A 56,314-nucleotide genomic window follows, 5' to 3' on the forward strand; every position below is an offset into this window, starting at 1 on the left:
CGACTCGGGCTGGATTCCAGGGCTTCCGGGACTTCCGCAACTGCGCGGCACCGAGGGCCTGGACGACACGCTGCGGGGGATCGGGCTCGACCTCGGCCGCTGAGTGCAGCGCTGTAGCCATGACGGCGGCGGGTGGGGGCGGCAGAGCCGGCCCCCCGGCTGCCAGGGCTGAGATGTGAGTGTTCAGCTGCCGTCGCCGAGGCCCGCGACGGCGAGCCGGAAGGCGCGATTCGCCGGTGTCGCCGGGTCGGTGTAGTTCTCGGTGGCCAGGGCGATTCCGATGATCAGAGTGAGCAGATCGTCGATGGTGATGTCCGCCCGGACGGCCTTGTCGTCAATGGCCCTTCGCAGCAGCAGGGCGCCGGCCGCACCGATGGCCGACGCACAGGAGTCCTGGGTGGGCTCGTCCTGGAGGGGGTGGTAGGAGAGGACGTCCGCCAGACCGCGTGCGGCGAGTGAGTAGGCGAGCAGTTCGCGCAGCCATGCCACCAGCGCGGAGCGGCTGTCGTCTTCGGCACGGAGCGTATGGGCGTGATCACACAGGTCATGGACGCGCTGTTCGAAGACGGCTTCGAGCAGGGCCTTGCGGGTGGGGAAGTGGCGCCTCACGGTGGCTGAGCCGACGCCTGCGGTGCGGGCGATCTGCTCCAGGGATGCCTGGGCTCCTTGGGCCGCCACCTCGGCCTCGGCCACGGCGAGGATGTGCGTGTAGTTGCGGCGGGCGTCCGAGCGCTGGCCGGTCATGATCTCCCCAACATTGATTAGTGGCGGGCCCCGCCGTATCGTATCGAACACGAAATGGCGGGCCCCGCCGTTTGTGATGTGCGTGACCACTGGGGAGATGTGCACATGGCCACTGCCGCAACACCGGTTCTCGTCACTGGTGCCACTGGCCGCCAAGGCGGTGCCACCGCCCGCGCCCTGCTCGCGCAGGGAACACCGGTGCGCGCCCTGGTGCGCGACCCGGGCACGCCGCGTGCACGGGCCGTCGAAGAACTCGGCGCCGGCCTGTTCGTGGGCGATCTCACCGAACCTGCGACCCTTGAGGCGGCTATGGACGGCGTGCGGGCGGTCTTCTCCGTGCAGATGCCTGCGTACACCGAGCAGGGGTTCGACTTCGCCGGCGAGGTCAGCCAGGCGGACAACCTCATGACGACTGCGCGGGCCGCCGGTGTTGAGCAGTTCGTCCAGTCCTCCACCAGTGGCGTGGGGCAGCACGTCGAGGCTCCGGGCTGGGCCGAAGGGCGGTGGGCGGTGTTGGAAGCCCCGCTCGGCACGAAGGCTGCGATCCAGGACCGGCTGCGCGAACTCGACTTCCCCTACTGGACGTTGCTCAAGCCGTCGTTCTTCATGGAGAACTTCGAGCCGTCCATGCGGTTCTACTTCCCCCGTGGCGTCGAAGGGGGTCTGGTCACCGTCGTCAAGCCGAGCACGCATCTGGCACTCGTGGCCGCCAAAGACGTGGGCCGTGCCGCGGCGGCCGCCGTGTCCGCCCCCGCCGAGTTCCACCGAGTGGAACTGGAGCTCGCCAGCGATTACCTGACCATGACCGAAATCGCCGAGATTCTCTCCCGCACCCTGGGGGTCCCGCTGACGGCCCCGGACATGACTGAGGAGCAGGCCCGCGCCGCCGGAATGGGAGACATGGGTGCCACGCACGAGTTCATGGAGGTTGTCGGCCAGCCGGCCCGGCCGGAGTTCGCTCGTGCGCTGGGCATCGGCCTGACCGGCTTCGAGGAGTGGGCGCACGAACATCTGCGGGCCGCCGCCTGAGCGGATCAGAGTTTTAGGACCGATCGTTCTTGACTGATCGTTCCTCAACTGTCTACTGTGGTGATCATGGGCAGGCCGAGAGCGTTCGACGAGGATGAGGCGGTGCGTGCCGCCGTGGGACTGTTCGGTGGACGTGCATATGACGGTGTGTCCATCGACGACCTCGTCAGTCACCTTGGCATGCACCGCAACAGCCTGTACAAGACGTTCGGCAGCAAGCGCGGCCTCTATCTGATCGCTCTGCGTCGCCACCTCGCCGACGATGTCCGCCCTTTGGTCGATGCTCTCGCCGGCGTGTCGGATGCCGCAGCCGCACTGCGACTGGTCACGTCGGCCGACCTCAACCTGCTTCTCCTCGCGACGATCGAACGCGCACCGGTCGACGAGGAGGTCGCCCGCGAAGTGAAGGCCGCCTTGGCCGCCGTCGACCAGGCGATCGCCGACGCGCTCGGCGTTCCCGCCGAGCTGGCCACCGCCCTCACCGCCGCCGCGCTGGGCATCCTCTTGCGGGGCAACCCCGACAACGCCGCCACCGCGCTGACCCAACACCTCGGCCTTCTCACCTGAAAAGGGAACCCGACATGGCATTGATACGTATCGACGGCGACAACCTCGTCGTCGCGATCGAGGGTCTCGACAAGCTCTGGTCCTTCAAGGGCAGCCTGACCATCCCGCTGGCCAACGTCCGCGGTGCGACCGCAGACCCCGGTATCGCCACCGATCCCAAGGGAATCCGCGCACCGGGCTCCCACGTACCTGGTCTGATCACCGCAGGCACATTCCATCAGGATGGTGAAAAGGTCTTCTGGAGCGTCAAGAACCCGTCGAAGGCTGTCGTGGTCGAACTCGCCGACGAGGAATACGCACGCCTGGTTCTCCAGGTGGACGACCCTCGCGCGACTGTTGCCCTGGTGGAGAAGGCCCTTGCTCGGAAGCTTGCCTGAAAGGAAGTAGGCCCATGTTTCGCCACCTGGCAGCGGCAGTGATGGCGCTGGCCGTCGTCACGGCCACTCCCGCGGAGGCAACGCCCGCTCCCGTGCCCGCCGTCGACCGCGAGGTCGTCTTCACGGCCGACGGTACGACCGCGTACGGCACCCTGCACGTTCCCGAGCGTCGCGCCGGGCAGCGGTTACGGGCGGCACTGCTGCTGCCCGGCAGCGGACCCACCGACCGTGACGGCAACCAACCGCCCGGGTCCGCGCCGCACACCCTGGCGCAGGTGGCCGAGGCGCTCGACAGGGACGGAATCGCCACGCTGCGGTTCGACAAGTACGGCACCGGCCGCACCGGACTCGGCACCTACCAGGACCACCCGGAAGAACTCGATTACCCGGCATTCGTCCGCCAGGCGCAGGCCGCCTACGTGGCATTGCGCGATCAGCCGGAGGTCGATCCGCGCACCCTGCTGGTCGTTGGACACAGCGAGGGCGCGATGACGGGACTGCTGCTCGGCGACACCGTCCACCCGCGCCCTGTTGGCCTGGCGCTCCTGCAACCGCAGGCGATCCGCATGCTGGACCTGGTCGCGCTCCAACTCAGGGCTCAGGTGGCCGAAGCGACCCGGCAGGGCCAGTTCACCCCGGAGCAGCAACGCACCGTCAACGCGGCCATCGACGCCGCCGTCACCTCCCTGCGCGCACACCGGCCGGTCGACACCACCGGCTTGCCCCCTGCGATCACCAGGCTCTTCGAGGCATTCCAAGGCCCGAACGCCCGGTTCGTGCTGAGCGACGACGCCGTGTATCCACCGGACACCGCCGCCGCACTCCGGCCAGGGACCAAGGTGCTGCTGACGTGCGGAACGAACGACGCCCAAGTTCCGTGCGCCACGACGAACGCCCTGACGGCCGCCTTGCGCCACGCGCATGCCGGTGCACCGGGCCGAGTGACGTTGCCGGGAGTGGACCATCTGCTGCACGACGCCGACCACCCGAACACGCTCGCGCCGTCCGTACGCGACGCCCTGCACCGGTTCGCCTGCCACTGACGCCGGCCGATCTGCAGTCGCGGAGGATCTTTCATGTCTGTGGGGCATGACGAGCCCGGTGCCCGGGTAGCCGCCGGACTCGTCCCATGCCTTGCAGTCGTTGCGGTTTCCGGCGAGCGTCCGGCCCACGACGACGACCAGGGTGCCGTCCACGATGAGCACGGTGCCCTTGGCGAACCGCTTGCGGGGCTGGAGCGAGCCGGCGCATGGTCAGGTTCGTGCGCCAGTACGCGGCGACCAGCAGCGCCCGATCCTCCAACGGCAGGCCCCACGGCCGACCCTTGCGGACCGCGTCTGCACCCTCGCAAAGATCGACGGCATGGCACGATGGCCGCCATGTCAGGTCAGGTCTGGGTGTCATTCATATCGCTGGTCGGCGTTGTCCTCGGCGGCTCGTTGTCCTACCTCGTCCAGCACAGAACTCAACTCTCGGCGGAACGCGCTGAACAGCAACGACAGCAGCTCGCCTTGTCGGAGGCCCGGCGCGGGGAACGGCTGGCGCTGTTGGAGCGGTTCGTCGAGGTGGGGGCCGAGGCCGAACGTTCCGCCTTTAGTCGGCCTTCCGAGTGGGAGGACACGGACGCCTGGTTCCTCACGACCCGGGACGTCATGAACAGGCTGTGGGTTGCGGAGCGGCTCATCCGCATCCAGTTCCCTCTGCCGGTGCACGACGCGGCCCGCGCGTACTTCCTCGACCTCAACCGGACGGTATGGGAAGGCTTGCCCGACGGTGAAAGCGTGCGGGACTACCTGGAGGACAACCGGCTGGCGTTTCTGGACGCGGCTCGCGCGGTCATGGGGTAGCGCACCGCCGTCCCCCGGAGATCTTTTACGGGACAGCCCCTGGCAAGGATCTATTACCTGTCGAACAGGGCATAAGCCTGTGAGCTGCCCCGAGTTTCGTAGCGGCCGGTCTGCGTGGTTCAGAAGGGGTTCAACGCCCGACGACGCCGGAGCCGGGCGACCGCGGATCCGGATGGACACCACGACTGTCGAGGAACTGCGCAGGTGCTAGGGGTCTCGTGTTCCGTTCGTTCGTCCTGCCCAACTACCGTCTGATCTGGCTACTTTCACCTGCCTTCATACCGAACGCGACGGACTTCGCCCACTGACGGGACCGAATGCGACCGACCGCGGCAAACTGGGATCGAAGATCCACCTGAACTGGGCGGCGGCCTCGGCCACGAGCACACCGGCGCCTGACGCCACCCCGTGCACCGGGTCGGCCGGCCCGACTCCGGTCTGCGCTCGCGGCCAGTCGGGGCGAGACCTGGACGTGTCAGGCGAGAGGGGCTCGCGTTCGCCCCGGGGCAGCCGGGCCGGGCGTGGACTTCGTCGCCCACCGCGAAGCGGGTGACGACCGTCCCTGCGAGGTCGTTGCCCAGAACGAGCGGGAGACAGTAGGGCAGGAACGCCTTGAAGTCTCCGTTGCGGATCCTGATGTCCAGCGGGTTGACGCCCGCCGCGTGGATCTCGACCAGGACATCGTCGGCACCTACCCGCAGGTCGGGTAGCTCGGCGGCACGCATCCCGGGCGTGGCCACGGAGCGGGCGGCGCGCTTGTGCACCCAGGCCACCGCCACCTGGGCGGGCGCCACGCCGGTCTCCTCGGCGATCGCCAGGACGGTGTCGACGACGCCGGTCTTCCGGTCGGTGCTCTTGGTGTGGATGACCATGCCCAGGTCGCTCAGGCGCCCCTGGGCAGAGGCGCGGTACGGCGGTGCGCTCGACGAGGCCGTACTCGGACACACGGCGGAGGGGTGAGCGTCAGCCCGCGGTCGGCTGGGGTGCCGCGGACAGGCTCTGCTTGACGTACCGGCTGGTCTCGTCGGCGAGGATCTCGGGCAGGCCGGTCTCGATCCCGTCCAGGGCCTGGGCCGCGACGTCGGCGGCGGCAACCTTCTGATCGGCGGGCACGGCGGCGGCCATGTCGGTGTCCATGTAACCGACGTGCAGCGCCGAGACGGTGATCCCGCGCGGCGCCAGCTCCTCACGGGTCGCGTCGCTCAGCGCCCAGGCGGCGGCCTTGGAGGCCGCGTAGGAGCCGAGGCCGGCCGGGTGGAACCATGACAGCGCGGACAGGACGTTGAGCACGGCGCCGCCGCCGTTGCCCTCGATGACGGGGGCGAAGGCGCGGGTCGCGGCGAGCGGGCCGAAGAAGTTGGTCTCCATCTCGCGACGTACCTCCTCCAGGCCGCCTCCGACCAGCGTCTCGCCGGTGGAGATGCCCGCGTTGTTGATCAGCAGGGTCGCGTCGGACGCCACGCGGGCGGCCTCCCGTATCGACGCCTCGTCCGTGACGTCCAGCCGCAGCGGGACGACGCCCGGCACGTCGACCGCCTCGGGGCGTCGGGCCGCCGCATAGACCTTCGCGCCGCGCTCGACGAGCTGGGCTGCCAGGTGTCGTCCGAGTCCCCGGTTGGCGCCGGTGACGACCGCGACCGCGTTCTTCAGTTCCATGCTCGCTCCTGGTCCTGGCGGGCACCGTCGGCACCCGCAGTAAATTAGATTACGTCTATAATCTAAACACGGGTCTACGATAGATGCCAGTCGACATCCAAACGGAAGGTGGCCATGGGCCGCGTATCGCATGCACAGGCGGAGGACAATCGCAGGCGGGTGGTGGACACCGCCTCCCGGCTGTTCCGGGAACAGGGCACGCAGGTCAGCGTCGTCGACCTGATGAAGGCGGCCGGTCTGACCCACGGCGCGTTCTACAAGCAGTTCGCCTCCAAGGAGGCGCTCGTCGACGAGGCAACCGCCCACGCCTTCGCCGAGCTCGCTCGGCGCCACACCGAGGGGCTTGAGCGCTATGAAGGGCGGCGCGACGCCGCCCAGCAGGTGCTGATCGACACCTACCTCTCGGTCGAGCACCGCGACGGCCCGGCGGACGGCTGTCCGGTCGCAGCCCTCGCCTCCGACATCGCGCGCGAAGGCGGGGGACGTGAGGCCCGTCGCGTCTACACCGAGGGAGTGGCCGACTTCGCCGATTTCCTCGCCACCGACGACCAGGACGGTATCGTCCGCCTCTGCACCCTGTTCGGAGCGCTGGTCCTGTCCCGGGCCACCAACGGCTCCCCGCTCTCCGAAGAGATACTGGGCGCCGCGCGCGCGGCCCTGACCGAAGCAGGCTGATCAAGGGTGCGGTGTGGGTACACGTCGACCGCACGCGTGGGCGCCGAGGCGTCCGTGGCCGGCGGAGGCGCTGGAGGAAGGTCGCCGGCGCCTGGCGCATCGGCTTCACTGTGCTCCGGACAGCGGACGCATTTCGTCGATGCTCGCGGCAACGGTCACGCCGGCCACCACAAGTCAAACAGCGAGAGCAGGGAGGATTCTCCGTGAGTAGCACGCACTTCGACGTCGTCGTCCTCGGCGCGGGACCCGGCGGGTACGTCGCCGCGATCCGCGCGGCCCAGTTGGGCAAGAGTGTCGCCGTCATCGAGAAGCAGTACTGGGGAGGCGTCTGCCTGAACGTCGGCTGCATCCCCTCCAAGGCGTTGTTGCGCAACGCCGAACTCGCCCACACCTTCCACCACGAGGCCAAGCAGTTCGGCATCTCGGGCGAGGTGAGCTTCGACTACGGCGCCGCCTACGACCGCAGCCGCCAGGTCGCCGACGGCCGGGTCAAAGGCGTGCACTTCCTCATGAAGAAGAACGCCATCACCGAGATCGACGGCCACGGCACCTTCACCGACGCCCGCACCATCGACGTCGCCCTCACCGCCGGCGGCACGCAGAGCGTCACCTTCGACGACGCCGTCATCGCCACCGGCTCCACCGTGAAGCTGCTGCCCGGCGTCGAGCTGAGCGAGAACGTCGTCACCTACGAGACGCAGATCCTCCAGCGCGAGCTGCCCGCCTCCATCGTCATCGTCGGCGCCGGAGCGATCGGCATGGAGTTCGCCTACGTACTGCGCAACTACGGCGTCGAGGTCACGATCCTCGAATTCCTCGACCGCGCCCTGCCCAACGAGGACGCCGAGGTGTCCAAGGAGATCACCCGCCAGTACAAGAAGCTCGGCGTCACCCTCCTGACCTCCACCAAGGTCGAGACCGTAGAGGACGAGGGGACCTCCGTCACCGTCACCTACACCACGGCCGACGGCAAACGGTCGGAGATCCGCACCGACAAGGTCCTGATGTCCGTCGGCTTCGCACCGCGCACCACCGGCTACGGCCTGGAGAACACCGGTGTCACCCTCACCGAACGCGGCGCCATCGCGATCGACGAGCACATGCGGACCTCAACGCCGCACCTGTACGCGATCGGCGACGTCACCGCCAAGCTCCAGCTCGCCCACGTCGCCGAGGCGCAGGGCGTCGTCGCCGCCGAAACCCTCGCCGGAGCCGAGACGATGCCGCTGGGCGACTACCGGATGATGCCGCGGGCGACCTTCAGCCAGCCGCAGGTCGCCTCGTTCGGGCTCACCGAGCAGCAGGCCCGCGCCGAAGGCCACGACGTACTGGTCGCCAAGTTCCCCTTCACCGCCAACGGCAAGGCCCACGGTCTGGGCGAACCGGGCGGCTTCGTGAAGCTCGTAGCCGACGCCGCGCACGGCGAGCTCCTCGGTGGACACATGGTCGGCGCGGACGTCGCGGAGCTTCTCCCCGAGCTCACCCTCGCGCAGAAGTGGGACCTGACGGCCACCGAACTGGCCCGCAACGTCCACACCCACCCCACCCTCGGCGAAGCACTCCAGGAAGCGTTCCACGGCCTCACCGGCCACATGATCAACCTTTGACCTCCGGGCGACCGGCCGATCGGGCGGCCGCCACCCGATCCAAGCAAGGAGCACGAGTTTGCCGAGGTCGACGCGGGCGGCGTCCCTGCCCTGTGGGCCATCCCCGAGGGCGCCGACCCCGGATGAAGTCCGCCGCCTCGACCAACCGGGCCTGAGCGAGCGCGGTTCGGCGACCACCGATGACCACCGTGCCGACGGCGCGCACCCGGCCTCCTCGCGTTGCCGCCCGGCGGCATCGCGGTTGGGCCGCCACGAGTACGTCTCCTGACTCATGCTGGGAGTTTGCTGACCAAGGGCCTCCGCACATGGGCCTGACCTGGGGCTGCGCCAATCTACGGGACAGCAAGCCGTCGGAGTCCAGGTGCGGTTCCGGATCGGCGGCGGTGACGAGGTACGCTGCGAAGCGCCTCGTGGGGGAAGCCGGTCGAAGTCCGGCGCTGACCCGCAACGGTAGGCGGAGCCCTGTACGGGGATCCGTAAGCCCGATTACCCGCGGTGGTGAAGCCCCTGTCAATCGCCGTGGACTGCGAGAGGTGCTGTGCAGGGCGCCCAGCGTCCGGGCCCGCTCCTTCGATCACGCAGGCGCACGGCCCGAGGCGAAAGCGAAACGCCTGTGGCCACGCTCCGCGACCGGACACCCACCGCCCCACCGCACCGCACGACGAACGTCGGGCCCCCACCACCGAGGCGCGCCTCACTGCCCCTGCTCGTGACCGGGCTGTGCGTCGCGCTTCCCGTCTCGCTGGCGTGCGGGGCGGGCATCGGCGCGTCGGGGCTCTCCTGGAGCGAGGCGCTGCACTACCTCTGGGCGGGGCTGACCGGCGGGACCATAGGCGCGGACGACGTCGCCGCCTACACCATCGTCTGGGAACTCCGGTTCCCACGAGCCGTGCTCGCGGCGGTCGTCGGCGCCGGCCTGGCGTCCGTCGGCGTCGCCGTCCAGGCCATGGTCCGCAACGCGCTGGCGGACCCGTTCGTCCTCGGCATCTCCTCCGGTGCCGCCGTGGGGGCCAACGCCGTGCTCATCTTCGGGGCCTTCGGCGCACTCGGTCTCTGGGCGCTGTCCACGGCGGCGTTCCTCTCCGCGCTCGCGGCCATGGTGCTGGTGTACGCGATCGCCCGGACCCCGCGGGGCCTGACTCCGCTCCGGCTGGTGCTGACCGGTACCGCGATGTACTACGGCTTCTCGGCCGTCACCACCTTCATGGTGTTCGCCGCCGAGCACGGCGAAGCGGCGCGGTCCGCCATGATGTGGCTGCTCGGCAGCCTGGGCGGGGCGAACTGGTCCTCCGTACCGATCGCCGCGGGCGCGGTCGTCGGCGGCCTCGTCCATCTCGGCTGGTCGGCCCGGCGCCTGAACGCCCTCGCGATGGGCGACGAGACCGCCGCCGCGCTCGGCGTGGACCCCGGGCGGCTGCGCAAGGAACTGTTCCTCACCGCCGCGGCCGTCACGGGTGCGGTCGTCGCGGTCAGCGGGGCGATCGGCTTCGTGGGCCTGATGGTCCCGCACGCGGCCCGGATGCTGGTCGGCGCGGACCACCGGCGGCTGCTGGCCGTGGCGCCCCTGGGCGGGGCCGTACTGCTGGTCTGGGTCGACATCCTGTCGCGGGTCGCGCTCGCCCCCGCCGAACTGCCGCTGGGCGTACTGACGGCCGCGATCGGCGTGCCCTGCTTCGTCCTGCTGATGCGCCGCCGTACCTACACCTTCGGAGGTGTGTGATGCAGGTCGAGGTCGAGGGACTCACGGTGGAGATGTCCGGCGCGCGGGTGCTCGACGAGGTGTCGCTGCGCGCGGACAGCGGCCGGTTCGTCGGGCTCGTCGGGCCCAACGGCAGCGGCAAGTCGACCCTGTTGCGCTGCGTGTACCGGGCGCTGCGCCCCACCGCCGGCGTGGTCCGGCTCGGCGGTGACGACCTGCCCTCCCTGAGCCCGCGGGAGAGCGCGCGCCGGCTCGCCGTCCTGCCGCAGGAATCGGGGGCGGAGTTCGACTTCACGGTGGCCGAGGTCGTGGCCATGGGCAGACTGCCGCACCAAGGGGCGGCCGCCCGGACCTCCGACGAGGACCGGCACGTCTGCGCCGCCGCCCTGGCAGGAGTCGGCGCGGGCCATCTGACCGACCGCGGCTTCCTCACCCTCTCCGGCGGGGAGCGGCAACGGGTGCTGATCGCCCGCGCCCTCGCCCAGCAGCCGCGGATCCTCGTCCTGGACGAGCCCACCAACCACCTGGACATCGCCCAGCAGTTGGAGGTCCTGTCCCTGGTGCGGGCCAGCGGGACGACCGTGCTCGCCGCCCTGCACGACCTCAACCTCGCCGCGCTCCACTGCGACCGCCTGCACGTCGTCGACGGCGGACGGATCGTCGCCTCCGGCGCCCCGCACGACGTTCTCACGGCCGATTTGCTGGCCGACGTCTTCGGAGTGCGGGCGCACCGCGTCGCCCACCCGGAGACCGGCGCGCTCCAGCTGCTCTTCGACCGCCTGCCGGCTCAGTAGTACGCCCCGCTCGTTCGCCCCGCCTCGTTCGCCCTGCCTCGTCCGCTTCGCCCGCCCTCGAAGGAGTCACCACCAGCATGCCGAACCGCGCACGCCCCGCCGCCCTGGTCCTGGCCCTCGCCCCCGTCCTCGCCTTCGCCGTCTCCGGCTGCGGGGCGGACGTCCCGCCGGAGGAGGGGAAGGGGGGCGGCGCCCGGGCGTCGTCGGACGGGCACTATCCGGTGACGGTCGAGAACTGCGGCGAGAGGCTGACGTTCGAGCAGGCCCCGCGGCGCGTGGTCACCAACGACGTGGGAATCACCGAGATCATGTTCGCCCTCGGCCTCGAGGACCACATGGCCGGATACGTCATGCCCGACGACAAGGGCGATCTCACGAAGGTGCCGTGGAAGGACGGCTACCGGAAGACCACCTGGCTGTCGAAGGAGCGCATCAACAAGGAACTGGTCCTGGACGCCCGTGCCGACCTGGTCTTCGCGGGCTGGAACTACGGCTTCAGCGAGGGAGACGGATTCACCCCTCAGGCGCTGCGCAGCCTGGGCATCGACTCGTACCTGCTCAGTGAGTCGTGCCGCAACGGACAGGGCAAGGCCCGCGGCGTGATGCCCCCGCTCGACGCGCTCTACACGGACCTGCGCAACCTGGGGAAGGTGTTCGACGTCGAGGACCGGGCCGAGACCCTCGTCGCCCGGTTCCGTGACCAGGTCGCCCAGGCGCAGGCGAAGGCCCCCAAGGGCGCCGACCGGCCCCGGGTGTTCCTCTACGACAGCGGCGAGGACAAGCCGCTCACCTCCGGGGCCTACGCCGGGCCCCACGACATCATCACCAAGGCCGGCGGCGACCACGTCATGAAGGACCTGAAGGACAGCTGGACCACCGTGGGCTGGGAAACGGTCGTCGCCCGTGACCCCGAGGTCATCGTGATCAACGACTACGGGGACACCACCGCCGAGCAGAAGCGCCGCTTCCTCAAGTCCTACAAGCCGCTCGCCAACGTCTCCGCCGTCAAGAACGACCGGATCGTCACCCTCGACTACGTCGACCTCGTCGAGAGTCCGCGCAACCCCGCCGCCATCGGCTCGCTGGCGGCCGACCTGAGCAACTTCGGCTCCTGAGCACCGGCCGCTGCGGCGGTGCGGCGGTGCGGCGGTGCGGCGGCGCTCCGGCCCGTGCGCGGACTCCGGCCGTCAGACGTGCAGTTCGGCGGGAAATCCGGTCCAGCGCAGCTCGGCGGGCAGGTGCCGCATGTCGTTGGAGAGCAGGACGGAGGCCGCCCGGCCGGGTGCGTAACGGATGACCGTGAGCGCCGCGTTGCCGTGGTTGAGGCCGAGCCACCGCCACTTCGGCGCGTGCATGGCGTCCCGGACGAGCCAGGCGATGAGGAAGTTGTGGGTGACGACCAGCTCGTGCCGGTCCTCGGCGCCGTCCGTCACCACCCCGGTGAAACGACGCAGCGCCTGACGGGCGAGCCCCGCGCCGCGCTCGCGTTCCTCGTCGGTGGTACCGGCGAGGAAACGGAGGTAGAGGTCCGCCGACCCGTCCGGGAGCTCGGACCGTTCGGGTATGTGGGGCACGTAGTCACCGGCGGCTTCCGAGACGCGCGGCGTCACGCCCTTCAGCTCGTCGGCGATCAGGCGTGCGGTCTGTTCCGCCCGCGGCAGCGGGCCGTGGTGGACGGCGTCGAACGGGACGTCCGACAGGCGTTGACCGAGCAGGGCGGCCTGGCGCCGACCGGCCTCCGTCAGCCCGCTCTCGTCCGGTGTGGCCTCGCCGTGCCGCGCGAGGTAGAGGTAACGGGTGGCCTTGCCGGTCATGTCGGACTCCTCGGGGCGCACAGACGATCTTGTACGTCAACGGACGCCGGGCCCCCAGCGTTGGTTCCCCGCACGCCGTGAAAGCCGCTGAGCCGCGAAAGGAGGTACGTTCCCGCAGGCGCGTCAGCGCACGACCTCGGCCCAGACCACCTTGCCGGTGTCCGTCCACCGCACGCCCCACCGGGTGGTGAGCCGGTGCACCACGTGCAGGCCGCGGCCCCCGTCGTCGAGGAGCCCGCCCCGGCCCAGCCGCGGTCTGCCGTTGCCGGTGTCGCCGACCTCGCACAGCAGGCCGGGACCGGCCCTGATCAGCCGCACCGTGATGGGGCCGCCGGCGAACCGGACCGCGTTGGTGACCAGCTCGCTGACCAGGAGCAGCACGCTGTCCCGAGTGCTGTCCCTGGTGCGCCACTGCCGCAGCAGCGCGGAGACCAGCGCGCGGGCCCGGGCGGCCGCGTCGTCGCGAGCCGGCAGCCGCCAGGTCGCGGTGTCCCCCTTGCGGTAGCCGATCGTGCGTGCGATGAGCAGGGTCACGTCGTCGCGCTGGTGCGCCGGCATCACCTCGGCGACCACCCGGCGCGCGGCCTGCGGCAACGAGTCCCACGGATGCACGCCGGACACGGCGTCCGCCAGCCTGGCGATGCCCTCGTCGATCGGCACGGCCGGATCCTCGACCAGACCGTCGGTGTAGAGGGCGAGCAGGGAGCCCGGGGGTGCGACGAAGGTGTGCACGCCGTACGGCTCCCGCAGCGCGAACTCGGTACCCAGGCCGGGGTGCGGGCGGACCGGGAGGGGGCCGGCATGCCCGTCCGGCGACACCAGGATCGGGGGGAGGTGGCCGGCGCTGGACAGCGTCACCCGGTGGCTGACGGGGTCGTAGACGGCGATGCAGCAGGTCGACCCGAGCGCGCTGTACCCGGCCGCCAGCCCGGACTCCGCGTCGTCCAGCAGCGTCACGGTCTCGTCCAGGTGCTCGAGCACCTCGTCCGGGGCGAGCCCCGCGGACAGCAGCGCGCGGGCCTCCATGCTCAGCTGGCCCATGGTGGCCGCGGCGCCCAGGCCGTGCCCGACGACATCGCCGACGACCAGCGCGGTACGGCCGTCCGGCAGCGGGAAGCTGTTCACCCAGTCTCCCCCGACGCCCGCGCTGTCGGGGGTGGCGGGCTGGTAGACGCTGGCGGTCTGGACGGTGCCACCGGCGGAGCGCGGCAGCAGCCGCCGTTGCAGGGCCAGCACCTGCGTGTGCTCGCGCTGGTGCTGGCGGGCCAGGTCCACATGGTGGGAGGTCCTGGCCACCAGCTCCTGGAGGTCGAACAGCTCACTGTCGGCGAAGGGGCGGTCCGCCCGCCGCCACACCTCCACCACGCCCAGGACCACGGGCGGATCGCCCTCCAGGACCAGCGGTACGCACGCCACGCCCGCCGACCGGTCCCCGGGCACCAGGGCTCGCACCAGCCGCGGGCTGCCGAGCACCCGCTCGATCGCCTCCCGGTCGGGGATGACGATGGACTGCGGGGCGTCGGCGCGCCGTATCGCCTGCGACAGCAGACGACTCGCGTCGCTGGGAAGATCCTCGCCCAGAGTCACGTACCCCTCGGGCCAGGCACGGTCCGGCACCAGGGCCGCCCGGCGCAGCCGGATCCGGCCCTGCGCCCGCTCGGTGACCCCCTCGCCCGTCCACACGGCGAAGTCGAGGTCGACGGCCGCCACGTCGCCCCAGGCCAGCAGGGACTCCGCCAGCGACTGCGCCGTTTCGCCGATGTCCAGCGAGGTGCCGATCGCGGTCTCGGCGGCGTACAGGTGCAGCCTTCTGGCCATGGCGATCACGGAGACGGTCAGGCCCTCCCGGGGCGCGGCCGCGGGCAGGATGCTCATCGAGACCACCAGCTCCGACCCGTCGCCGCGCCGCAGCCGCTGGACCCGGGCGACGTGTGCCTCACCGGTGTCCAGGACCTGGCGCAGTCGCCGGGTGACCGTCGGTACGTCCCCGGGCGGCAGGAGATCGATGAACGGGCTGCCGACCGCGGCGTCCAGTCCCGCGAAGACGGGGGCCTCGAGATTGCGGTGGGTTACCCTCAGCTCCCGGTCCAGATTGACCGCACCGAGGATCTGCTCCTGCCCTCCCACCGGCGGACGGTCGTGCTCCGGCCGGTGTCCGCCGGAGTCGTCCCGCGACTCGGCAGGACCGGCGGCCGCGGCTCCGCCACGCGGGATGTACCGCCCCAGGGCGCTGCTGACCAGGTCGAACGGCGACGAGGACGAAGGGGAGGGTGTGGAGTCCATGCGGCTCCCTCAGCTCGCTCGCCAACCCCGGCACAGTGCCGGGGCCGTACCCGAACCCGTGCGGAAGAGCCCCCGAGGATCCCGACCGCACACCCCATTCAATAACACGCGCGGACGCTTCGCCCACATCAGCCGACCGCGCGGTGAACACGGAAAGTGGCAGGAGGTGGCCCCGGAGTGGCCCCGGAGCGCCCCCTACAGCCACTCCCCTTCCAGAGCGGTGGCCGTCAGGCCCGGGGCGGCCGCGTACAGGACGGCACGGCTGCCCGCCTTCTGCCCGGCGTCGTGCGCCCGGCGCAGGATGTCGAACACGGCGGCGCCTCCGCGGTTGCCGCTGGTGTAGCTGTCCCGGCTGTACTCCAGGAGCCCCGAGGGCCACTCGTCGGGCATCGTCTGCTCCATGTACTCCAGCACCCGGGTCCCGCCGGGGTGCGCGAGCAGGACGTCGGGGTGCCAGGAGGAGGGGTCGTCCTCGTAGCGGACGCGCAGCCACTCCCACATCGCGGTGACCGTTTCCTGCACGGCCCGCGGCCCGCGCCGGTCCATCACGAAGTGGGTGCCGTCCGCCCGCGTCTCCAGGCGGTGCAGGTCGCGCGTGCCGGGCAGGGTGTGGTGCCAGGCGGAGTCCAGCCGGAGCACCGACTCGGGCCTCGGGCGGCCGGTGACCACCGCGGCGACCGCGGTGTCCGCGAACAGCAGCCGGACGATCAGGGACTCCAGGGTGTCGTCCGCGGGCTGGTAGGTGGTGCTCAGCGCCTCGGAGATCACGACCAGGACCACCCGGTCCGGGTCCGCCGCCACGAGGTCGGCCGCCAGCGCCAGGGAACGGGTCCCGGCCACGCAGGCCCACTGGGTGGCGGGCAGCAGCATGGTGTCGCCGCGCAGCGGGAGCCGGTTGGCCAGGGCGACGTCCAGCCCGGGCAGGGCCGGGGTGGTGGAGTTGCTGGTGATCAGGCAGTCGACGTCCGCGACGTCCAGCCCGGCGATCTGCAGGGCGCCGCGCGCCGCGCGTTCCCCGTAGGACTGCACGGCCTCCCAGGCCGGGGCGGTGCGCTCCTGGACGGTCTGGGAGGCGGGTACCGCCTTCAGGGCGTCGATCACGCGGTCCGCTTCCTGCTCGGTGAACCCGTCGCGGACCAGCGCCTCCCGGGCGGACGCGAGGTCGCCACCGGCGCCGGGGGCGACGGCGGCCTCCAGGGGGAGCATCCAGCCGCGGCTCTCGATGCCCGTACTGGCCGCGATGCCGTCGATCCGCGGTGCCCACGGCGCGTGTGGGTGCCGGTCGCGTACTTCCTCGACGATCTCTCGGGTCTCGACGGAGTGCTCGCCGTGTATCACGGCGGGAGCGCACAGGTATGCGGCCACGATCGGCACCTTTCTACGGGGTCTGCTGCGGAGCAGGTGAGGAAGGGGAACGGGTGGGGGAGGGAGGGGAACGGGGGAGGGGGGGAAGAGCCACGTGTGCTGTGGCACGGCTCACGTCAGTACGCCGTGGCCAAGTCGGCGGCGGCACGCGCCACTTCGCCCGGCCCCGTTCACTTCGAGCATGGCCGCGAAAGGGGCATTTGCGCAGTGACCCACGCAACTTGGGCGGCCATGGGATGCGTGAGACGGCGCACACGCCGAAGGCCGCCCGAAGGCGGTCGGTCGGTCCCGGGTTCTACCGGCCGGGCCGGTGAAGTGCCGTGATACCGGTCAGGACGAGGGTGATCCCGGCGAGGAACTGCTCGCGGTCGTCATGGCCGCGGACCTGGTCCGCCACGGCCCGGGTGAACGGGTACGCGTCCGGGTCGAGCCCCTCCCATGCCGTCGAGACGGTGTCCAGGAACTCGCCCCGGTCCACGTCGGCCGCCGCCGGGCCTGCGCTCGCGGAGTTCGCGGCGTTCTGGCCGGCGGCGCCGAGGATGTAGTGCATGAGCGCCGAGGACGCCGTGAACCAGTCGGACTCGGGCACGCCCATCGCCTGGACCTGGCGGCCGAGGCTCTCGAAGATCCGCGGCGCCACCGTCCCCCAGGGTGTGCGGGACAGCTGCGTCGCGAGCTGCGTGGCCAGCCACGGGTGTGCTTCGGTCGCGTCCCACAGGCCCAGTGCGACGGCGCGGACCGCGTCCTCGGGCGACTCGGCGGCACCGGTGGGTCCGACGGTCACGGCGGCGGTGACGACCGCGTCCGTGGCGGCGCCGAGCAGCTCGGCCTTCCCCGTGATGTGCCAGTAGATCGCCCCGGGGCCGGTCGCGAGGTGCTCGGCCAGGGCGCGAAAGGTGAGGCCGCGCTCTCCCACGGTGTCGAGGAGCTCGACGGCGGCCCCGACGATGCGCTCCCGCGAGAGGGGTTCCTGCCGCCGTTCCGGACGGCGCGACCTGGTTGCCATGCGCTCATCCTAGACCGTCTGGAACGTCGTTCCAGCTTGACAGGAACTGGAACGACGTTCCACCCTGGGAGTGCTGGAACGCCGTTCCATTGTGTTCGGTCCTGCCGGGCCTCCGCCCCGGGACCGCCATCAGGAGGGAAGCACCATGACCACGCACGTCACGATCGTCGGCGCCGGACTCGGCGGCCTCACGCTCGCCCGCGTCCTGCACGTCCACGGCATCCCGGTCACCGTCCACGAGGCCGAGGCCTCCGCGGAGGCACGCGCGCAGGGCGGGATGCTCGACATCCACGACAGCAACGGCCAACCCGCTCTCCGGGCCGCGGGGCTGGCCGAGGAGTTCCGCGGGCTCGTCCTGGAGGGCCGTCAGGCCTCGCGGGCCCTCGCCCCGGACGGGACCGTCCTGTTCGAGGAGGGTGACGACGGCACGGGCGGGCGCCCCGAGGTGATGCGCGGCGAACTGCGGCGGATGCTGCTCGACTCACTGCCGGCCGGCACCGTCCGCTGGGGCCGCACGGTCCGTGCCGCCCGCTCCCTCGGCGACGGCCGCCACGAGGTGGCGTTCGCCGACGGCACCTCCGTCGTCACGAGCCTCCTGGTCGGCGCCGACGGCGCGTGGTCCCGGGTGCGGCCGCTGCTCTCCGGCGCCGCACCCGAGTACGTCGGCATGTCGTTCGTCGAGACCTACCTGCTCGACGCCGACACCAGGCACCCCGCCACGGCGAAGGCGGTCGGCGAGGGTGCGATGTTCGCGCTCGCACCGGGGAAGGCGATCCAGGCCCACCGGGAGCGCGGCGGGACCCTGCACGCCTACGTGGCCCTGCGCAGGCCGCGCGAGTGGTTCGACGGCATCGGTCTCCCCGGGGCGGCGGGCGCCGCGCGACTGGCGCGGGAGTTCGCCGGATGGGCGCCGGAGTTGACCGCGCTGATCACCGACGCCGACACCGCGCCGGTCCTGCGCCCCCTGCACACCCTCCCCGCCGCCCACCGGTGGGAGCGCGTGCCGGGAGTGACCCTGCTCGGCGACGCCGCCCACCTCATGCCCCCGTCAGGCGAAGGCGCCAACCTGGCCATGTACGACGGCGCGGAACTCGGTACCGCCGTCGCCGCGCACCCCGGTGACGTGGAGGCCGCGCTCGCCGCGTACGAGCGGGACCTGTTCCCGCGCAGCGCGGCGGAGGCCGCCGACGCGTCCCGGCTGCACGCGCTGATGTTCGGCGACGACGCGCCGCACGGTCTGATCGAGATGTTCGCCGGACAGCGGTAGCGGTTCGGCGTCCCCCGGTGCGGGCCGCTCGTGAAGGGCCGACCGCTGCCCGGTTCCGGTCCCGCCGCCTCAGGCGGACGTCGGCGTGTCCGAGGGCAGCGTCCGGGGGGCCGGGCGGCCGCCGTCACCCCGCCGGGGGCGGATACGGGAGGCCAGGCTCCAGCGGCCCGGGCCGAGGGCGGCGACCAGGAGGAACGACCAGCAGAACATGGCCGCCGACTCCCCGCCGTTCTCGATGGGGAAGAGCCCGTCGGGCTGGTGTTCGACGAAGTAGGCGTACGCCATGGACCCGGAGCACAGGACGGCCGCCGTGCGGGTCGCGAGACCGCACAGGACCAGCGTGCCGCCGACGAGTTGCACCACGGCGGCCCACCAGCCGGGCCACGCGGCGAAGCCCGGAGCGGGCCCGTGCGGACCGCCCATGACGTCGAACAGGGTGGCGGCTCCGTGGCAGGCGAACAGCAGGCCTACGACGATGCGGAAGAGTGCGATCACGTGCTCCCTGCGTTTTTCCAGCGCTTCCAACGGTGGTGCTCCTCTCTTGCGCAACGACCGCCGGAGGAACCGGGCGGCCGGTGGGGATGGTGCGCAGCACGGGGCGGGGCCGACGGCGTCCCGAGGGAGGGGGAGAGACGCGCAACCCATTCGACTTTTAACCATCGCGACGACCCTTGTCTAGACCAATAGCGCAACGAGTTGCGCACGAGGGTCGTCGCGTCAATTGCGCACCGCCTCACGCCGGTTGATGTTGTGCGGGCTCTTGACCGGACCGGTTCCGCCGCTATGGTCTAGACCTGAAGTCGTCAGGTCTAGACCTGTATCCGAAAGGGGCACGACATGCGCACCAAGAGACGGGTGGCCATCGCGGTCGGGGCGCTGGTCGCTCCGTTGCTCGCCGTCAGCCTTCCGGCGAGCACGGCAAGCGCGCACGGGTGGGTGACCTCGCCCGGCAGCCGGCAGGACCAGTGCGCCGCGGGGATCGTCGACTGCGGTCAGATCAAGTACGAGCCCCAGAGCGTCGAGGGCCCCAAGGGTCTGAGCAGCTGCAGCGGCGGAAACAGCCAGTTCGCCGAACTCGACGACGACAGCAAGGGCTGGCGGGTCACTCCGGTCGCCAGCACGCACACCTTCACCTGGCACCACACCGCACGCCACGCCACGGCCAACTGGCAGTACTTCATCGGCAGCCAGAAGATCGCCGAATTCGACGGCCACGGCGCGCAGCCCGCCCCGGACGTGAGTCACCAGGTGAACTTCGGCGGCTTCACCGGCCGTCAGAAGGTACTGGCCGTCTGGAACGTCGCGGACACCGGCAACGCCTTCTACTCCTGCATCGACGTCAACATCGGCGGCAGCGACGGCGGCAGCGACGGGGGCGGCGACGGGGGCGGCGACGGTGACCCGGGCGCCTGCGACGGGCCGGTGTGGAGCGCCGGCAGCGTCTACAGCGGCGGCGACACCGTCTCCTTCGGCGGCCACAACTGGCGCGCCAAGTGGTGGGTGACCGGCGAGGAGCCCGGAACCACCGGCGAATGGGGCGTCTGGGAAGACCTCGGAGCCTGTGCGGCCGCGTGATCGCGACGGGGCGGCGCGCGCCGGCCACGGCGCGCGCCGGCCCCCCGTCGGAGCCGGACGCCGGCCGGTGACGAACGGGTCCGCTTTTCCGGAAAGCCGGTAAAATAATTCCAAAGCGGAAAGGGGGTCGTGATGGATCCGTGGCTGATCTGGCTGATCGTTTCGGCGGTCCTGATCCTGGCGGAGATCTTCACCCTGACCGCCGCGCTCGGAATGCTGGGAGTGGCTGCGCTGATCACCGCCGGATCCGCGGCGGCCGGTCTTTCCACGCCTTTTCAATTCCTCGTGTTCACGGTCGTCTCCGCGGTCACCCTCTTCTTCCTGCGGCCCGTCGCGCTGCGCCACCTCGTCCAGCCCCAGACGCAGCGATTCGGGGTGGACGCCCTGGTCGGCCAGGCCGCCTACGTCGTCTCCGACGTGACCGGAAGGGAAGGCAGGGTCCGTATCGGCGGTGAGGAATGGACGGCCCGTTCCTACGACGAGACGCTGGTGATTCCCCGGGGTGCGACCGTCGATGTCCTGGAGATCAGCGGCACCACCGCATTCGTCTATCCCCGGGAGTGACCATGGAAGCCTCGGCGTTCCTCATCGCCGGTGTGATCGTCGCGCTTCTCGCCGTGTTCACCGTGGTGCGAGCGGTGCGTATCGTGCCGCAGGCCCGCGCCCGCAACGTCGAACGGCTCGGCCGTTACCACCGCACGCTGAAACCCGGGCTCAGCGTGGTCATCCCGTACATCGACCGGGTCTATCCGGTGATCGACCTGCGTGAACAGGTGGTCTCCTTCAAGCCGCAACCGGTCATCACCGAGGACAACCTGGTCGTCGAGATCGACACCGTGCTGTATTTCCAGGTCACGGACCCGCGCGCGGCCTTCTACGAGATCGCGAACTTCCTCCAGGCGGTCGAGCAGCTCACCGTCACCACCCTGCGCAATGTCGTCGGCTCCATGGACCTGGAGAAGACCCTCACCTCGCGCGACACCATCAACAGCCAATTGCGCGGCGTGCTCGACGAGGCCACCGGCAAATGGGGGCTGCGGGTGAACCGGGTGGAGATCAAGGCGATCGACCCGCCGCAGTCCATCAAGGACGCCATGCAGAAACAGATGCGGGCCGAGCGGGACAAGCGGGCCGCGATCCTCGGCGCGGAGGGCCAGCGCCAGTCGCAGATCCTGACCGCCGAGGGCGACAAGCAGGCCGCCGTGCTGCGCGCCGAGGGCAACCGCACCGCCGAGATCCTCAAGGCGGAGGGGCAGTCCCGGGCCATCGACGAGGTCTTCCAGGCCGTGCACCGCAACGACCCCGACCCCAAGCTGCTGGCCTACCAGTACCTCCAGGTGCTGCCCCAGCTGGCGCAGGGCTCCGGCAGCACGTTCTGGGTCATCCCCAGCGAGGTCACCTCCGCGCTCCAGGGGGTCTCCCGGGCCTTCACCGAAGCGCTGCCGCAGTCGCCGGCCACCCGGGAGAGCCCGTCGGACGACGGGGCCGCCCAGGCGGCCAGCGACACGGCGCAGGCCGCGGAGGCCGCCGCCCAGGCCCTCGCCGACGCGGCCAGGGCCAACGGCGTGCCTCCCGAGGGCCACGCGGCGTGAGCTCTACGGGGTGACCCGGTTGCCGCCGAAGGTCACCACGAGCGTGCCGTCCGAGTCGAAGGACCAGTCGAGGGCGCCCGCGTACGCGGCGCACCGGGAGCCGTTCGAGCCGGTCCAGAACTGGTTCGAACCGTCGGCGTCGCCCACGGTCTTGTCGTTCGACCCGTCGTCGGCGCGGCACGAGGTGTTGTTCCGGAACACTGAAGTGCCCTTGTCGAAGGAGAAGTTGCGCTCGGCGTTGTCGATGCCCACGTTGTCCGAGATCGTCATCGAGCCGGGGTTCGAGTTGTAGGTGAACCCGTGCTTGCCGTTGTGGTACGCGATGCTGCGGCGCACCACGTGGTCGACCTCGATGTCCTCGCCGCCGAGCTTGTAGCCGTTGCGGTCACCGCTGGAGTTCTGCGTGCCGTCGGAGAGGGTGCCGTTCTCGTAGGCCAGGGAGTCCTCGATGGTGACCGCGCCGATCGCGCCCGTCTCGGACTTGGTGTAGAGGTCCCAGCCGTCGTCGATGTTGTTGTGGGACACGGCGTCGCGGAAGACGTTGCCGGGACCGACGGTGAGCTTCGCGGCGAAGCCGTCGGCGTCCTCGCCGTCGGAGTCGGCGTTGTCGTGCGACTCCGCGCTCAGGATCAGGTTGTCGGACGGCCACTGGTCGCGGGGCGTGTCGGAGGTCGTCCGCGAGAGCTGCAACCCGGTGTCGCGGTTGAAGCGCGTCACCGTGCGCTCGAACACGTTGTTGCTGCCGCCGACGAAGATGCCGTTGTCCCCGGCGTGTTCGACGACGATCCCCTTGACGTGCCAGTACGACCCGTTGACCGCGAGCCCCCGGTTCGATGAACTCTCCGACTGGGCCGAGAAGTTCAGCACCGGTGTCTCGCCCGGGTAGGCGGTCAGCTCGGTGCGGTCGCCCGAGGTGCCGTCGTTGCCCTGCGGGACGGTGACCGTCTGCGCGTACCGGTAGGTGCCGCCGCGCAGGTAGATCGTCCCGCCGGGGGAGACCCGGTCGATCGCCGAGGTGAGGGTGGTCGGGTCGGACTCCGTCCCCGACGCGCCGTCGCTGCCGTCCGGCGACACGTACAGCGCGGAGCCGGACGGCGGCGGCGTGGTGTCGTCGCCCGCCACCTCGGCATCGACGTAGTCGACGTTCGGCAGTCCGGCGGACGAGGTGGGGCTGAGCCTGACGGTGTTGTTCCCGGCCCGCACCGGCACCGTGACGGTCTTGGTCACCCACGTGTCCCAGGCGCCGGTGGTCTCGAAGGAGGCCGAGGCGACACTCGAACCGTTCACCATGATGTCCGCGGCCCGTGCGCCGTCGGTGCCGTTCGCGAAGCGCACGGAAAGCGTCGTGGTGCCCGCGGCGGGCGCGGTCACCGTGAACTCGGCGAAGGCGCCGACGGCGTTGGTGCCGTTGCAGAAGCCGCTGCCGGAGTAGCCGGACCAGTCGGAGTCGATGGTGCCGGTGCAGACCGCCGACGTGGTTTCGGCCTCGTAACGGGCGGACGCGGCCTGCGCGGACGTGCCGGACAGAGCGACGAGCGTGCCGCCCAGCAGGGCGACGCTCGCGATGACGGGTCTCACTTGCATCGTGTCTCCAGGGGGTTGGGTCCGACCAGGACTCGGTGGGAGGATCGACTGGAGAAAGCGCTTTCCCGGGTCTTCCCGTCGGACACTAGAGACTTGCCGTGGACGCGTCAACGGTCTGGTATATGATTTCTGTTCACGACCATGAATAAGCCGCACTCAGCCGAGAGCGGGCCCCGTGACGGGCCGGCCGTCGGCGTCGTAGGGCCAGACATTGGTCCGGCAGCCGTGCAGCCCCTTGATCTGCTGCATCATCACCGGCGCCGGACGGCCCGCCCCGGGGCAGCCCTCATGGCCGTGGCCGAGGAAGTGCCCGACCTCGTGGTTGATGATCAGCGCCCGGTACGACGTCACGTCGTCCGCGTAGTACTGCGTGGCCAGCAGCCACCGCTTGAGGTTGACCATGACGTCCTGGCCCACGTTGCAGTTGACCTCGCCGCCGGTGTCCAGGCCGTACTGGCCGCATATGTCGTCCACCGTCCCCGCCGTGGCGAGCCGTACCCGGAAGTCGGACGCGCCGCCCGACACCCGCCGGAATCCCACCTTCCCGTCGGCCGTCCAGCCTCGCTCGTCGGCCAGGATGCGCTCGACCTCGGCCGCGACGTCCGGTGCCGAGATCCCGATGCCGTCCTCGACCTGCACCACGTACGTCAGCGTCCGCCCGCTCCCGCCGACCCGGTCACCGCCTCCGTCCGCGGTGGCGAACGTCCCGGGTCCGGAGGACGGAATCGAGCCGGGGTCCGGCTTCTCGTCCTCGTCCGACCCGGCCTTCTCCTTCCCCTCCCCGTTCTCCTTCTCCTTCTCCTTCGCCTGCGAGGGAGTAGGCTCGTCCGTCGGCGCGTCCCCCGTCCCGCCGTCACGGTGCGACCCGGGTCCCTCGGTCACGGAGGACGCACCGGCCGTGTCGGTGGGGCCGCCGGAGGGTTCCGAGGCACCCCTGAGAGCCAGCCCGCTGGCGAGCACCAGGACGGCCCCGGCCGCGAGCCCCGGCCACAGCAGGCGGGGCCTGGCACCCCGTCGTCGGCGGGAGCGGCCGTCGCGGCGTCGGCGGCCCGCGGCGGAGGACGGTGGGGGAGACGGTCGGCGGCGCTCATTCATGATCACAAAGCCTGCCCGGGGCGTGTGATCGTCCGTGGACCGCTTTTGGACCGCTGTGTAACAGCCGTCACCCGCCCGTGGTCCACCACCCGCGCACACGCATACTGAGGTCCATGCCACGGGTCCTGATCATCGAAGACGACCGCGCCGTCCGGGACGGCGTGCGACTGGCCCTGCGCCGGCAGGGGCACGAGGTCGCCGCCGCCGCGACCGGCGAGGACGGACTGGAGCAGCTCCGGTCCTTCCGGCCCGACGCCGTGGTCCTCGACCTGATGCTGCCGGGCATGTCGGGCCTGGAGGTGTGCCGCCGCATACGCGCCCACGACCAGGTGCCGATCATCATGGCCACCGCCCGCGGCGACGACACCGACATCGTCGTCGGACTGGAGTCCGGAGCCGACGACTACGTCGTCAAACCGGTCCGCGCCCGCATCCTGGACGCCCGCATACGCGCCGTGCTGCGCCGCGTGGGCGGCACCGCGGACGACCAGGGCACACCGCGCACCGAACACCACGGCGACCTGGTCATCGACCGGGCCGGGCTGACCGTCACCCACCGGGGACGGCCGGTCGCCCTCGGCCCCTCCGAACTGCGGCTGCTGCTCACCCTCTCGGCCTCGGCGGGGCAGGTGTTCAGCCGCCAGCAGCTCCTGGAGGCCGTGTGGGAGCACAACTACCACGGGGACGCGCGGCTCGTGGACGCCTGCGTCAAGCGACTGCGGTCCAAGATCGGTGAGTCCCCGGGCAGCCCGCGCTACGTCCACACCGTGCGCGGCTTCGGCTACCGGTTCGGACCCCGGTGAGAGCTCCCCGGGTGCTGCGCGCACTGATGGGGCTGCGCCTGCGGCTGGTGGTGACCTTCACGCTCGTCGCCGTCGTGGCCACGGTGACCACCGGCGCACTGACCTTCCGCGAGGCGCGGACCGGGGTCCTGCAGCAGAGCCAGGACACGGTGATCGAGGAGTTCCGGCACCGCGTCAACACCCTGGTCCCCAACTACCGGTTCCCGCCCGACGCGGCCGGCCTGAACTCGTTCGCCAACGACGTGTCCAGGGGCGGGCGGTCCCAGCAGTGGCGGGTCCTGGTCGCCTACCGGGACAAGAGCGCCACGTCCGTCCCCGGGGACTCCTTCGGAGAACTGTCCCCGGCGATGCGCCAGTCCGTGCGCTCCCGCCGGGCCACCGTGTTCCAGCGGGTCTCGCACGACGGCCACTCCGCGCTCGTCGTCGGCATGCCCGTCACCTTCGCCGGCCAGTACAGCACCGAGCGGCGGGCCTCCGGACTCGAGGTCTACCTCACCGTGCCGCAGCAGGAGGAGCAGGGTTACGTCGACGCGCTGGTCACCGCGATCGAACGCGCCACCGTGCCCGCCCTGGTGCTGGCCGTCCTGATCGCGCTCCTGGCCGCCCGCGGCGTGCTGCGGCCGGTGCGGGCGCTGCGCCGGGCCACCCGGAGCATCGCCGAGGGCCGCCTGGACACCCGGCTCGCGGTGCAGGGCTCCGACGAACTCGCCGATCTCTCCCGCACCTTCAACGAGACCGCCGCGGCGCTGGAGGGCTCGGTGGCCGAACTGCGGCGCATGGAGGCCGGTGCCCGCCGCTTCGCCGCGGACGTCTCCCACGAACTGCGCACCCCGCTGGCGGCGATGTCGGCGGTCACCGACGTGCTGGACGAGGACGCGGCCGGGCTGGACGAGGACACCGCGACGGCGGTGCGCCTGATCAGCACGGAGACCACGAAGCTGGCCGCGCTCGTGGACGACCTGATGGAGATCTCCCGCTTCGACGCGGGCGCGGCCGCCCTGCACCTGGACGAGATCGATCTCGCCGAGTCCCTGCGCCGCACGCTCGCCACCCGCGGCTGGCAGGACACCGTGGAGACCGGCCTGCCGGAGCCGGGAGAGCTGCGCGGCCGCGTCGACCCGCGCCGCCTCGACGTCATCGTGGCGAACCTCGTCGCCAACGCCCTGAGGCACGGCGCGCCCCCGGTCCGCCTGGACCTGCACGCCCAGGCCGACCCCCGAGCCGGAAGGCAGGCGGTCGTCACCGTCCGCGACGGCGGGGACGGCATTCCCGAGAGCGTCCTGCCGCACGTCTTCGACCGCTTCTACAAGTCGGCCGACGCCCGCGCCAGGAGCGAGGGCAGCGGCCTCGGGCTGTCCATCGCCACGGAGAACGTACGCCTGCACGGCGGCACCGTCCGGGCGGCCAACCACCCGGAGGGCGGCGCCGTCTTCACGGTCGTCCTGCCGCTGCGACCGGACGACACGGAGGACCGGACACCGCCCCCGGCGCAGGAGGACCGCACATGAAACCGTCCGCGCGCGCCTTCCCGCTGCTGCTCGCGGCGCTGCTCCCGCTCTCCGCCTGCGGGATACCCGAGACCGGAGTCGTCGAGGCGGGCGAACCCGCCACCGGCGTCCTGGATCCGGGCGTCACGTCCGCGCCCTCGGAGTCCGTGCCCGAGGCGGTACCCCTGGTCAAGGTTCCGCTCTACTTCGTCGAGGACGGGTCCCTGGTCGCGGTGGACCGCACGGTGCCGGGCTCGACCGACCTCGGCGCCAGCGTGCTCATGCTGTTCAAGGGACCGGACGACCAGGAACGCGGCAGGGGGCTGACGACCGAACTGCCGCCCGCGGCCGAGGCCCCCACCATCCGCACCGACGGCACGGGGGTCACCGTCCAGCTGTCGCGGAGCGTTGGGATCCTCAGCGACACGGCGGTCGACCAACTGGCCTGCACGGTCGCCGTCGCCCGGCTGCGGCAGGACCCCGCGCTGGGCAGGGCGCAGGTGACCGTCGAGCAGCCCGGCGGGCGGCTGGCCGGCCGCTCCAGCGACGACTGCCCGGTCGGCGCCGACCGCAAGACCCCCGAGGGCCCCGGGACCGCCGAGAGAACGGCGACCCCCGGCACCGGCGGCAGCGTCGGCGGCACCGGCGGCTGACGGCTGACGGCTCACAGGCAACCCCAAGGATCTCCTTCCCCTCCTCCAACCGGGGGCGCCCGCAAGGGCGTTGCCCTCGACCGAGGTACCACCGAGGTGTTGAGGAGCGGATTCTTGATACGTGCTCGAACGATATGGGCCGCCGCGACAGCGGCCCTGACCCTGGTGGGCGTCGCGCCCGTCGCGGCCCAGGCCGCACCGGAACCCCCCGGCGGCCCCGCATCCGTACGGGCGGTGGCGAACGGCACCGCCGACCTGCCGCCCGGCTGGCGGATCACCGGCACCGGCGGGGCGAGATCCCTGGAGTGGCGCTCCCCGCGGATCGTCCCGCCCGGCGACGCACGGGTGGAGTTCCACACCGCCGGCCGCCTCCTCGGCGTCCCCGAACCGGACCGCGACGGCAGGACCTTCCGCTTACCGCTGGACGAGACCCGGCCGGGCGCACCGCAGGGACTGACCGACCTCCAGGTACGCGCCGCAGGCCGCCGGCTGGACCAGGAACCGGGAGCCGCCGCCCGACAGCGCCGCCCCTCCCAGGCGCCCCCGGCGAAACTCCCGCCCCAGCTCCCCGCCGGCACCGTCGACCCGGGCCGGCCCGGCCGGTTCGCCACCGCCACCGGCGAGTACACGCTCGACCCGGTACGACTGCCCGGCCTGTCCGCCCCGGTCGAAATGCGCGGCGTGGTCGTCGCGCCGAAGGGAGCGACCGGCAAACGCCCCCTCGCGCTCTTCCTGCACGGCCGCCACGCCACCTGCTACGTCCCCGGCCAGGGCGAGGAGGCCGTCACGATCGACTGGCCCTGCGCCGACGACGCCCGGCCCATCCCCAGCCACCGCGGCTACCTCCAGGACCAGAAACTGCTGGCCTCCCAGGGCTATGTGACCGTCTCGGTCTCCGCCAACGGCATCAACGGCCAGGACGGCGGCCTCGAGGACGGCGGCGCCCAGGCCCGCTCGTCACTGGTGCGCTCGCACCTGGCCCGCTGGGCCGACTGGGCCGCCAGGACCTCCACCGCTCCGGCCGCCGTACGCCGGGGCCCGCAGGCCGACCTCTCCCGCGTCATGCTGGTCGGCCACTCCCGCGGCGGCGAAGGCGTCGACCGGGCGGCCATGGACAGCCTGTACCCGCCGCCCGCGGCCCAGGACGGTCGCCCGGGGCGGGCCCGCTGGAACATCCGCGGCACCGTGCTCATCGGTCCCACCGCCTTCGGCCAGAACCCGGTGCCCGACGTGCCGTCGCTGACCGTCCTGCCGGGCTGCGACGGCGACGTCTCCGACCTCCAGGGGCAGCTGTACGTCGACGGCACCCGCGGCGTGAGCCGGGGCCGCGCCCTGCACAGCGCGGTCCACATCACGGGCGCCAACCACAACTACTTCAACAGCGAGTGGACGCCCGGCCAGGCCCAGGCACCCGCGTCCGACGACTTCTGGGAGGACCCCGAGGACCCCGACCCGGTCTGCTCGGCGGACAGTCCCACCCGGCTCACCGCCGGGCAGCAGCACCGGGCCGGCGCGACCTACATCGCCGCTGCCGCCCGGCTGTTCGTCGCCGGTGACGACCGGGTGCGTGAACTGGTCGACGGCACCGGCCGCCGCGCTCCCTCGGCCGACCCGGCCCGGGTGCTGACCCACGCGGTCGGCGCCGGCCGCGGCGCCGGATTCCTGCCGGACGCCGGCGTTCAGGTGACCGGCGGCGGACGCCTGTGCTCCGCGGTCGACCCCGACCCGGGCGTCGCCTGCCTCGGCGAGGACGCACACGGCTCCTCACCGCACTTCGCCTACTGGCAGCCGGAACGCGAGACCGGCCGCGGCGCGATCGCCCTGGACTGGTCCGCGCCCGGCACCGCGACCCGGGTCCGTCCCGCCGCACCCGTCTCCCTGAACGGCGCGCGGAGCCTCGCCCTGCGCGTCATCGTGCCGCCGGGCAGCACCGGCACCCGGCTCGACGTGGCCGTCACCGACGCCGCCGGCCGGCGTGCCACCCTCGGCGGCGTCCACGCCGACGGCCTGCCGGGCAGCGAACGCACCGCGTCCTACTGGGCGCAGGAACTGCGCGTACCGCTCACCGCCGCCACCCGCGCCGGAGTCGACCTGCGCCGCGTCACCGCACTGGAACTGACGCCCCGTTCCCGCGCCGGCAAGGCCTGGCTGATGGACGCCTACGCGTGGCACTCAGGTACGCCCCAGGTGCGGCCGGCCCCGCTGGCCCGTGTCGACGTCGGCCGGACGACGGTCGAGGAGGGCGACGCGGGCGTGCGCACCTTTCACGTCCCGGTGCGGGTCTCCGGCAAGGGCACCGGCACGGTCCGGATGTACGTCATGGAAGGCTTCGGCACGGCGGTCGAGGAGCGCCTGGTCACCGTACGGTCCGGCCGCCCGTTCGTCGACGTGCCCGTGAAGGTGACGGGCAACAAGCGCTACGGCGGCGACTCGAACCACGACCTGCTGGTCAAGGCGGTACACGGCTCGGTCGTCGGCTCCTACGCCGGCGGCGTGACGGTCGCGGAGGACGACCCGATGCCGAAGATCGACGTCACGCCCGTCGCCGACAAGGTCACCGAGGGGCAGCCGCTGCGCTGGCGGGTCTCGCTCTCGGAACCCGCCGACGTGGACCTGAACACCGTGCTGGTACCGGTCCCCGACGACACCCGTCCCGAGCTGTCCACCAAGGACGTCGACCACGACTGGCTCGTCGATACGGTGGGTGTGGTCCCGGACGGGGAGGTCCCGCTCTCCCGGCTGGACTACTTCGCGCTCTGGGTCTCCGTCCCGCCCGGTGAGACCGAGACCGAGGTGACCGTGCCCACCGTCGGCGACGAGGTCGCGGAGCCCACCGAGTACGTCGGTTTCCAGAACACCGACGACGAGGGCGAGCCGCAGGGCCCGGTGCTGACCGGCACCGTGCTCGACGCCCCGTAACCCGATCGCCGCGCGCGGGTGCGGACCCGGCACCGTCCGGACCGCGCCCGCGTGCGCCAGGTGGCCCATCCGCCGGACGCCCGGCGCCGGCCTCGGCGTGGTCGTCGGTCTGAGCCCATTGCGCCTGGGTACTCTCCGCCGCATGGCGGTGGACAGAAGGACGGAGTCGCCGCGCCGGACACCGGCTCGGCAGCGGACGAACCGCACGCTGGGCCGGGCGCTGGTGCGGTGGGCCACGACGACCGATCACAAGGTGATCGGCCATCTCTACCTCACGACATCGTTCGGCTTCTTCCTCTTCGGCGGCGTCCTCGCCATGCTGATGCGCAGTGAACTCGCCCGGCCGGGACTGCAGTTGTTCAGCAACGAGCAGTACAACCAGCTCTTCACCATGCACGGCGCGATCATGCTGCTGCTGTTCGCGACCCCGCTGTTCGCCGGGTTCACCAACGCCGTCATGCCCTTGCAGATCGGCGCCCCGGACCTCGCGTTCCCCCGGCTCAACGCGCTCTCGTACTGGATGTACCTCTTCGGCGGCCTGATGGTGGCGGCGGGCTTCCTGACCCCCGGCGGGGCGGCCTCGTTCGGCTGGTTCGCCTACGCGCCGCTGAACAGCGCGACCTTCAGCCCCGGGCCGGGCGGGGACCTCTGGATCATGGGTCTGGTGCTGAGCGGCGTGTCCACCACGCTCAGCGCCGTCAACTTCATCACCACGGTCCTGTGCCTGCGGGCCCCGGGCATGACCATGTTCCGGATGCCGATCTTCACCTGGAACGTGCTGTTCACCTCGATCCTGGTGCTGCCCGCCTTCCCCGTGCTCACCGCCGCGCTGCTGATGCTCGAGGCCGACCGGAAGTTCGGCGCGCACGTGTTCGACGCCGCGAACGGCGGAGCACTGCTGTGGCAGCATCTGTTCTGGTTCTTCGGCCATCCCGAGGTGTACATCATCGCCCTGCCGTTCTTCGGCATCATCACCGAGATCATCCCGGTCTTCAGCCGCAAGCCGGTCTTCGGCTACGTCAGCCTGGTCGGCGCCACCATCGCCATCACGATGCTCTCCGCAGTGGTGTGGGCCCACCACATGTTCGCCACGGGCGCCGTGCTGCTCCCGTTCTTCTCCGTCATGTCGTTCCTCATCGCCGTGCCGACCGGGGTGAAGTTCTTCAACTGGACCGGCACGATGCTGCGCGGTTCCCTGTCCTTCGAGACACCCATGCTGTGGTCGTGCGGCTTCCTGGTCACGTTCCTGCTCGGCGGGCTGAGCGGCGTCCTGCTCGCCTCCCCGCCGCTGGACTTCCACCTGACGGACTCGTACTTCATCGTCGCGCACCTGCACTACGTGGTGTTCGGCACGGTGGTCTTCGCGATGTTCGCAGGCTTCTACTTCTGGTGGCCGAAGTTCACCGGCAAGCTGCTCGACGAGCGCATCGGAAAGATCCACTTCTGGACGCTCTTCGTCGGCTTCCAGACCACCTTCCTGGTCCAGCACTGGCTCGGCGAGCAGGGTATGCCACGCCGCTACGCCGACTACCTCACCGCCGACGGCTTCACCACGCTCAACACCGTCAGCTCCATCGGCTCCTTCCTGCTCGGCCTGTCCACACTGCCGTTCCTCTACAACGTGTGGCACACCCACCACTACGGGAAGAAGGTCGGGCGCGACGACCCCTGGGGCTACGGCCGGTCCCTCGAATGGGCCACCAGTTGCCCGCCGCCGCGCCACAACTTCACGTCGCTGCCGCGGATCCGCTCCGAGTCCCCGGCCTTCGACCTGCACCACCCCGACGTCAGCCGACACGATCAGAGGCATGTGCAGTGAGGACCGAATCCCGTCTGTTCACCGGTGTGGCGGTCTTCTTCGGCGCCGAGGCGGCCCTTTACGGCTGGTGGTCCCGTGAGCCCGCCGGCACCGCCGCCCTCGTCATCGCCTTCCTCATGGCCTCGCTCGTCGCGTTCTTCCTGCGCGTGCAGTACCGCAGGCGCGGACTGCGGGCGCAGGACCGCGGCGAGGGTGAGGTCGTGGACACCGCGGGCCCGCTCGACTTCTTCCCGCCGCGCAGCGCCTGGCCGATCACGATCGCCCTGGCCGCCGTGGTGCTCGCGTTCGGCATCGTCTTCGGCCTGTGGCTGGCGCTGATCGGCTTCGGGCTGCTCGCCATGGGGGTCTGCGGACTGGTCTTCCAGTACGCAGACCGGGGCGCTCAGCGCTCCGGTTCGCCCGAGTAGGCGTCCCGTTCCACCGCATCCGCCGACGCCACCGCCTCCGCCACCGACTCCCGTTCCGGCTCCGGCCCCGCGTCCTCGGCGTCGACCCGGTCGCCGTAGTACCACCCGCTGAGCGTCGCCCGCAGCCGGCCCACGTGCGGAGCGTCGCCCTCCGCCGCGGACGGCGCGAGCGGCTCGGGCTGCCTGCGGGACCGCAGCACGTAACGCTCCTCGGCGTCGAGTGGGCCGTGACTCTCGGCGTAGCCGCCCGCCAGGGTCTGGTGCACCTCGCCCGTCTCCTCGCCCTCGGTCAGCCGCTCGTGGTCGTGCTCCTGCAGCGCCAGGCAGACGCGCTTGGTCACGACGAAGGCCAGCGGCGGCGCCACCACCAGACTGACCCGGAAGATCCACGTGAGCAGGTTCAGCGAGATGTGGAACGTGTGGGCGAGGATGTCGTTGCCGCCCGCCAGGAGCAGCACCGCGTAGAAGACGATCGCGGCGACGCCCAGCCCGGTGCGCACCGGCTTGTCCCGGGGCCGGTCGCACAGGTGGTGCTCCTCGTGGTCGCCCGTCACCCAGCGCTCGAAGAACGGGTAGGCGTACAGCACCGCGAACAGGGCGCCCGGCAGCAGGACCGCCGGCACCAGCACGTTCCACATGACGGTGTGGCCCGCCACCGCCGTCTCGAACGGGGGCATCAGCCGCAGCGAGCCCTCCAGGAAGCCGACGTACCAGTCCGGTTGGGAGCCCGTCGAGACGATGTCGGGGCGGTAGGGGCCGTACGTCCAGATCGGGTTGACCTCGGCCACCGCGGCGAGCACCGTCAGGACGCCGAAGACCATGAAGAACAGGCCCGTGGAGTTCGTCATGAACTGCGGGAACATCGGCTTGCCCACCGCGTTGCGGTTGGTGCGCCCGCGGCCCGCCCACTGGGTGTGCTTCAGGTAGAACACCAGGATCAGATGGAGCGTGACCAGCGCGACCAGCAGCGCCGGGAGCAGCAGGATGTGCACCGAATACAGCCGCGGGACGATGTCGTCGCCGGGATACTCGCCGCCGAACACGAACATGCTGACGTACGTCCCCACCACCGGGATGGACAGCATGATCCCCTGCGCGATGCGCAGCCCCGTCCCGGACAGCAGGTCGTCCGGGAGCGAGTAGCCGGCGAAGCCCTCGGCGAGCGCCAGCACGAACAGCGTGACGCCGATCAGCCAGTTGACCTCACGCGGTCGGCGGAACGCCCCGGTGAAGAAAATCCGCAGCAGGTGCACTCCGATGGCCGAAAGGAACACCAGCGCGGCCCAGTGGTGGATCTGCCGGATCAGCAGCCCGCCGCGCACGTCGAAACTGATGTCCACCGTCGAGCGGTAGGCCTCCGACATGCTCACCCCCAGCAGGGGCTCGTACGAGCCGTCGTAGACGACCTCCGTCATCGAGGGCTTGAAGAACAGCGTCAGCCAGACCCCGGTCAGCAGCAGCACGACGAAGCTGTACAGGGCGATCTCGCCCAGCAGGAACGACCAGTGCTCGGGGAAGGCCTTGCGCAACAGCCCCCCGCCCTCGGAGACGGGGAGCCGTCCGTCGGCCCAGTTGACGGTGTGTTCGGCCGCGTGGCGGGCCCGCGCACCGGCGCGGGCCCTTCTCCTCTGCAACAGCACGGCGCATGGGTTCCCCACCGCCCGTGCCGGAAACTACGCACCGCCCCGGTACGGTCACCCTTCGGCTTGCCGGGTCAGCGTCCGCCGGGGCCGCCGCTGCCGAAGGAGCCGCTGCTGCCCTCGTCCCAGCGGGGCCGCTTCTGGTCGGAGGCGGTACGGCTGCCCTGGTGCCCCATCTCGTGCGGCAGCGTGCGTTCGTCGCTCCGCGGCATCGCGTCGGGCTCCCGGCGCTCCCGCTCCTCGTGGACGGGACCGTCGTCGGGCATGCGGGGCTGCTCCTCGGGACGAGGCGGCGGCGGCTCCCGGCGCTTTTGCCGACTGCCGAAGGCGAACGCGCCGATCAGCACGGCCACCACCACGACGGCCGCGACGATCAGCCAGACGGCGAGGGCGCCGGAGCCGCCCGCGGCCAGGTCCATCCATGCGTTGGTCATGGAGCGCGGGTACCCGCGGCCCGCGCGACCAACCTGCTCGCCGCAACCACGACGCCCGTCCGCGTCTGCGTCCGCGAAGAGCCGGCCTTTCCGATCGGAAACGGCCCGGAACCCTTGGAAACACCGGGTCCGGCCGTTTGGCACCGCGGCCGGCGGCAACCCGCTCGGTGTGACATCGACGACGACTTCCCAGCAGGAACTGTTCCGCTTCCTCGAGGACCGCTTCGCGTGCGCACAGGCGTGCACCGAGTGCGCCCGGGCCTGCGCCCTGCGGGCCAGCCTCGTGGACCCGGACGGGACCGAGAACCAGGAACTCGTGCGGCGCAGGGGCATCATGTGCGCGGAGGTCTGCGACGCGACCTGCCGGGTGCTGTCCGAGCAGAACCAGGTGGACGAGGCCGCCATCCGCGCCCAGCTGGAGTGGTGCCGCCAGGTGTGCCTGGAGAGCGCGCACGTGTTCGACGGACACCAGGGTGCCGAGGAGAGCGCCCGGGCCTGCCGCGCCTGCGCCCGCGCCTGCGGAGAGTTCCTGGCCACCCTGCGCTGAGGCCCTGGGAACGGGTCCCGCGCCGCGTTAGCCTGCCCGTATGGCGGCGACACGGACGGACGGCGACCCGGGACTGTTCGGCCCGCGTTCGGTGACCTGGCAGGCGCACGGCGACCCGATGATGTGGGTGGCCGGCATCCGCGCCCTCTACCTCCAGGCCCTGCATCCGCGCGCGGTGCGCGGCGTGATGCAGAACAGCGACTTCCGGCGCGACGCGTGGGGCCGGCTGATGCGCACCGCGGGCTTCGTCGGCACCACCACGTACGGCACCACCGAGGCCGCCGAGCGGGCCGGGGCCCGGGTCAGGAAGATCCACCGCATGCTCGGCGCCACCGACCCCGACACGGGCGAGCGCTACGGCGTCGACGAACCCGCCCTGCTGCTGTGGGTGCACTGCGCCGAGATCGGCTCCTACCTGCACGTCCTGCGCCGCTCCGGATTCCCGCTCACCGACGCCCACGCCGACCGCTACCTCGCCGAACACCGGCACAGCGCCCGCCTCGTCGGCCTCGACCCCGCCGCCGTACCCGCGAACCGGGCCGAGCTGGCCGCCTATTTCGCGCGGGTACGGCCCGAACTGGCCGCGGGAGCGGACGCGCACGAGGTGGACGACTTCCTGCTCCGCCCGCCCACGCACCCCCTCCTGGTCCCGGCCCGCGCGCTGCTGTGGCGCCGGGTCGCCCGTCTTGCGTACGACTCCCTACCGCCGTACGCGCACGAGCTCTACGGCAGACCCGCACCCCCGCCCGCCGCCGTCACCCGCCGGCTGCGCGCCACGGGCACCCTGCTGCGCCACGTTCCCGCACGTCTGCGCTGGCAACTGCCGCCCAAACACATCCTGCGCGCCATGGCCCGGCTCGGCCCGGACGTGCGCCCGGCGCCATACAAAATCGGACGACAAGCGGCCATACTGGACCGGCCAGGGGAGGGCGCGGCGGACTGAACCACGGGGGCGGGCGAAGTCATGGGGGACAGCACGCTGATCCAGGGCCGGTACCGGCTGCTCGAGCGGATCGGGCGCGGCGGCATGGGCGAGGTGTGGCGGGCGCGGGACGAGTCACTGGGCCGCCGCATAGCCGTCAAGTGCCTCAAACCGCTGGGTACGCAGCACGACCACTCCTTCACCCGCGTCCTGCGGGAGAGATTCCGGCGCGAGGCCCGGGTGGCCGCCGCGCTCCAGCACCGCGGGGTGACCGTCGTCCACGACTTCGGCGAGTGGGACGGCGTGCTCTTCCTGGTCATGGAGCTCCTGGAGGGACACGACCTGAGCCGGCTCCTGGAGGACAACAAGGGCCATCCGCTGCCCGTCGCGGACGTCGTCGACATTGCCGAACAGGTCGCCTCCGCGCTCGCCTACACCCATGAGCAGGGCATCGTGCACCGCGACCTCAAGCCCGCCAACATCGTGCGGACCGCCGACGGCACCGTGAAGATCTGCGACTTCGGCATCGCCCGGCTGGGTCACGACGCGGGCTTCACCGCCCGGCTGACCGGCACCGGCATCGCGATGGGCACCCCGCACTACATGTCGCCGGAACAGATCGGCGGCGACGAGGTCGACCTGCGCAGCGACCTGTACTCCCTGGGCTGCGTGCTCTACGAGATCGCCACCGGCGTCCCGCCGTTCGACCTCGACGACGCCTGGGCGATTCTCGTCGGCCACCGCGACACCGAGCCGGAACCGCCCCGCACCCACCGCGCCGGGCTGCCCCGGTACCTGGACCGGATCATCCTGGACCTGCTGGCCAAGCGGCCCGAGCAGCGCCCGGACGACGCCGGTGAGCTGGGCCGCCGGATCGCCGCCGGACGCACCGCACCGGCCCGGGTGCCGGCCCTCGCGACACCCCGGCCGCGGACGTCGCGGCCGGTCGGCGGCCGCGCGGGGCTGCCCTCCTGGACCCACGGCATGACCACCGGTCACAAGGCGACCGGCACCGGCCTGCGGGCCACGCCCCCGGACCCCGGGGCGGGCCTGTCCGGCGAGTGGATCCCGCGGCCCACCGGTGACGGGACCGACGGCGAACGGACCGCCGGACCCGCCCCGGACCAGTGGCCCGACCCGGCGACCGAGGCCGCCGTCGGGCTGGCCGCCCGCCACAACGCGGCGCTGAGCCTGGGCCGCCTCGGCCGCTGGGAGGAGGCGGGCCGGGTACACCGTGCGGTCGCCGCCGAACGCGAGCGGCGGCTCGGTCCCGACCACCCCGACACGCTCGCCAGCCGCTACGAGGCGGCCTTCACGCTGGGGCGCACCGGCCGGGCCGCCGACGCGCTGCGCGCCTACAAGGGGGTCGCCCAGGCCCGGATCAGGACGCTGGGCGCCGACCACGCCGACACCCTCGCCGTCCGCCAGGAGATGGCCTACACCCTGGGCCGGCTGGGCCGCCACGCCGACGCCCACCAGGTGTACACGTCGGTGCTGACCGCCCGTGAGCGCACCATGGGCGCCGACCATCCCGACACCCTGCGCTGCCGGCACAACCTGGCCTTCAACCTGGGCCGGCTCGGCCGCACCGAGGACGCCCACCGGATGGCCCGCGAGGTGGCCGCGGCCCGGGCCCGCGTGCTCGGCCCCGGCCACCCCGACACCCTCGTCACCCGCTACGAGGTGGCCTACGAACTCGGGCGGCTCGACCGCTGGCAGGAGGCTCTGGCGACCTACCGCGAGGTCGCCGCCGCCCGCGCGAGAGCCCTCGGCCCCGACCACCCCGACACCTTCGCCGCCCGGTACGAGACCGGCGTCGCCCTCGGCCGTCTCGGCCGCTGCGCCGAAGCGCTGACCGCGTACGGGGAACTGATCGCCGACCGCGCCCGCGCCCAGGGCGCCGAGCACCCCGAGACCCTGCGCGCCCGGCACGGCCGGGGCGTCAACCTCGGCAGGCTGGGCCGCTGGGGGGAGGCGCTGGACGAGGCCCGCGCGGTGTGCGCGATCCGCGGACGGGTCCTGGGCCCCGACCACCCCGACACCCTGGTCAGCCACCGCGAGGTCGCCGTCGCCCTGGGCTGGCTGGGCCGCTGGGCCGCCGCCCTCGCCGAGTACCGTCTGGTCGCCGCCGCCCGCGAACGGGTCCTGGGCCCCGACCGGCCCGACACCCTCGTCGCCCGCGACGACGAGGCCCACTGCCTGGAGCAGCTCGGCCGCGCGGCCGAGGCCGCGGAGCTGTACCGCAGGGTCGCGGCACTGCGCTCGGTGGCCGCCCGCTGACCGGGGACGGTGCGCGACGGCGGGCTGGCCGCCCCCGATCGGGCCGTGCTACCAAGAGCCATGACGCCCCCGCCCAGCACCTCCCGCACCTACGACGCCGTCATCGTCGGCGGCGGCCACAACGGCCTGGTCGCCGCCGCCTACCTGGCCCGGGCCGGCCGCTCCGTGCTGGTCCTCGAACGACTGGACCACACCGGCGGAGCGGCCGTGTCCACGGAGCCGTTCGCCGGGGTCGACGCACGGCTGTCGCGCTACTCGTACCTGGTCAGCCTGCTGCCCAAGAAGATCGTGCGGGACCTCGGCCTGGACTTCCGGGTGCGAGCGCGCACCGTCTCCTCGTACACGCCCGTCGAGCGCGCCGGGCGGCCCACCGGGCTCCTCGTCGGCGGGGGCGAGCGCCGCACCCGCGAGTCGTTCGCCCGGCTCACCGGCTCGCAGCGGGAGTACGTCGCCTGGCAGCGCTTCTACGCCATGACCGGCCACGTGGCCCAGCGGGTCTTCCCGACCCTCACCGAACCGCTGCCCACCCGGGACGAACTGCGCCGCCGGGTCGACGACGAGGCGGCCTGGCGAGCCCTGTTCGAGGAGCCGGTCGGCGTCGCGATCGAGGAACACTTCGCCGACGACCTGGTGCGGGGCGTGGCCCTCACCGACGCGCTGATCGGCACCTTCGCCGACGCCCACGACCCCTCCCTGGCCCAGAACCGCTGCTTCCTCTACCACGTGATCGGCGGCGGCACCGGCGCCTGGGACGTACCCGTCGGCGGCATGGGCGCCCTCACCGACGCGCTGGCCGACGCCGCGCGCGCCGCGGGTGCGGTGCTCGCCACCGGCCACGAGGCGGTCCGGATCGACGCGGACGGGCACACCGCCGAGGTCACCTTCCGCTCGGCCGACGGCGAGGGCGTCGCCGCCGCCCGCCACGTCCTGGTGAACGCCTCCCCGCGCGAACTGGCGGCGCTCACGGGGGACGCCCCGCCCGCACCGGCCGAGGGCGCCCAGCTCAAGGTGAACATGCTGCTGACCAGGCTGCCGCGGCTGCGCGACCCGGACGCCGACCCGCGCGAGGCCTTCGCCGGGACCTTCCACATCGCCGAGGGCTACGAGCAACTGGCCGCCGCGCACGCCCAAGCGGCCGCCGGTGAACTGCCCGCCGCCCCGCCCTCGGAGATCTACTGCCACTCGCTGACCGACCCCACGATCCTCGGACCCGGCCTGGCCGCGAAGGGCATGCACACCCTCACCCTGTTCGGCCTGCACACACCCGCCCGCCTCTTCGCCCGGGACAACGACTCCGTGCGCGAGGAACTGCTCAAGTCGACCCTCGCCCAGCTCGACGCCCATCTGGCCGAGCCCCTCGCCGACTGCCTGGCGACCGACGCCGACGGCCGGCCCTGCATCGAGGCCAGGTCGCCCCTCGACCTGGAACGCGACCTGCGCCTGCCCGGCGGGAACATCTTCCACCGCGAGCTGTCCTGGCCCCACGCCCAGAAGGGCACCGGCCACTGGGGCGTGGAGACCGTCCGCGCCAACGTCCTGCTGTGCGGCGCGGGCGCCGTGCGCGGCGGAGGGGTGAGCGGGGTCCCGGGACACAACGCGGCGATGGCGGTCCTGGAACGGGACAGGCCCTAGTCCGCCGACGCCGTCCATCCCTCGGCCACGACGCGTGCCGCGTCCGCCGGGCGCGCGTCGTGGAACAGGACGTCGCCGGCCGCCTCCGCGCGCAGGCCGTCGACGTACGCCCCGCGGCCCACGTACAGCCGGTCGGTCGTGTACCGCCAGCGCAGGGTGAGCCCGTGCGCGGCCGGGAGGTCGGCGCTCAGCCGGTGCCAGACGCGTCCCGACCAGCCGGTGGCCGAGCCCGCCGGATGGTCCAGGGGCGCCTCGCCGCGGCGCGTGGTGGTGAACGGGACCGGCCGCCATCCCGCGCCGCCGTCGGTCGAGGCCTCCAGGACCAGGACGTCCGAGCCGGGCTCGGTGTCCCACCACAGCGCGCAGCGCAGTCGGGCCCGCCCGGCCGAGGTGTCCAGGGCGGGCAGCGTGAGCGTGGCCGTGGCGGAACCCGCCGTCCCCGAGAACCACGCCGTGCGCCCGTGCGCCGGACGGACCGGCACCGCCCGCGCCAGGTTGGTGCCCGCCGCCACCCGGGGAGCCGAACCGGAACGCCAACTGCGCACCGGATGGACGGAGTTGCCGAGGACGACGAGGAACGAGTCGGTCGTCGGGTCGAGCACCAGCGAGGTGCCCGTGAAACCGGTGTGCCCGGCCGTGCGCGGCGTGGCCATCGCGCCCATGTACCAGTGCTGGTACAGCTCGAACCCCAGGCCGTGCTCGTCGCCCGGGAAGTCGGTGTTGAAGTCCGTGAACATCAGCTCCACGGACTCCGGCCGCAGGATCCGCGCCCGCCCGTAGGACCCTCCGTTGAGCAGGGTGCGACCGAGGACCGCGAGGTCCCACGCGCAGGAGAACACTCCCGCGTGACCGGCGACGCCGCCGAGGCTGAAGGCGTTCTCGTCGTGCACCTCTCCCCACACCAGCCCCCGGTCCAGACCGGACCAGGGCTTGCGGGCGTCCTCGGTGGCCGCGATCCCGGGACGCCAGGAGGCGGGCGGGTTGTAGCGGGTGCGGGTGAGACCCAGCGGCTTCGTGATCTCCTCGCGCAGCAGGACGTCCAGGGTGCGGCCCGTGACCTCCTCCAGCACCAGCTGGAGGGAGATCATGTTGAGGTCCGAGTACAGGTACGCCGTGCCGGGCGCGCTGACGGGTGCCTCGTCGTAGACGAGTTGGACCTTCTCCTCGTACGTGGGCGCGCTGTACAGCGGGATCCACGCCCGGAAGCCCGAGGTGTGGGTCAGCAGGTGACGGATCGTCATGTGCTGCTTGCCCGCCCGGCCGAAGTCCGGCAGATACGAGGCGACCGGCGCCGCCAGCTCCAGCGCGCCCCGCTCCAGTTGCTGCACGGCGAGGATCGAGGTGAACAGCTTGGAGATCGACGCGAGGTCGAACACCGTGTCCCCGGCCATCGGGATCTGCTCGCCCGGCGGGAACTCGACGCCGGTGTCCGTCCCCTCGTCGTAGGCCCGGTAGCGCACCGCCATGCCGATCGGTTCGTGCAGCGCCACCGTGCCGCCCCGGCCGGCGAGCAGCACGGCGCCCGCGTACCACGGGTGCTCGGGGGACGGGCCGAGGAACGCCTCGGCGTCGGTGACGAGCTGGCGCAGATGGCCGGGGAGCAGCCCGGCGCGTTCGGCGGAACCGCGCCGCAGGGTGGGCCGACGGCCCCGGCCGGAGGCGGCCTCGGCCGGCCCGGCCGCGAACGGGGCGATGGCCAGGGCACCCCCCAGCGCCAGGGCGCCGGCGCCCAGTTGACGCCGACTGAATCCGTTCGTCGCCTGACCGGCCATCGAAGAGCCTCCCGCCACCGAAGCTGAAAGTATCTTTCCCGGATCGCCGTGCGGAGTGAAACTTTCCTGTCAGCGACGGGCCCTGTCAATGGGTCGGACCAAGCGGGCGCGAGGAGCCGGCGGACCGGCGCACACCGCTTGACCCGCCCCCGCGACCGGCCGAGGATCAGGTCATGACGCCCGGACACGGCAGCACCGGCAGCACCGTTGACGGGGTGCTGCGCCGCAGCGCCCGACGCACTCCGGCACGCGTCGCGGTGGAGTACCGCGACCGTTCCTGGACGTACGCGGAACTCGACACCGCGGTCTCCCGCGCGGCGAGCGTCCTGCTGGGCGAGGGACTGTCCCCGGGCGACCGGGTCGCCGCCTACGGCCACAACTCCGACGCCTACCTGATCGCGTTCCTGGCCTGCGCCCGCGCGGGCCTGGTGCACGTCCCCGTCAACCAGAACCTCACCGGCGACGACCTCGCCCACATCGTCGGCCAGTCCGGCAGCACCCTGGTCCTCACCGACCCCGGCCTCGCCGCCCGGCTCCCCGGCCGGGTCCGCACCCTGCCGCTGCGCGACACCGACGACTCGCTCCTGTCCCGCCTCGCGGCGACGCCCCCGTACGACGGCCCCGAGCCGGGCGCCGAGGACCTGGTGCAGCTCCTGTACACCTCGGGCACCACCGCGCTGCCCAAGGGCGCGATGATGACCCACCGGGCGCTGGTGCACGAGTACCTGAGCGCCATCACCGCGCTGGACCTCGGCGCCGGCGACCGCCCCGTGCACGCGCTCCCGCTCTACCACTCGGCCCAGACCCACGTCTTCCTGCTGCCCTACCTCGCCGTCGGCGCGACCAACGTCATCCTGGACGCGCCCGACGGCGACCGGCTCTTCGACCTGATCGAAGCGGGCCGTGTGGACAGCCTGTTCGCACCGCCCACCGTGTGGATCGGCCTCGCGAACCGTGCCGACTTCGCCACCCGCGACCTGACCGGCCTGCGCAAGGCCTACTACGGCGCGTCGATCATGCCGGTGCCGGTCCTGGAGCGACTGCGCGCACGCCTGCCGCACCTCGCCTTCTACAACTGCTTCGGCCAGAGCGAGATCGGCCCCCTCGCCACCGTGCTCGGCCCGGACGAGCACGCGGGCCGCATGGACTCCTGCGGCCGCCCCGTCCTCTTCGTCGACGCCCGTGTGGTCGACGAGGACGGCAAGGACGTCCCCGACGGCACGCCCGGCGAAGTCGTCTACCGCTCCCCGCAGCTGTGCGACGGCTACTGGGACCGGCCCGAGGAGACCGAGGCCGCCTTCCGCGACGGCTGGTTCCACTCCGGCGACCTCGCCGTCCGGGACGCGGACGGCTACTACACCATCGTCGACCGGGTGAAGGACGTCATCAACTCCGGGGGCGTACTGGTCGCCTCCCGCCAGGTCGAGGACGCCCTCTACACGCACGACGCCGTCGCCGAGGCGGCCGTGATCGCCCTGCCCGACGCACGGTGGATCGAGGCCGTCACGGCTGTCGTCGTCCCCCGCGCGGAGGTCACCGAGGACGAGCTGATCGCGCACACCCGCGAGCGACTCACCGCGTTCAAGGCACCCAAACGCGTCCTGTTCGTGGACGCCCTGCCGCGCAACGCCAGCGGGAAGATCCTCAAGAGGGAACTGCGGGACCGCTTCACAGGCTCCTGACCCCGGGGCCGGCTTCCACAACCGCGTTGCGCGGCAGAGCGGCGACCGGTGAGGATCGGCGCCATGCAGACCTTCGCCGCGTACGACGGGACCCGCCTCGCCTTCCACGTACGGGGCGAGGGGGAGCCGCTGGTCGTCCTGCCGGGCGGACCCATGCGCGCCTCCGCCTACCTCGGCGACCTCGGCGGCCTCGGCGGCCTCGCGGCCCACCGCCGGCTGATCCTGCTCGACCTGCGCGGCACCGGCGACTCCGCCGTTCCGCAAGACCCGGCCACGTACCGCTGCGACCGGGTCGTGGACGACGTCGAGGCACTGCGCGAGCACCTCGGCCTCGACCGGATGGACCTCCTCGCGCACTCGGCCGGGGGCAGCCTCGCGATGCTGTACACCGCCCGCCACCCGGCACGGGTGTCCCGGCTCGTCCTGGTCACCGCCACCCCCTGGGCCCTGGACATGCGGCCGACGGCCGAGGACCGGCTCCGCGCGGCGCTCCTGCGCGCGGACGAGCCCTGGTTCGAGGAGGCCATCGGTCCCTTCCGGGCCTGGCTCGCCGGGAGCGGCGAGTTCGATCCGGTGTTCGCCCCCTTCTTCTTCGGCCGCTGGGACGACGCGGCCCGCGAACACGACGCGCTCGCCGACAAGGAGAGCAACGACGAGGCGGGCGACGTCTTCCTCTCCCCGGACGCCTTCGACCCGCCCGCCACCCGGGCCGCGCTCGCCCGCTGCCCCGCTCCGGTGCTCGTCCTCGCCGGTGAGCGCGACGGCGGTCCCGGCCCGGAGCTGGCGCGCCGCTGCGCCGACGTCTTCCCGCACGCCGAGGTCGCCGTCCAGCCCGGCGCCGGACACTACCCGTGGCTCGACGACCCGCGCTGGTTCGCCCACCGGATCGCCGCGTTCCTCGGGCCGAACTGATCTCCGCCACTCCTCTTCGCAAGGCACCCCCGTCGTGGCCTGTCGGCGGTCGGACCCGGTCGCTAGGCTGGCCGCGGACGACGAAACCGGGAGGAGCACGGACGTGGCCGAGAGCACCACCCACCAGCGCCCGCTCATGGGCTGGGACAAGCCGGAGCTGGATCTCAGCAACGCGCAGTGGCAGTCCAGCAGCCGAGGCCTGGGGGATGTCCAGATCGCCTTTGTCGAGGGATTCATCGCCATGCGGAACAGCGGCAGCCCGCAGAGCCACTCCCTGATCTTCACCCCCGCGGAATGGGGCGCGTTCGTGTCGGGAGCGCGGGAAGGGGAGTTCGACCTCACGTAGGACGGCGCGGGGTGCGCCGACCGGCCGAACCGGGGTGTTCGGTCCGCCGCCGGGGGGAAGTCCGTACTCCGGAGGTGAGGACCCATGAGCACCCTGCCGGTCATCGCGGCGGTCGACGGTTCGGACGACGGCCTGCGCGCCCTGGACTGGGCGCTCGACGCCGCCCACCGGCGCGAGGCACCGCTGCGGGTGGTGCACGTGCGCCAGTACGCCGCCTGGGCCCAGACCGACGTCCTGGTCGCGGGCCCGCCGGACACCGCCGAGGACCCCGCGCTCGACCAGGCACGGGCGCACCTTCAGGGACGGGCCTTCGCGGTGCCGACGGAGTACGTGGGCATGGAAGGCGTTCCCGGCGCCCTGCTGCCGGAACTGGGCGCCGACGCCCAGCTGCTCGTCCTCGGCTCCCGGGGCCGGGGCGGCTTCGCCGGCCTGCTGCTGGGCTCCAACGGGATGGCCGCCGCCCGTGACGCGCAATGCCCGGTCGTCGTGGTGCCCCGGCCCGGGCGCGAGGTCCACGGCGAGGCACCGGCCGAACCCGGCCCCCGGGTGGTGGTCGGCCTGCACGTCGACAGTCCCGACGACGCCACCCTGTCCTTCGCCTTCACCGAGGCCGAACTGCGCGGCGCCCGCCTCCAGGTGGTCGCGGCCTACCCCTGGCCGGTGCAGACCTGGGCCGCCGCGGGGCAGATGATGCCCCTGGTGATCGACGAGGTCTCCGTCGAGAGCGAGACGCGGGTCCTGACCGACGGCCTGCTCGCCCCCTACCGGGGACGCCATCCCGACGTCCGGGCCGACACCCACGTCGTCCCCGGCGACGCCGCCGGAAACCTGGTCGCCTCCTCCAAGGACGCCGACCTGATCGTCGTCGGCCGGCACCGCCGGCGCCTGCTGGCCCCCGCCCGGATGATGGGCTCGGTCACCCACGCCGTGCTGCTGCACGCGGCGGCCCCGATCGCGGTGGTGCCGCCGGCTCCCCCGCAGGAGTGACACCCCGCCCCGCACGGCGTGCCTATCATCGGCCGCATGCAGGACTCGCCCCGCAGGGACACCCGGATCGCGCTCGCCCTGGCGCTGACCGTCCGGCACGACGGGCACGGCGGCGTCGCCGACGAACTGGCCGGCCCGGCCGGGCTCACCGCCTGGGTCGGGGCACACCCCGATGCGGTGCCGGACGCCGAGGTCTTCGAGGCCGACGCGTCCACCCTGGCCGCCGTCCGCGAGGTACGGGCCGCCGCCCGCGCCCTCTTCGCCCGCGCCGTGCGCCCCGGCGAGCCGAGCCCCGCCGACGCCGCCCGGCTGCTGCCCGTGCCCGAGGCGCTGCGGCGCCTGAACGAGGCCGCCGCCCGCACCCCCACCGTCCCCGTCCTGGCCTGGGCCGACACCGCCGAGCCCGTCGTACGCGCCGCCCCCGCCGAGGGCGTACGGGCCGACCTGGCCGCCGCCCTCGCACAGGCCGTGATCGGCTTCCTCGCGGGGCCCGACCTGAAGCGGTTGCGGGCCTGCCACGCGCCGCGCTGCGTGCGCTACTTCCTCAAGGAGCACCCGCGTCAGGAGTGGTGCAAGCCCTCCTGCGGCAACCGGGCCAGGGTGGCCCGCCACCAGGACCGGCAGCGGCGATCCGCGTAGCCCGGCCGGGCCGCCGCCCGCACGCCGTTCCCGGCCCCCGGCCACGTACCATGGCGGCATGTCGTTCCTCCGCCGCCGCAGCGCCACGCCCGCCGGGCCCGACTTCGACGTACTGGCCATGGACCCGGGCGACTGGCCCGGCAATCTCGGCGCCGGTCTGCTGCCCGCGCCCGACGGCAGCTGTCAGGGCGTCTTCCTGCGCTACGACCTGTTCGGCGGCCGCGGCCCCGCGATGATCATCGGCAATCTCCCGGACGGCTCACCGGCCCGCGAGGTCCCCGAGGGAGAGATCCCCTTCGAGGTGGCCCAGCTGCTGCTCGCGCTGGAGAACGACGAGGAGATCACCGTCGTCGGCGCCGAGGACGTCCCCGTGATGCAGGGCGACAACCTGCTCATCGTGCGCCGCCTCAAGCTCTCCGAGAGCCGGATCTCCTGCGTCCAGTTCGACCGCAGCGACGGCGTCCTGGTGACCATCGCCGCCTGGGACCGCCCCATCACCGACGACCTGTACGCCCTGCTGAAGCCGCTCCCGGCGGAGCTTTTCCAGCAGGGCTGAGACCCGGCTCCCGGCAGCGGCCTACCGGGCCGTGGAGACCGTCACGTCGGCGGCGCGCACGTACGCGACCCGGTGACCGTACTGGATCTCGTAGTACTGGTCCTTTCCGGTCACCACCCGGTGGGACGCCTCGTTGAAGGTGACCGCGTAGTAGTACTCGCCGGGCACCTTCTCACCGACCACGTACTTCTGCCCCGCGAGCAGGGTGTACGGCAACGGTGACACCGCCTGGGCGGGAACGTCCGCCGGGTAGGCGGCCTTCTCCGGGTACGCGCGCCCGTACACCGGGACGCTCGCGAGGCCCTTCTTCGGAGTGATCACGCGCCCCGAGGCGGGTACCGCGGCCGGGCTCTTCCCGGGGTTGTGGAACCAGGCCTTCTGCCCCAGGTACCAGATGGCCGTCCAGTCTCCCCACCGGTCGGCCACCGCGTACTGCTGGCCCGTGGAGACCCGGGAGGACAGGTCGTTCACTCCGGTCGTGGGGGTGGTGCCGAGGCCGATGTCCTTGATCAGCGGCGCGTTCACGTCGTGGTCGGAGTACAGCCGGACCTCGCTGGAGCCGTGCGCCGCGCAGGGCTCGCCCGCCGTCTTGCAACCGGTGTACCCGGGGCGGTTGGCGTCGTAGTCGGGGCGGATCGTGACCAGGGCGGACTTCTTGCCGGCGGTCGGCTGGAAGGGCCGGCCGAGCAGCTGGAAGTAGTGCCGCCAGTCCCAGTACGGGCCCGGGTCGGTGTGCATGCCCGGGATCGTCGCCGTGGTGGTGCCGGGGACGTTGTCGTGGCCGAGGACGTGCTGCCGGTCCAGCGGGATGTCGTACTTCTTCGCCAGGTACTTCACCAGCCGCGCCGACGACCGGTACATCGCCTCCGTGTACCAGGCGTCCGGCTCCGCCAGGAAACCCTCGTGCTCCAGACCGATCGACTTCGCGTTGACGTACCAGTTGCCCGCGTGCCAGGCCACGTCCTTCGCCTTCACGTGCTGGGCGATGTGACCGTCGGTGGAGCGCAACGTGTAGTTCCAGGACACATAGGTGGGGTCCTGGACCATGTTGAGGACCCCGTTCCAGGTGCCCTCCGTGTCGTGCACGACGATGTACCGGATGCGCTGGGAGGCCGGCCGGGTGCCCAGGTCGTGGTTGCCGTAGTCGCCGTCGCCGAACTCCTCGTACGGGGCCGGGACCCACTCGCAGGACACCGACCTCGGGCACTGGGTACCGGCGGCGGAGGAGGCGCGCAGGCCCGCGCCGTCCAGCCGTGAGACGTCCGGCGCCACGCCGGGGCGGGCGGCCAGCGAGACCCGCTGGCCGGCGTCCGTGGTGCGCCGCTCACCCGTGCGGATGACCTCGTAGACGTCGTCCGCGTACGCCGCCGCCGTCGCGGAGTCCTCCGCGCCGGAGAAGCGGGCCACCGCCGCGTACCAGTCCGCAGGGTCCGCGCTCAGCGGCTCACCCAGGTCGCGCTGCGCGGCGGCGAGCAGCGCCGCACCGCCGGCCACGTTCGCGGCCGGGTCCGTGCGCAGCGCCTCGGGGCTCAGCCCGGTCAGCGCGGCGGCCTTCGGCAGCGTGGTCAGCCGGGCCGGCAGGTCGCCGGACGGCGCGACGGCACCGCCCGCCGGGTGCAGCGCGGCGCGCGCGTCGTCGCCGCGCGGATCCTCCGAGCCCCCGCCGTGGTGCGAGGCCCCGGCGGCCAGGGCCGTGCGGGCGTCGGTGAGGTGCAGCGGGCCGTAGCCGCCGGTCACGCTCGGCGCGCCGCCGTGCGCGTCCCAGCGGGACTGGAGGTAGGAGACGCCGAGCAGAACGCTCTGCGGCACGTGGTACTCGGCCGCCGCGGTGGCGAACGCCCGCTGGAGGCGGTCCGGGGCGGGTGGCGCGTCCGTGGGCACGGCGGCCGACGGGGCCGCGCCGAGCAGCGGCAGCAGCAGTGCCGCGGTGGCCAGGGCGGGCACGACGGGGGATCCTCGCAAAACGGCCTCCTGTGACGGTCGGGCGGGTGGGGACGTGACGGGCGTGCGGGGCCGGGCTGGGTCAGTCGTACCCGGCGGTCCGACGATCCGTCAATCATGCCGTCATCATGGTGATTTCCCACGTCAGCAAGGGGTTCGGCGAGTTTCGTGGCGGCGGCCCACAGGCCTGCGGGGCGTCAGTGGCGTACACCTGTGGTCCCTGCGCACACCCCCGGGCGGGCGGACACGAAAAGCGCGGTGCGCCCCCCTGTCGGAAGGGCACACCGCGCACCGTCGTCCTCCTCGCGCCGTCCCGTCAGCGCGTGCCGACCGCCGCCCGCACGGCCCGCCGGGCCATCTGGCAGTCGTCGTGCAACCGGCGCAGCAGCAGCCGCTGTTCCTCGCCGGTCGGCGCGGCACCCGGATGGGCCGGTCCCGGCGCCGCCCCGACCGGGTCGTGCATCGAACGCTGCACGGCCGTCTCGTACGTACGGATCTCCCTGGTCAGTACGAGCATCAGGTTCACCAGGAACGCGTCGCGCGCCGCCGTGCCCGTCGCCTGGGCGATCTGGCTGATCTGACGGCGGGCCACCGGAGCGTCCCCGAGGACCGCCCACAGCGTGGCCAGGTCGTAGCCCGGCAGGTACCAGCCCGCGTGCTCCCAGTCCACCAGCACCGGACCGGCCGGGGACATGAGGACGTTGGACAGCAGCGCGTCACCGTGACAGAACTGGCCCATGCCCTGGCGCCCGCCCGCGTGGGCGATGCCGTGCAGCAGCTTCTGCAGGTCGCCCAGGTCCCGGTCGGTGAGCAGCCCCAGCTCGTGGTAGCGGGAGATCCGGGCCGCGTAGTCCAGCGGTGCGTCGAAGGTGCCGGCCGGCGGCCGCCAGGCGTTCAGCCGGCAGACCGATCCGATCGCCGCCCTGATGTCCGCCCGCGGCGGGGCCTCCAGGGGATGCCGCTGCAGCGCCGCCACTCTTCCGGGCATCCGCTCGATGACCAGCGTGCCGTTGTCCGGGTCCGCCGCGATCAGTCTCGGCACCCGCACCGGAGGGCGCTGCCGGACGAACGAGCGGTATGCCCCTATCTCGTGCCGGCTGCGCTCCGCCCACGCGGGGGAGTGGTCCACTAAGCACTTGGCCACCGCCGTACTGCGCCCGGTCGTGCCGACCAGGAGCACGGACCGCCCGCTGCGCCGCAGCACCTGCACGGGCGAGAACTCCGGGCAGATCCGGTGCACGGCGGCGATCGCCGTGCGCAGTTGGGCCCCCTGGGGGCCGGACAGGTCGATTCTCCCGCTGAGCGGCTGGGTGCCGGGCCCCGCGCCGAGCCGCGCCCTGCCGGCCCCGAGCACCGGGGCCGCCGGACGCGCTGGGGCGAGATAGGGGCCGCCACCCGCCGTCGGGCGGGGGTGCAGCGAGCGCTGCGGGGCGGACACGGAGGACGATGCTGCGTACATGGGCGAGACAGATCCCTTCGTGTGCCTGCTGTGCCTGCCTGAAGAGGGGTGCCGGTCCGGTCCGTTCGGTACCGGGGGCGGCACGTCTTCCGAAAGCCGTCGCGCCGCCCGACCGGCCGCCGGGGGCCACCCTGGGGAGTACCCCCGCGGCGACCGGGTCGGGGTGGCGCATTCCTACCTGACACCCGGCCGCCCGTGGCACACCATCTGGCGCACCCTGGCGAACGGTGGCGAATAGTCGCCCGGCAACCCGCACGGGGCTACTGTCAACTCAGCCGAGAACCTGGGGGCTTGTAGTGAGCAAAGAACCCAACACCCGCCTGTCGGACCTGTTCGGCCTGGCCGGCTGGTCCAAGGGCGAGCTCGCGAGGCTGGTCAACCGGCAGGCGGCGGCCATGGGCCACCCCCAGCTGGCGACCGACACCTCGCGGGTGCGGCGGTGGATCGACATGGGAGAGATCCCGCGCGATCCGGTGCCGCGGGTGCTGGCGGCTCTGTTCACCGAGCGTCTCGGCCGTGTCGTGACCATCGAGGACCTCGGTCTGGTCCGGCACGGGCGTGCGGGGAAACGGCCACGCGACGGGAGCGAAGAGCATCCCGACGGCGTGCCGTGGGCGCCCGAGCGGACTGCGGCGGTCCTCACCGAATTCACGGGAATGGACCTCATGCTCAACCGACGCGGCTTGGTGGGCGCGGGCGCCGCGCTCGCCGCGGGCTCCGCACTCAGCAGCGCCATGCACGACTGGCTGCACACCGACCCGGCCCTCGCGGCCGACGCCCCCGACCTCCATCAACCCCTGCACGCCGACCCCGCCGGGTTCGACCGCTACGAGGCCGCCCCCATCGGGTCGCAGGAAGTGGAGGAACTGGAGCGCTCGGTCGAGGTGTTCCGTGCCTGGGACGCCGCCCGGGGCGGCGGCCTCCAGCGCAAGGCCGTGGTGGGCCAGCTCAACGAGGTGGGCGGCATGCTCGCCTACCACCACCCACCCCATCTCCAGCGGCGCCTGTGGGGCGTCGCCGCCAACCTCGCCGTCCTCGCGGGCTGGATGTCGCACGACGTCGGCCTGGAACCGACCGCCCAGAAGTACTTCGTCATCGCCGCGCACGCCGCGCGCGAGGGCGGCGACCGGCCCCGGGCGGGCGAGGCCCTGTCCCGGGCGGCCCGCCAGATGGTGCACCTGGGCAAGCCCGACGAGGCCCTGGACCTCATGAAGCTCGCCCAGTCCGGCTCCGGCGAGCAGGTACTGCCGCGCACCAAGGCCATGCTGTACACCATCGAGGCCTGGGCGCAGGCCTCCATGGGCAAGGGCCAGGCGATGCGCCGCACCCTGGGCCGGGCCGAGGACCTCTTCGTCTCCGACAAGGCGGACGTGCCGCCCCCGGACTGGATGCAGACGTTCAAGGAGGAGGACCTGTACGGCATGCAGGCCCTCGCCTACCGGACGCTCGCCGAGTTCGAACCGGGGGCCGCCGCACACGCCCAGCACTACGCGGACAAGGCTCTGGCCCTCAGGATCGACGGCCGGCAGCGGTCGAAGATCTTCGACTACCTGTCGATGGCCTCCGCCTGCTTCATCGCCGACGACCCCGAACAGGCGGACCGGTACGCGCGCCTGGCCCTGGTGTCGATGGGCTCCAACTCCTCGCAGCGGACCTGGGACCGGCTGCGCCAGATGTACCGGCTGACCGCCGAGTACGCCGGATACCCGAAGATCCAGGAGCTGCGGGAGGAGATCAAGCTGGCGCTGCCCAAGGGCAGGTCACCCAGGGGGAAGGGGCCGGGCGGCACCATCGCGTCGGCGTAGGGCGCGACGCGCTCCGCAGACCTAGGGCGTCACCCGGGCCATCAGCACACAGGCGTCCTGACGACCCGGAAGCTCGTCCAGCTCCCGTGTCACGAGCCGTACGCCGTCCCCGGCGGAACTCGTCGCGGTCAGTCGGGGGGCCAGGGAGAGGAGGTGCTCCACGGCCGCCGGTTCGAGTGTCCCGGTGTGCAGGAGGAGCAGGTCGCCCGCTTCGAGGGTCGTCTCGGCCTGTCCCGACGGTCCGTCCTGTCCGGACAGCGCACGCCCCGTTCCGCCGCGGAAGAGCAGCGGGACGGGGCCCGAGGCGTGGGTCCAGGTCAGGGTGTGGGTGTCCGGCCGGTAGCCGCAGTACACGGCGCCGTCCACCGGGGGCAGGGCGGTGGCCCGGAGCAGTTCGGCGAGCCGGTCCCGCAGTCGTCCCGGCCGGGTGCCGGCCAGTGCCAGGCCGCGCAGGGCGCCGATCAGCACCGCCGGGCCGTGCCCCTCGGCCTCCGGGCGTCCGAAGTCGCCGACGGTGAGCAGGGTTTCGCCGTCGCCGCCGAGCGGACACGCGTCGTACCACCCGCCGTACCGGGACCGCCGGCCCGTCGCGGACGTCGACGGGAGGTGCGCGGCGGCCAGGTCCAGGCCGGGCCGGCCCTCGTCCGGGAAGCGCAGGAGACCCTGCCAGGGCGGCGACGGACGGTGCCGGAGCGAGTCACGGGTCTCGCTCAGCGCCCGCTGACTGCGGCGCAGTTCGCCGACGTCCCGCAGCACCGCCCACATCGATGCGGTGCTGCCGTCGGCGTCGAGGACGGGCTCGCCCATCATGTGCACGGTGCGTACGCTCCCGTCGGGGCGCACCACGCGGAACTCGCCGTCGATGGGCCGGCCGTCGACGAGGCAGTCCGTGACCATCGCGGTGAGCTTCGGGCGGTCCTCGGTGAGTACGAGGGACGGGAGTTCGTCGAGGCTGAGCGGGACGGAGGCCGGGTCGCGGCCCAGGATCTGGAAGAGTTCCGCGGACCACTCGGCCTCGTCCGTCAGCAGGTTCCACTCCGCGCTGCCGACCCGGCTGAGCAGCGAACCGGCGCGCGGCGCGGGTGCCGGGCCGTCCCGGAGCTGGGCCAGATGCGCGTCGAGGTCGGTGAGTTGGTGCAGTGCCAGGTCGTACAGGGCGCGCTGCCAGCGTCCCCGGGGGTCCGTCGTGTCGTCCTGGCTGTCCCGCCGCACCGCGTCCACGTCGCCCCGCAGCCGCCGGGTCTGCGATATGAGCGCCTCGACCGAGCCGGGTCCCGGTGGCTGGGCGGCCGGGTGGTCCGCGGAGAGATGGGACGACATGACGCACTCCGATGTGCTGACGGTACGACCAAGGTGGAACCGGGGCCGGCGGAAGGGCCGTTACGACTGTTGCACAGCCCGCCATGCCTCGTAAGGGATTCGGCAACACACGATACGGTGGTGCTTCCGGCATATGCCACAGTCTTCCCCGGGTGACTCGGGTACGTGTTCGGCGTAGCCGGGCTGCCGGGCAAGTCGTAGGTCTTCTACGGGACTTGAGGTGGATGAGGGCCCGGATACGTCGTCGCCCTGGTGTTCGGTGGACCCTTGTTCTATGCCCGGTCGTACAGGGCCGGACGGGGTGCCATGTCGACGGGTGTGCGCGTGCCCGTCCCCAGCGCCCGCACCCCGGCCTCGGCGACCGCGGCCGCCGCGTACCCGTCCCAGGCGCCCGGCCCGGTGACCAGGCCCTGCCGGGTCGCGTCCACCCAGCTCTGCACCTCGTGGTCGTAGGCGTCCGCGAACCGCACCAGGTAGTCCTGCGGTACGTCCTCCCGCGCGCCGCCCGCCGCCGTGACCACCATGGTGTGCGCCGCACCGATCCGGGCGCTGCCCGCCTCGCAGACGGCTTCGCAGCGCACCTCGTAGCCGAAGCCGCAGTTGACGAAGACCTCCACGTCCACCACGGCGCCGCCCTCGGTCTCGAAGAGCACGAGCTGCGGATCGAGCAGGCCCTCGGGCGCACCCGCCGAGGGGCGCGGACGCAGCACGGTCACCGCGGTCAGCTCCTGGCCGAGCAGCCAGCGGGCCGCGTCGATCTCGTGCGAGACGGAACTGTTGATCAGCATCGCCGAGGTGAAGTGCGGGGGCGAGGAGACGTTGCGGTGCACGCAGTGCAGCATCAGCGGGCGGCCCAGCCGCCCGCCGTCCAGGAGGGACTTCAACTGCCGGTACTCGGCGTCGTACCGCCGCATGAACCCGATCTGCGCCAGCCTCCTGCCGAGGCGTGCCTCGGCCTCCACCACGCGCAGCGCGCCCGCGGAGTCCGGCGTCATCGGCTTCTCGCACAGCACCGGCAGCCCCCGCGCGAAGGCGGCCAGCAGGGCCTCCTCGTGCGCCTCGCCGGGCGAGGCGATCAAAACGGCCTCGACACCCGGCGCGTCCAGCGCGGCCTCGACGTCCGTGTGCACCGTGATCCTGCCGAGCCCGCCGATCCCGCCCACGGCCTCCTTCGCCCGCTCGGCGTCGGGGTCCGCCACCGCGGCGACCCGGGCGCCGCTCACCACCTGGTCGACGCGTCGTATGTGGTCGGCACCCATGTGTCCCGCACCCAGGACCGCCACACCCAGAAGTTCACTCACGCCGCGCCCGCTCCTTCGTCGTCCGCCGCGCACCCGCCGGCAGCGGGTACGTGTACGGCGAACAGGCTTTCACGCGCGTCAAGAGGCAGGGGATGACCGGTCCGCGGGGCGGGCGGCCGGCGTCAGTAGCGCAGTACTCCCGCGATGCCGTCCGCGTCCGCGAGTGCGCCGTCCGGCACGAAACGGACATCGGCGCCGGTCTCCAGGCACTGTTCGACGATCTCGTCCACGATGTCCTCCCGGGCGTCGAGGTCGCCGTCGTCGGCCGGGAGCAGGTGCTCGCCGTCGTCGCGCATCGTCACCTTGAAGTTCTCCTCGACGGCCAGCAGCCGGACGCGGCCCGTGTGGGCGCTCTCCCACAGCTCGTCGACCCCGGCCGCGAAGTCCTTGCGGCCGCGGGCCGCGTCCAGTTCCCTGGCCACCGCCTCGACCGACCCGCGCGCCTCCTTCTCGAGCACGGGCCGCACCGCCTGCCACACCGCCTCGGCGGTGCCGTGCGCGAGCCCGCCGTGCGGGACGAGCACCGCGTCGGCGGCGAGCGCGCCCGCCTCCTCGAACAGGGACAGGGCGGGCTCGGGGCCGGTGACGTACAGCGGCCGGGGCCGGGCGCGCAGGACCTTGCCCATCGCGGCGTCGGCGTCGCGCAGGAACTTGCGGGTGCCCTCGTCCCGGAAGGTGCTCGGCGCGTCGCCGATCCGCTCCTGGCGCTCGGGGTCGAAGTCCTCCGCGGGCCGGTCGAGCGGGAAGCCGCCGAGGTGTTCCTCCACGACGCGGCCCGCGCCGCCGCTCCACAGCTTGACGCGGTCGGCGGCGACCGACAGGACCCAGAACGGCCGCTCGGCCGCCTGCGCGGCGACGAGGTTGCGGGTGAGGAAGGTGTCCGAGAGAACCACGCGCTCGGGCACGGAACGGCTGAGCGTCCAGACCTGGTGCTCACCGGGTGCCGCGAAGATCGCCAGACCGTCCTCGGCGTACGTCAGGTCGATCTCGGCGAGCGCCCGGTCCAGTTCGCGGGACACCTCCGCGCGCCGGTCACGGCTGACCGCCGGATCCTCCTCCAGCTGTTTCTTGGCCGCGGCGACCGCGTTGCGCAGCCGGACGCGGTCCTGCGCGTTGTCCGGCTCGCGGCGGTGCGTCGGCGTCAGTACGGACACGGCCGGATACGGGCGGGGGCGCCGCAGTCCGGCGAGGGTGGCGGGACTCAGATCGTGCTCCATGTCAGCACGATATGCTCCACGGGTATATAAGGCATATCGGGCATTCGGTGCGGGCCGCCGCTCGGTCGGACCCGTCGCCGCTCAGTCGGCCCCGGCGCCGGTGGACTCGGGACCGCAGGAGCTGCCGTCGGGCGGCAGGGAGCCGTACAGCAGGAAGTCGTCGACCTTGCGGTGCACACACTTGGACGACGCGTAGCCGGTGTGTCCCTCGCCCCGGTTGTCCAGGACCACGGCGGAGGGGCCGAGCCGGTCGGCCGT

Annotated in this window: 51 protein-coding genes, 2 pseudogenes and 1 riboswitch (2 of these 54 cut by a window edge); of the genes and pseudogenes, 33 read left to right on the top strand and 20 right to left on the bottom strand. The window is 72.4% G+C overall.

The annotated features are described in order from the left end of the window. Positions 1-103, top strand: partial view of a DUF2599 domain-containing protein gene (locus ACZ7MF_RS11790; RefSeq protein ID WP_471476093.1) — the final stretch only. The gene continues 1,817 nt to the left of window position 1, outside the view; the window shows 103 of its 1,920 coding nt (coding positions 1,818-1,920); the start codon falls outside the window, past its left edge; it ends in the stop codon at positions 101-103. Between the two features lie 80 nt (positions 104-183). Here ACZ7MF_RS11790 and ACZ7MF_RS11795 read toward each other — a convergent pair whose 3' ends face one another. Next, positions 184-744, bottom strand: a complete 561-nt coding sequence (locus ACZ7MF_RS11795; protein WP_471476095.1) for a TetR/AcrR family transcriptional regulator — start codon at positions 742-744, stop codon at positions 184-186. Positions 745-849: 105 nt separating this feature from the next. Between ACZ7MF_RS11795 and ACZ7MF_RS11800 the strand changes: the two genes are divergently transcribed. The 4 genes from ACZ7MF_RS11800 to ACZ7MF_RS11815 all read left to right on the top strand — a co-directional run bounded on the left by ACZ7MF_RS11800 (position 850) and on the right by ACZ7MF_RS11815 (position 3,760). Continuing rightward, positions 850-1,773 carry an NmrA family NAD(P)-binding protein gene (locus ACZ7MF_RS11800; protein WP_471476096.1) on the top strand — a complete coding sequence of 308 codons (924 nt, stop codon included), beginning with the start codon at positions 850-852 and terminating at the stop codon, positions 1,771-1,773. Between the two features lie 66 nt (positions 1,774-1,839). Then, positions 1,840-2,340 (top strand): TetR/AcrR family transcriptional regulator, encoded by a 501-nt coding sequence (locus ACZ7MF_RS11805; RefSeq protein WP_471476098.1) that lies wholly within the window; start codon positions 1,840-1,842, stop codon positions 2,338-2,340. 14 nt (positions 2,341-2,354) lie between these two features. Then, on the top strand, positions 2,355-2,717 hold the full coding sequence (locus ACZ7MF_RS11810) for a hypothetical protein (protein ID WP_471476099.1): 363 nt from the start codon (positions 2,355-2,357) through the stop codon (positions 2,715-2,717). A 14-nt stretch (positions 2,718-2,731) separates the two neighbouring features. Then, complete coding sequence (locus tag ACZ7MF_RS11815; RefSeq protein WP_471476101.1) at positions 2,732-3,760, top strand: alpha/beta hydrolase family protein; 1,029 nt, start codon at positions 2,732-2,734, stop codon at positions 3,758-3,760. 27 nt (positions 3,761-3,787) lie between these two features. Here ACZ7MF_RS11815 and ACZ7MF_RS11820 read toward each other — a convergent pair. Then, positions 3,788-4,064: pseudogene (locus ACZ7MF_RS11820) on the bottom strand (helix-turn-helix domain-containing protein); the annotation flags it as partial. A gap of 23 nt (positions 4,065-4,087) precedes the next feature. Here ACZ7MF_RS11820 and ACZ7MF_RS11825 point away from each other — a divergent pair. Further along, the gene (locus ACZ7MF_RS11825; protein ID WP_471476102.1) at positions 4,088-4,564 is read left to right on the top strand and encodes a hypothetical protein; all 477 of its coding nucleotides are present in this window, start codon (positions 4,088-4,090) and stop codon (positions 4,562-4,564) included. A gap of 512 nt (positions 4,565-5,076) precedes the next feature. Here ACZ7MF_RS11825 and ACZ7MF_RS11830 read toward each other — a convergent pair. Continuing rightward, positions 5,077-5,289: pseudogene (locus tag ACZ7MF_RS11830) on the bottom strand (alcohol dehydrogenase catalytic domain-containing protein); the annotation flags it as partial. Between the two features lie 7 nt (positions 5,290-5,296). Here ACZ7MF_RS11830 and ACZ7MF_RS11835 point away from each other — a divergent pair. Continuing rightward, positions 5,297-5,524 carry a hypothetical protein gene (locus tag ACZ7MF_RS11835; RefSeq protein WP_471477247.1) on the top strand — a complete coding sequence of 76 codons (228 nt, stop codon included), beginning with the start codon at positions 5,297-5,299 and terminating at the stop codon, positions 5,522-5,524. 3 nt (positions 5,525-5,527) lie between these two features. Here ACZ7MF_RS11835 and ACZ7MF_RS11840 read toward each other — a convergent pair whose 3' ends face one another. Beyond that, a complete protein-coding gene (locus tag ACZ7MF_RS11840) occupies positions 5,528-6,220 on the bottom strand; it encodes an SDR family oxidoreductase (protein ID WP_471476104.1) in 693 nt (230 codons plus the stop codon). Between the two features lie 114 nt (positions 6,221-6,334). Between ACZ7MF_RS11840 and ACZ7MF_RS11845 the strand changes: the two genes are divergently transcribed. The 5 genes from ACZ7MF_RS11845 to ACZ7MF_RS11865 all read left to right on the top strand — a co-directional run bounded on the left by ACZ7MF_RS11845 (position 6,335) and on the right by ACZ7MF_RS11865 (position 12,110). Further along, entirely contained in the window at positions 6,335-6,895 is a 561-nt protein-coding gene (locus tag ACZ7MF_RS11845) for a TetR/AcrR family transcriptional regulator (RefSeq protein WP_471476105.1), read from the top strand. A 203-nt stretch (positions 6,896-7,098) separates the two neighbouring features. Next, the gene (gene lpdA / locus ACZ7MF_RS11850) at positions 7,099-8,502 is read left to right on the top strand and encodes a dihydrolipoyl dehydrogenase (protein ID WP_471476106.1); all 1,404 of its coding nucleotides are present in this window, start codon (positions 7,099-7,101) and stop codon (positions 8,500-8,502) included. Between the two features lie 364 nt (positions 8,503-8,866). Then, positions 8,867-9,014: riboswitch (cobalamin riboswitch) on the top strand. Between the two features lie 101 nt (positions 9,015-9,115). Then, complete coding sequence (locus ACZ7MF_RS11855; protein ID WP_471476108.1) at positions 9,116-10,222, top strand: FecCD family ABC transporter permease; 1,107 nt, start codon at positions 9,116-9,118, stop codon at positions 10,220-10,222. Continuing rightward, entirely contained in the window at positions 10,222-10,995 is a 774-nt protein-coding gene (locus ACZ7MF_RS11860; protein ID WP_471476110.1) for an ABC transporter ATP-binding protein, read from the top strand. Before ACZ7MF_RS11855 ends, ACZ7MF_RS11860 begins: the two co-directional genes overlap by 1 nt. A gap of 77 nt (positions 10,996-11,072) precedes the next feature. Then, complete coding sequence (locus ACZ7MF_RS11865) at positions 11,073-12,110, top strand: ABC transporter substrate-binding protein (protein WP_471476112.1); 1,038 nt, start codon at positions 11,073-11,075, stop codon at positions 12,108-12,110. A gap of 72 nt (positions 12,111-12,182) precedes the next feature. On the opposite strand, the gene ACZ7MF_RS11870 is transcribed toward ACZ7MF_RS11865, so the two are convergent. The 4 genes from ACZ7MF_RS11870 to ACZ7MF_RS11885 form a co-directional block, all read right to left on the bottom strand. Then, entirely contained in the window at positions 12,183-12,809 is a 627-nt protein-coding gene (locus ACZ7MF_RS11870) for a histidine phosphatase family protein (protein WP_471476114.1), read from the bottom strand. A gap of 123 nt (positions 12,810-12,932) precedes the next feature. After that, the gene (locus ACZ7MF_RS11875) at positions 12,933-15,092 is read right to left on the bottom strand and encodes an ATP-binding SpoIIE family protein phosphatase (protein WP_471476116.1); all 2,160 of its coding nucleotides are present in this window, start codon (positions 15,090-15,092) and stop codon (positions 12,933-12,935) included. A gap of 195 nt (positions 15,093-15,287) precedes the next feature. Further along, positions 15,288-16,457: a type III polyketide synthase gene (locus ACZ7MF_RS11880; RefSeq protein WP_471476117.1), complete on the bottom strand. Its 1,170-nt coding sequence runs from the start codon at positions 16,455-16,457 to the stop codon at positions 15,288-15,290. Between the two features lie 295 nt (positions 16,458-16,752). Beyond that, positions 16,753-17,463: a TetR/AcrR family transcriptional regulator gene (locus ACZ7MF_RS11885; RefSeq protein ID WP_471476119.1), complete on the bottom strand. Its 711-nt coding sequence runs from the start codon at positions 17,461-17,463 to the stop codon at positions 16,753-16,755. 145 nt (positions 17,464-17,608) lie between these two features. Between ACZ7MF_RS11885 and ACZ7MF_RS11890 the strand changes: the two genes are divergently transcribed. Continuing rightward, the gene (locus tag ACZ7MF_RS11890) at positions 17,609-18,730 is read left to right on the top strand and encodes an FAD-dependent oxidoreductase (RefSeq protein ID WP_471476120.1); all 1,122 of its coding nucleotides are present in this window, start codon (positions 17,609-17,611) and stop codon (positions 18,728-18,730) included. A gap of 69 nt (positions 18,731-18,799) precedes the next feature. Here ACZ7MF_RS11890 and ACZ7MF_RS11895 read toward each other — a convergent pair whose 3' ends face one another. Next, positions 18,800-19,255, bottom strand: coding sequence for a DoxX family protein (locus ACZ7MF_RS11895; RefSeq protein ID WP_471476122.1), 456 nt, complete (start codon positions 19,253-19,255; stop codon positions 18,800-18,802). A 312-nt stretch (positions 19,256-19,567) separates the two neighbouring features. Between ACZ7MF_RS11895 and ACZ7MF_RS11900 the strand changes: the two genes are divergently transcribed. From ACZ7MF_RS11900 to ACZ7MF_RS11910, 3 genes are all read left to right on the top strand, one after another. Further along, positions 19,568-20,305, top strand: a complete 738-nt coding sequence (locus ACZ7MF_RS11900) for a lytic polysaccharide monooxygenase (protein WP_471476123.1) — start codon at positions 19,568-19,570, stop codon at positions 20,303-20,305. Positions 20,306-20,437: 132 nt separating this feature from the next. Further along, on the top strand, positions 20,438-20,869 hold the full coding sequence (locus ACZ7MF_RS11905; protein ID WP_115745582.1) for an NfeD family protein: 432 nt from the start codon (positions 20,438-20,440) through the stop codon (positions 20,867-20,869). A 2-nt stretch (positions 20,870-20,871) separates the two neighbouring features. Continuing rightward, positions 20,872-21,897 (top strand): SPFH domain-containing protein, encoded by a 1,026-nt coding sequence (locus ACZ7MF_RS11910; RefSeq protein WP_030866892.1) that lies wholly within the window; start codon positions 20,872-20,874, stop codon positions 21,895-21,897. A gap of 3 nt (positions 21,898-21,900) precedes the next feature. On the opposite strand, the gene ACZ7MF_RS11915 is transcribed toward ACZ7MF_RS11910, so the two are convergent. After that, positions 21,901-23,481 carry a carbohydrate-binding protein gene (locus tag ACZ7MF_RS11915; protein WP_471476126.1) on the bottom strand — a complete coding sequence of 527 codons (1,581 nt, stop codon included), beginning with the start codon at positions 23,479-23,481 and terminating at the stop codon, positions 21,901-21,903. Positions 23,482-23,637: 156 nt separating this feature from the next. Continuing rightward, a complete protein-coding gene (locus ACZ7MF_RS11920) occupies positions 23,638-24,576 on the bottom strand; it encodes a DUF3152 domain-containing protein (protein WP_471476128.1) in 939 nt (312 codons plus the stop codon). A 113-nt stretch (positions 24,577-24,689) separates the two neighbouring features. Between ACZ7MF_RS11920 and ACZ7MF_RS11925 the strand changes: the two genes are divergently transcribed. The 6 genes from ACZ7MF_RS11925 to ACZ7MF_RS11950 all read left to right on the top strand — a co-directional run bounded on the left by ACZ7MF_RS11925 (position 24,690) and on the right by ACZ7MF_RS11950 (position 32,664). Further along, entirely contained in the window at positions 24,690-25,379 is a 690-nt protein-coding gene (locus ACZ7MF_RS11925; RefSeq protein ID WP_471476130.1) for a response regulator, read from the top strand. Positions 25,380-25,405: 26 nt separating this feature from the next. Beyond that, entirely contained in the window at positions 25,406-26,887 is a 1,482-nt protein-coding gene (locus ACZ7MF_RS11930) for an ATP-binding protein (RefSeq protein ID WP_471477222.1), read from the top strand. Next, positions 26,884-27,519, top strand: coding sequence for a GerMN domain-containing protein (locus tag ACZ7MF_RS11935; RefSeq protein ID WP_471476132.1), 636 nt, complete (start codon positions 26,884-26,886; stop codon positions 27,517-27,519). Before ACZ7MF_RS11930 ends, ACZ7MF_RS11935 begins: the two co-directional genes overlap by 4 nt. Before the next feature lie 114 nt (positions 27,520-27,633). Next, entirely contained in the window at positions 27,634-30,438 is a 2,805-nt protein-coding gene (locus tag ACZ7MF_RS11940) for an alpha/beta hydrolase (protein ID WP_471476134.1), read from the top strand. A gap of 142 nt (positions 30,439-30,580) precedes the next feature. Next, positions 30,581-32,257 carry an aa3-type cytochrome oxidase subunit I gene (gene ctaD / locus ACZ7MF_RS11945; protein ID WP_471476135.1) on the top strand — a complete coding sequence of 559 codons (1,677 nt, stop codon included), beginning with the start codon at positions 30,581-30,583 and terminating at the stop codon, positions 32,255-32,257. Beyond that, complete coding sequence (locus ACZ7MF_RS11950) at positions 32,254-32,664, top strand: cytochrome c oxidase subunit 4 (protein WP_471476137.1); 411 nt, start codon at positions 32,254-32,256, stop codon at positions 32,662-32,664. Before ctaD ends, ACZ7MF_RS11950 begins: the two co-directional genes overlap by 4 nt. Here ACZ7MF_RS11950 and qcrB read toward each other — a convergent pair. Next, positions 32,640-34,304 (bottom strand): cytochrome bc1 complex cytochrome b subunit, encoded by a 1,665-nt coding sequence (qcrB, locus tag ACZ7MF_RS11955; protein WP_471476139.1) that lies wholly within the window; start codon positions 34,302-34,304, stop codon positions 32,640-32,642. The two genes, ACZ7MF_RS11950 and qcrB, sit on opposite strands and share 25 nt — an antisense overlap. 74 nt (positions 34,305-34,378) lie before the next feature. After that, complete coding sequence (locus ACZ7MF_RS11960; protein ID WP_471476140.1) at positions 34,379-34,738, bottom strand: DUF6479 family protein; 360 nt, start codon at positions 34,736-34,738, stop codon at positions 34,379-34,381. A gap of 169 nt (positions 34,739-34,907) precedes the next feature. Here ACZ7MF_RS11960 and ACZ7MF_RS11965 point away from each other — a divergent pair, with 169 nt between their 5' ends. Genes ACZ7MF_RS11965 through ACZ7MF_RS11980 form a run of 4 tightly spaced genes read left to right on the top strand, consistent with a single transcriptional unit; the run spans position 34,908 to position 40,119 of the window. Further along, positions 34,908-35,285 carry a four-helix bundle copper-binding protein gene (locus ACZ7MF_RS11965; protein ID WP_471476142.1) on the top strand — a complete coding sequence of 126 codons (378 nt, stop codon included), beginning with the start codon at positions 34,908-34,910 and terminating at the stop codon, positions 35,283-35,285. Positions 35,286-35,325: 40 nt separating this feature from the next. Next, the gene (locus ACZ7MF_RS11970; RefSeq protein WP_471476144.1) at positions 35,326-36,228 is read left to right on the top strand and encodes an oxygenase MpaB family protein; all 903 of its coding nucleotides are present in this window, start codon (positions 35,326-35,328) and stop codon (positions 36,226-36,228) included. Between the two features lie 21 nt (positions 36,229-36,249). Continuing rightward, a complete protein-coding gene (locus tag ACZ7MF_RS11975) occupies positions 36,250-38,487 on the top strand; it encodes a serine/threonine-protein kinase (RefSeq protein WP_471476146.1) in 2,238 nt (745 codons plus the stop codon). Positions 38,488-38,547: 60 nt separating this feature from the next. Next, on the top strand, positions 38,548-40,119 hold the full coding sequence (locus tag ACZ7MF_RS11980; RefSeq protein WP_471476149.1) for a phytoene desaturase family protein: 1,572 nt from the start codon (positions 38,548-38,550) through the stop codon (positions 40,117-40,119). Here the strand turns inward: ACZ7MF_RS11980 and ACZ7MF_RS11985 are convergent. After that, positions 40,116-41,891, bottom strand: a complete 1,776-nt coding sequence (locus ACZ7MF_RS11985; RefSeq protein WP_471476150.1) for a serine hydrolase domain-containing protein — start codon at positions 41,889-41,891, stop codon at positions 40,116-40,118. The two genes, ACZ7MF_RS11980 and ACZ7MF_RS11985, sit on opposite strands and share 4 nt — an antisense overlap. Before the next feature lie 173 nt (positions 41,892-42,064). Between ACZ7MF_RS11985 and ACZ7MF_RS11990 the strand changes: the two genes are divergently transcribed. From ACZ7MF_RS11990 to ACZ7MF_RS12015, 6 genes are all read left to right on the top strand, one after another. Beyond that, positions 42,065-43,573, top strand: coding sequence for an acyl-CoA synthetase (locus ACZ7MF_RS11990; RefSeq protein ID WP_471476152.1), 1,509 nt, complete (start codon positions 42,065-42,067; stop codon positions 43,571-43,573). 63 nt (positions 43,574-43,636) lie between these two features. Beyond that, the gene (locus ACZ7MF_RS11995) at positions 43,637-44,485 is read left to right on the top strand and encodes an alpha/beta fold hydrolase (RefSeq protein ID WP_471476154.1); all 849 of its coding nucleotides are present in this window, start codon (positions 43,637-43,639) and stop codon (positions 44,483-44,485) included. A 103-nt stretch (positions 44,486-44,588) separates the two neighbouring features. Next, positions 44,589-44,831, top strand: coding sequence for a DUF397 domain-containing protein (locus tag ACZ7MF_RS12000; protein WP_189750111.1), 243 nt, complete (start codon positions 44,589-44,591; stop codon positions 44,829-44,831). Between the two features lie 84 nt (positions 44,832-44,915). Further along, positions 44,916-45,818, top strand: coding sequence for a universal stress protein (locus ACZ7MF_RS12005; RefSeq protein ID WP_471476155.1), 903 nt, complete (start codon positions 44,916-44,918; stop codon positions 45,816-45,818). 36 nt (positions 45,819-45,854) lie between these two features. Continuing rightward, a complete protein-coding gene (locus ACZ7MF_RS12010) occupies positions 45,855-46,457 on the top strand; it encodes an ABATE domain-containing protein (protein WP_471476157.1) in 603 nt (200 codons plus the stop codon). Between the two features lie 58 nt (positions 46,458-46,515). Beyond that, the gene (locus ACZ7MF_RS12015) at positions 46,516-47,013 is read left to right on the top strand and encodes a hypothetical protein (protein WP_003971896.1); all 498 of its coding nucleotides are present in this window, start codon (positions 46,516-46,518) and stop codon (positions 47,011-47,013) included. Positions 47,014-47,034: 21 nt separating this feature from the next. Here ACZ7MF_RS12015 and ACZ7MF_RS12020 read toward each other — a convergent pair whose 3' ends face one another. Together ACZ7MF_RS12020 and ACZ7MF_RS12025 are read right to left on the bottom strand one after the other, a co-directional pair. Further along, positions 47,035-48,957: an N-acetylmuramoyl-L-alanine amidase gene (locus ACZ7MF_RS12020; RefSeq protein WP_471476160.1), complete on the bottom strand. Its 1,923-nt coding sequence runs from the start codon at positions 48,955-48,957 to the stop codon at positions 47,035-47,037. Positions 48,958-49,270: 313 nt separating this feature from the next. After that, entirely contained in the window at positions 49,271-50,413 is a 1,143-nt protein-coding gene (locus ACZ7MF_RS12025; protein ID WP_471476162.1) for an aminoglycoside phosphotransferase family protein, read from the bottom strand. A gap of 296 nt (positions 50,414-50,709) precedes the next feature. On the opposite strand from ACZ7MF_RS12025, the gene ACZ7MF_RS12030 reads away from it, so the two are divergent. Continuing rightward, positions 50,710-52,218, top strand: a complete 1,509-nt coding sequence (locus tag ACZ7MF_RS12030) for a DNA-binding protein NsdB (protein WP_471476164.1) — start codon at positions 50,710-50,712, stop codon at positions 52,216-52,218. A 21-nt stretch (positions 52,219-52,239) separates the two neighbouring features. Here ACZ7MF_RS12030 and ACZ7MF_RS12035 read toward each other — a convergent pair whose 3' ends face one another. The 4 genes from ACZ7MF_RS12035 to ACZ7MF_RS12050 form a co-directional block, all read right to left on the bottom strand. Next, positions 52,240-53,538 (bottom strand): PAS domain-containing protein, encoded by a 1,299-nt coding sequence (locus tag ACZ7MF_RS12035; RefSeq protein WP_471476166.1) that lies wholly within the window; start codon positions 53,536-53,538, stop codon positions 52,240-52,242. A 272-nt stretch (positions 53,539-53,810) separates the two neighbouring features. Further along, on the bottom strand, positions 53,811-54,839 hold the full coding sequence (locus ACZ7MF_RS12040; RefSeq protein WP_471476168.1) for a Gfo/Idh/MocA family protein: 1,029 nt from the start codon (positions 54,837-54,839) through the stop codon (positions 53,811-53,813). 122 nt (positions 54,840-54,961) lie between these two features. Continuing rightward, positions 54,962-56,056 carry a baeRF3 domain-containing protein gene (locus ACZ7MF_RS12045; protein ID WP_471476170.1) on the bottom strand — a complete coding sequence of 365 codons (1,095 nt, stop codon included), beginning with the start codon at positions 56,054-56,056 and terminating at the stop codon, positions 54,962-54,964. Positions 56,057-56,137: 81 nt separating this feature from the next. Then, positions 56,138-56,314, bottom strand: the final stretch of a protein-coding gene (locus ACZ7MF_RS12050; protein WP_471476172.1) for an alpha/beta hydrolase. The gene runs 1,476 nt beyond the window's last position; 177 of the gene's 1,653 nt are visible here — the last part of the coding sequence; the start codon falls outside the window, past its right edge; its stop codon occupies positions 56,138-56,140.

Source organism: Streptomyces sp. NPDC111628 (genome assembly GCF_055635195.1).

Bases quoted from the DNA above. Each gene is read 5' to 3' on its own strand.
- ACZ7MF_RS11795 (WP_471476095.1), bottom strand. From the start codon at position 744: ATGACCGGCCAGCGCTCGGACGCCCGCCGCAACTACACGCACATCCTC.
- ACZ7MF_RS11800 (WP_471476096.1), top strand. From the start codon at position 850: ATGGCCACTGCCGCAACACCGGTTCTCGTCACTGGTGCCACTGGCCGC.
- ACZ7MF_RS11805 (WP_471476098.1), top strand. From the start codon at position 1,840: ATGGGCAGGCCGAGAGCGTTCGACGAGGATGAGGCGGTGCGTGCCGCC.
- ACZ7MF_RS11810 (WP_471476099.1), top strand. From the start codon at position 2,355: ATGGCATTGATACGTATCGACGGCGACAACCTCGTCGTCGCGATCGAG.
- ACZ7MF_RS11815 (WP_471476101.1), top strand. From the start codon at position 2,732: ATGTTTCGCCACCTGGCAGCGGCAGTGATGGCGCTGGCCGTCGTCACG.
- ACZ7MF_RS11825 (WP_471476102.1), top strand. From the start codon at position 4,088: ATGGCCGCCATGTCAGGTCAGGTCTGGGTGTCATTCATATCGCTGGTC.
- ACZ7MF_RS11840 (WP_471476104.1), bottom strand. From the start codon at position 6,220: ATGGAACTGAAGAACGCGGTCGCGGTCGTCACCGGCGCCAACCGGGGA.
- ACZ7MF_RS11845 (WP_471476105.1), top strand. From the start codon at position 6,335: ATGGGCCGCGTATCGCATGCACAGGCGGAGGACAATCGCAGGCGGGTG.
- ACZ7MF_RS11860 (WP_471476110.1), top strand. From the start codon at position 10,222: ATGCAGGTCGAGGTCGAGGGACTCACGGTGGAGATGTCCGGCGCGCGG.
- ACZ7MF_RS11865 (WP_471476112.1), top strand. From the start codon at position 11,073: ATGCCGAACCGCGCACGCCCCGCCGCCCTGGTCCTGGCCCTCGCCCCC.
- ACZ7MF_RS11870 (WP_471476114.1), bottom strand. From the start codon at position 12,809: ATGACCGGCAAGGCCACCCGTTACCTCTACCTCGCGCGGCACGGCGAG.
- ACZ7MF_RS11875 (WP_471476116.1), bottom strand. From the start codon at position 15,092: ATGGACTCCACACCCTCCCCTTCGTCCTCGTCGCCGTTCGACCTGGTC.
- ACZ7MF_RS11885 (WP_471476119.1), bottom strand. From the start codon at position 17,463: ATGGCAACCAGGTCGCGCCGTCCGGAACGGCGGCAGGAACCCCTCTCG.
- ACZ7MF_RS11890 (WP_471476120.1), top strand. From the start codon at position 17,609: ATGACCACGCACGTCACGATCGTCGGCGCCGGACTCGGCGGCCTCACG.
- ACZ7MF_RS11900 (WP_471476123.1), top strand. From the start codon at position 19,568: ATGCGCACCAAGAGACGGGTGGCCATCGCGGTCGGGGCGCTGGTCGCT.
- ACZ7MF_RS11905 (WP_115745582.1), top strand. From the start codon at position 20,438: ATGGATCCGTGGCTGATCTGGCTGATCGTTTCGGCGGTCCTGATCCTG.
- ACZ7MF_RS11910 (WP_030866892.1), top strand. From the start codon at position 20,872: ATGGAAGCCTCGGCGTTCCTCATCGCCGGTGTGATCGTCGCGCTTCTC.
- ACZ7MF_RS11915 (WP_471476126.1), bottom strand. From the start codon at position 23,481: ATGCAAGTGAGACCCGTCATCGCGAGCGTCGCCCTGCTGGGCGGCACG.
- ACZ7MF_RS11920 (WP_471476128.1), bottom strand. From the start codon at position 24,576: ATGAATGAGCGCCGCCGACCGTCTCCCCCACCGTCCTCCGCCGCGGGC.
- ACZ7MF_RS11925 (WP_471476130.1), top strand. From the start codon at position 24,690: ATGCCACGGGTCCTGATCATCGAAGACGACCGCGCCGTCCGGGACGGC.
- ACZ7MF_RS11930 (WP_471477222.1), top strand. From the start codon at position 25,406: ATGGGGCTGCGCCTGCGGCTGGTGGTGACCTTCACGCTCGTCGCCGTC.
- ACZ7MF_RS11935 (WP_471476132.1), top strand. From the start codon at position 26,884: ATGAAACCGTCCGCGCGCGCCTTCCCGCTGCTGCTCGCGGCGCTGCTC.
- ctaD (WP_471476135.1), top strand. From the start codon at position 30,581: ATGGCGGTGGACAGAAGGACGGAGTCGCCGCGCCGGACACCGGCTCGG.
- ACZ7MF_RS11960 (WP_471476140.1), bottom strand. From the start codon at position 34,738: ATGACCAACGCATGGATGGACCTGGCCGCGGGCGGCTCCGGCGCCCTC.
- ACZ7MF_RS11970 (WP_471476144.1), top strand. From the start codon at position 35,326: ATGGCGGCGACACGGACGGACGGCGACCCGGGACTGTTCGGCCCGCGT.
- ACZ7MF_RS11975 (WP_471476146.1), top strand. From the start codon at position 36,250: ATGGGGGACAGCACGCTGATCCAGGGCCGGTACCGGCTGCTCGAGCGG.
- ACZ7MF_RS11980 (WP_471476149.1), top strand. From the start codon at position 38,548: ATGACGCCCCCGCCCAGCACCTCCCGCACCTACGACGCCGTCATCGTC.
- ACZ7MF_RS11985 (WP_471476150.1), bottom strand. From the start codon at position 41,891: ATGGCCGGTCAGGCGACGAACGGATTCAGTCGGCGTCAACTGGGCGCC.
- ACZ7MF_RS11990 (WP_471476152.1), top strand. From the start codon at position 42,065: ATGACGCCCGGACACGGCAGCACCGGCAGCACCGTTGACGGGGTGCTG.
- ACZ7MF_RS11995 (WP_471476154.1), top strand. From the start codon at position 43,637: ATGCAGACCTTCGCCGCGTACGACGGGACCCGCCTCGCCTTCCACGTA.
- ACZ7MF_RS12005 (WP_471476155.1), top strand. From the start codon at position 44,916: ATGAGCACCCTGCCGGTCATCGCGGCGGTCGACGGTTCGGACGACGGC.
- ACZ7MF_RS12010 (WP_471476157.1), top strand. From the start codon at position 45,855: ATGCAGGACTCGCCCCGCAGGGACACCCGGATCGCGCTCGCCCTGGCG.
- ACZ7MF_RS12015 (WP_003971896.1), top strand. From the start codon at position 46,516: ATGTCGTTCCTCCGCCGCCGCAGCGCCACGCCCGCCGGGCCCGACTTC.
- ACZ7MF_RS12025 (WP_471476162.1), bottom strand. From the start codon at position 50,413: ATGTACGCAGCATCGTCCTCCGTGTCCGCCCCGCAGCGCTCGCTGCAC.
- ACZ7MF_RS12035 (WP_471476166.1), bottom strand. From the start codon at position 53,538: ATGTCGTCCCATCTCTCCGCGGACCACCCGGCCGCCCAGCCACCGGGA.
- ACZ7MF_RS12045 (WP_471476170.1), bottom strand. From the start codon at position 56,056: ATGGAGCACGATCTGAGTCCCGCCACCCTCGCCGGACTGCGGCGCCCC.